The sequence below is a fragment of the Anaerococcus lactolyticus ATCC 51172 genome (assembly GCF_000156575.1).
Lineage (GTDB): Bacteria > Bacillota > Clostridia > Tissierellales > Peptoniphilaceae > Anaerococcus > Anaerococcus lactolyticus.
On the sequence record NZ_GG666056.1, the window covers coordinates 2,118 to 58,600 of the forward strand.

A 56,483-nucleotide genomic window follows, 5' to 3' on the forward strand; every position below is an offset into this window, starting at 1 on the left:
AGATGAACTCATAAAAGCAAATCAAGATGGAACATACAAAACATATAAAAGCACAGAAGAAATAAAAGCGATGAGCAATGAAGAAATACAGATTATATATTCCGACATGAAAAACTATCTATCAGACAAAAGAACACACATAAACTACTAAAGGTGGAATTGCAAAAGGACATCCAAATGAAGAAGATTGTTATAGAGTATTAAATGAAATCAGAAAACTAATAGAAAAGAAGAAATAGAGATTAGATGTTTTTATAAAATCAGAATTTGACAATTTGGAGGAACGAAATGTTAAAAGGAATTGGTTATCTATTATTTGGTATAGGTTTAGGTTTTATGTCTCCTAAATTTATCAAGCAATATAAAAAAGACAAAAACATTGAAAATACACTTGAAGTTATTGGAGTTTTATTATTAGCAGCTTCAAGCATTCTTTTAGGTGTTTTGGAATTTATGTAGAATTATAAATCCCAGTTTGCCAGATTAACAACCAAATAAAAACAAGCAAAGGGAAGTATAGAAAAATTAAAGCCTATACTTCCCTTTTTTAATTCAAACAAAGGAGATAAAACATGATAAACGAAGAAATAAGTAAAGAAGCAGGGCAAGCAGCACAAACCATAATAACATACACAATAAAGGCAGCAAAAGAATCAATCAACTTAGACAAAGAAATAAGAAAAAAGATGAATGAAACTTTAGAAAAAGCAAACGGAAACTTAAAAAGACTTATGGGCGATGAAATAAAAATAAAAGACCTCTACAAGAAAGGACAACTAGAAAATATAAGCATAGATCAAAGCGACCTCAAAGACTTAAAAAAAAGAACTAAACAAACTTGGAGTAAACTTCTCGGTAATGAAAAACAAAGAAAGCAAAAACTATGAAATATTCTTCCAAGCCAAAGACATAAAAGTAATGGAATATGCCTTTAAGCAAGTCATAGCCAAAGAAAATAAAAAAGAAAAAGAAAGTATCCTAAAACAAATAAAGAAATACAAAGACCTAACCAAGAACAAGGATAAGACAAAAGAAAAAGTCAAAAGAAAAGTAAAAGAAAAAGTAAAACCAGCAAAAAAGATTTGATCAGAGAAATCTAAATTAGATATTTTATATAAGCCCCTAAAATACTACTGGGTCTAGGATCCTTTAGAAAATTCGTTGAAAATTTAGTTTTAGATTATTTCCTTGACAAAGAAATCTTTAAAGATAGAATAATTACATCTAGTTATTAAAACTAGATACGATATTTAGGTCTATAAGACTAAGTGAAAAGAATATAAAGGAAATATAAATGGAAAAGATTGCGATTTTGACAGATTCTGCTAGTAATATTAAAGAAAATATTAGCGAGGGGATTTTTGTGGTGCCCTTGTATGTGAATTTTGAAAATGAATCAAAGAGGGATTTGCTTGAAATAAGTCCAAGTGAACTTTTTGCGAGGATTGATGAAGAAAAGCCATATACATCCGCTCCTTCTATAGAGGATTTTAGGGAAAAGATTAAGATGATTTGGGAGGCTGGCTATAGTAAAATCCTTGCTATTGCCGTTTCCCACGCCTTGTCAGGCTCCTATAATGCTATGAGGCTTGCCCTTGAGAGTCAGGATATGGAATATGTCCTCATTGATAGTTTGAATATTACAATGTCTGAGGGACTTTTGGTAATGTATGCTAAAAGTATCGTAGGTCAGGTGGATAGCCTTGATCAGTTAGCAAAAAAGATTGAGGAGAAAATCAATGATACCCGTCTTATTGCGACTGTTAGTGATTTAAAATACCTGATTAGGGGCGGGAGGTTGAGTACTGTTGAGGGATTGATTGGAGGAACCCTTAGGATAAACCCAGTCCTTGGTCTTGATGAAAAAGGAACTATTAAAAACTGTAAGTCGGTTATGGGTAAGAAAAGGGCCTTGAATTTCATAGTTGACGAGACAAAAAAAGCCTTACAAAAGGCTGAGAAATATTATTTGGCTATTGCCTATGGCAAGGATAAAGAGGATATAGCTGGCATTAAGGAGAAATTATCAGACCTCATAGAGGGTGCTAATCTTTATTTGGAAGGTCCAGTTACAGCTGTTTTAGGAACTCATTCAGGACCAAGTGTCTATGCTGTAAGTTTTTTAAAAATTAAATAAAAAAGGAACTGACCTCAATTTTCTTTTGAAAAGAGGTCAGTTTTTTGTTATAACTTAATAAGTGCCACGAAACTTATTTGCTAAAGATGACCCAATTAAGGGCCTTTGGCAAGGCTTCGAATTTTATTTCATTTGTTTTAAAGATTTCACCATCAGCATTGGCAAGAAATTCAGTTTTAGACTTGATAGTCCCTGATGTTACCTTTATTTCCCTAAGGTATTTGCTTGATTGGTGGAGACCTTTTTTATATTTTATAATCATGGATGGTAGTTTGATAAGGGGGATTTTGTCAGCCAAGATTAGGTTTAGGACACCATCATCAATCTTTGCTTCTGGGGCTGGATTAAAGCCCGATCCATAAAAGGCTCCGTTACAAAGGGCTGATATTAAGTATTCTCCCTTGATTTGAAAACTTGATCCATCAATTAATTTAAGGTCGAAATTTAATTTTTCATAGGTTAAATTTGTGAGACTCCTAATTGTGGCCTTGGTGTAGGCGGACTTGCCGAGCTTTGGATTTTTTTCTAAATAGTCATAGGCTCTTTTTAAGACTTGGGTGTCAAAACCGATGCTTGTCACGTTTATAGAATAAAAGTCGTTAATCTTTATCAGGTCAATTTTTTTTGTCTTAAAATCCAAAAGTGAATCTAAGGAAAAAGACTCGTATGAAAAGTTTTTTGCAAAATCATTGCCTGTACCTGTTGGAATGAGGCCAAGGGTCATATTTTTCCCATAGGCGACATTAACAAGCTCGTTTAAAGACCCATCACCACCACAGATTATAACTATTTTTTCGTCATAAGCTAGGGAGTCAAAGGCATCTATCAAAAACTTGGTGTGATTTTTATACCTGGTGTCTACCACTTCAATCTCATCAAGCCTTCCTGCCTTTCTAAAAGTCTCTTCTATATCTTCTTTTCTTATGTCAAATTCTGTCTTACCAGCCTTTGAGTTAATAATAAATAAAATTTTTCTCATAGTTAATCCCATTTATCCTTTACTTATAGTCCAAGTATGTCTTGTGGACTAGAATTTTCTATACTTTCCCTTTGTGTAGGCTAATTCAGCAGAAGCAGAGGGATTTATTTTTTTGCCTAAAATGGCAAACTCAGCCCTGGTTACAGCACAAATTTTTTCATCATCGCCGTAAACTTCGCAATCTACAGTGATTATCCTAGACCCTCTTTTGATCACCTTGGCCTTGGCGTAGATATATTCTGTTGCCATGAGGGGTCTTAAGAAGTTGGTTGTCATAGAAAGGGTAGGGGCTGTGTACTTTTTGGCAGAGGCAATGAAACCTGAAGCGTTATCAGCCATGGTCATGAGGACTCCACCATGCACAGCATTTATTTCATTTAGAAAATTTTCTTCCATCTTACACCTTAAAATCAAATTATTTTCGTCTATTTCTCTGATTTCTATATCAAACTGATCATTAAAACTCATATTAACTCCTTGATAAGTATAATTATATGATTTTTGAAAAATCTTTCATTCTTTTACAAGAAAAGATGAATAATTTTGTTAAATAGTATAAAATATATGAGTAAGGAGCGTTTATGAAGAAGAAATACCTATTAATTTTCCTAAGTTTAATCATGGCCTTAGGCTTAGGGGCTTGTTCAAATAATAAAGATAGCAAAGAAATTACAATAAAAACTGTGACAGACCTTATAACAAGGCTTGATAATTATCAGAAAGTCAAGGAAGAGGAAAAACGCCTTGCAGAAGAAGAAAAAAAACAAAAGACTTCAAAAAAATCTATTCAAGAAATAGAAAAAGAAGAAATAGAAGCAAAAGCCAAAAAAGAATTGGAAGAAAGAGCAAAGAAAAAACCTGTAATCAAGAAGGCTAAGTTAAAGGCTTTTGGCGATATTATGGCTCATATAGCTCAGATTCAGTATGCCCACAATAAGGGTGGGGGAGAATATGATTTTTCAGATCAATTCACTTATATAAAAGATTTCGTGAAAAATGCTGATATATCTATTGGAAACTTCGAAACAACATCGAATCCAAACTTGCCATATGCAGGCTTTCCAAGATTTAATGTACCAGAATCCTATTTAAAAAACCTCAAAGATATTGGATTTGACATAGTTACTACAGCCAACAACCATTCTATGGATACAGAGCTTGAAGGAGTCATGACAACAATGGATGCAGTAAAAAAAGCTGGTCTTGATTATGTTGGATCCTTTAAAAATAAGTCTGAAAGAATTTTACTAAAAGAAGTAAACGGTATCAAAATTGCCTTTCTCGCTTATACTTATGGTTGTAATGGCAGGGAAAATCTAATTGTACCAAGGGAAGAAGTCGACAATCTTTGCTATTTATCAAATGAAGAAGAAATAAAAAAAGACATAAGTATGGCAAAGGCTCAGGGGGCAGACTTTGTGGTAGTTTACCCTCACTGGGGAATTGAATACCAATCTATGCCAAACGAGGCTCAGACAAGTCTAGGTAGGAAGATGATAGATTGGGGAGCAGACCTCGTAATAGGCAACCATCCACATGTGGTAGAACCAGTCGAACTTTACCAAGCAAGTGACGGCAGGGAAGGCCTAATAGCCTATGCACTTGGTAATTTCATTTCTTATCAAAATTATGAAAACAATAAGGATATTAGGGTGGAACAGTCCCTCGCCCTTGAAATTGATTTGGAAAAGGACCTAAAAAGTGGCAAGAAAAAAATCGCCGACGTGACCTTCCACCCAATATGGGTTGGTTCTTATTATAATGAATATGGAATAGATGTTAAAAACCATTTAACAGAAGACTTTCTCGAAGGCGGAAAATATTTTGATCTAGTAAACGAAAGCCAAAGAGCGAGGATAAAAAAAGCCAACGACATGACCTTAAAAATTGCAAATACAGGAGTCCAATGATGGTAAATTTTGAGCTTAATATCCTAAACGCCATACAAAACCTGAGATCTACGCCCTTAGATAAGTTTATGGTAACAATCTCATCTGTAGGCAACCTATCTCTAATATGGATAGCCTATATCCTAATATTTTTAGCAGCCAAAGAATTAAAGAATCAAGGCAAGATAATGATAATAGCCTTTATCTTAAATATTTTGCTGGTAAACCTACTGGTAAAAAACCTAGTAGCAAGGCCAAGACCATATGAAGTGGCAAAGTTTACAGGCCTTTTGGTCCACAAACTATCTGACAATTCCTTCCCATCAGGCCACACATCTTACGCCTTCACCTTTGCCACAATTCTCACCATCTTAAATAAGAATAAACCTTTAATTATTTTTACAGATCTTCTTGCAGTATTGATTGCCTTCTCAAGGCTCTACCTTTACGTCCACTTCCCAATAGATGTCCTAGCAGGGATTGGATTTGGGATATTGATAGGAATCTTGTCGATAAAAATATATAAGTCACAAAAATATAGGCAAATAAAAGAAAAATATAATTTACATTTGGCATAAAGTGTGATATAATGAATTGGTAAGCATTTATGCCGGTGTGTCGGAACTGGCAGACGAGATAGACTCAAAATCTGTTGTCCTCCGGGGCGTGTGGGTTCGAGTCCCACCACCGGCACCAAACACTCAATAAGCGTTGGATTCCCAACGCTTTTTTGCTGTCTAAATTTTAAAAAATCATATCCAGACTAATTTCAGCTTTTGCAATACCTATAATTTATCATAATCTTTATAAAAATATTAAATGAAGTTTTGTAACATTTTTATTTCTAATTCGTTATTATAGTAGAGGTACTCTTTAAAAAGATTGAAAAATAAAGTTTTAATGATTAATAATGGTTGATTTTAAAGATTTTAAATGTTCGCAGTTTGATTAATGGAGGGATATATGTCTTATAGGCTAAATGTAATTTCAAAAGTAATGAGAAGTAGAAAGTTTTTCTTGTCTATATTGATTATTTTATTATCTATGATTTTTTCTTTAACTGCCTTTGTTGAAGAAGGCATGGAATACTTTTTCAAACACGACTATGCTATGACATTTTTACAAGGATATAACGGGGATAGGTCTTTGCTTGTAATTTTAGCACCTCTAATCGCAACCCTTCCTTTTTCCGCCCAACATGTTGAAAACAGTAAGAGTGGAACAATGAAATATCTTGTAGCAAGAATGGGATATAAAAAATATTTCAATTCTAATTTCATAATAAATTTTCTCACATCTTTTATAACTTTCGCTTTTGGTATGGTCATATTTTTTATAGGGTGCTTTGTGTTTTTTTCCAAGAATCTCAATATGGATGCCTATATGGGAATGACAGGAGTATCCACCTATAAGAAGCTTATAGATAAATCTGCCCTACTTTATATATTGGCAATAATTCTACATTGTGCATTTGTAGGTGCTTGTTATAGCAGTGTGGGGCTTTCTTTATCTTATTTTATTAAAAATAAGTTTGTCGCTTGGATAGGACCTTTTATTATAGCAACAATAGGATCTTTGTTTGCGATGTTTGTTGGACTTACAAAGCTTGAGCCAATGGCAATATTCGACGTGTCAAGAGTCCAAGGCATGACTCCTATATTTATTATTTCCTACCTGCTGATAAGCCTCTTCCTAGCCTATATTTTATCTTTATTGAAATTTAAAAAGGACATAGAAAACGATGAAGAAATATAAAGACTTAAAAACGTTCTATATTATCTTTATATATCTATTAGTGGCAGGTTCAATACTTGCAAGTTTTAGCCAGCTTATTAGCTTTAAATATAAGTATGGGAATTTTAACTTTGGTGAAATGATTCTTCTAATGTTTAACGACTCCTATACTGGATATTTTACTTTTCCTTTTTTATTAGGCTTTGTTTTGATGATTCAAAGTCCAGTTGAAGGAAATATATTCTTCACTCTAACAAGGTACACAAATAGGAAAGAATTTTATAAAAACAAACATACAAAAGTTATTAAAAGCCTTTTAGATTATGTGGGTTGTATTTGTTTATTTTGCCTAATAGTAGGGATAGGATCTTCAAATTTTGGATTTAATATTTCTCAAGCAACAAAAGAATTTGCAAAAATTTATTTGCTAGGGAATTTTGAAACGAATAACATAATTTTGGAAATATTTAAGCTAGTCATTTTGCAGGTTTTGCTCCTATATTTCTTTTCCCTAGTCCATGCTCTTTTAATACAATTTAGGATTTCACAATCCCTTGTATTTGTCATATATACAGGCATCCTAATAATTGCGGCAGGAATGAGTTTGGGATTTTTTGGGGATGTGATTAAGGATTTTTCTCTTTTTTCATTAGCAAGTTCAATTAATGGATGTGGGATAAAGTTTATTTATAGGTTGTTAGTCCTAGCAGGTATAGATTTGATTTTGCTTATATTGAATTTTAAAATATTTGAAAATAAAGACATTAACCTTCCAAAGGGAAGTAAAGAGTATCAGAACGAGTAAGGAGGTAGAATATGGATCTTATAAGATTAGAAAATGTATCAAAAGCTTTTGGAAATAAGAAAGTAATAGATAATATTTCCTATAATTTTGAAGCAGGTAAAATATATGGGATTGTCGGAACAAACGGGTGTGGAAAGAGTGTTTTATTTAAGTTGATTTCAGGCTTAATGAAAGCATCTTCTGGTAAAATTATAGTTAACAATGTAGTTGTTGGAAAAAATGGGGCTATGCCAGCTGACTTGGGTTTACTAATTGAACATCCAGGATTTTTGCCAAACCTAACAGGATTTGAAAACTTAGACCAATTAGCTGCTATTAAAAACAAAATCACCAAGGCAGATATTGATGAGATTTTAAAAGAGGTAGCCTTGTACCAAGATAAGGATGTAAAGGTAAAAAAATATTCTTTAGGAATGCTCCAAAGACTAGGAATAGCCCAAGCCCTTATGGAAAAACCAAAACTCCTGCTCCTTGATGAACCCTTTAATAGTATGGATCACGAAGGAGTAGTAGAACTCAGGGAAATAATTAAGTCTTACATTAGAAGCAGTGGAGCAACAATGCTTATTACATCCCACAACAAGGAAGATATCGACATCTTATCTGACCAAGTTCTAGTTTTAAAAAATGGAAAACTAAAGGAATTAAAAGATTGAGAAAAAAACTCAATCTTTTTTGCTAAAACATTATAAATAATTTGTGTGTGGTCCCTTATTCACTTTATATTATTCATATTTATATTATTCTCTTTAAAGTCTGCTTTAATACCTCTCTTAAAGCCTACTTAATGACCCCTTTAGAGTCTGCTTTGATATGTATTTAAGTAGGCTTATATATGATTTGAAATATTTTGAATTTTGCCATAGAAAAAAGCAAGGCACTCTACCTTGCTTTTTGCGATTCGTATGAATCTGATTTCCTTTTTTCTTGTCCCTAATCACACCTATACTGATAACAATTAGTGGTTAGTGTTGTGCATTTGCACTTTTTCACATCTACATTATACTATTTAATTACTATTTCATCAAAACTATAAATCTGCTATAATAAATGTGTTATCACTCCCTACACTGATAACAGTTAGGAGGTGAGTTTATGGATACACTGCATTCTTTTTTATTGTCTGTTGTGGTTGGCGTGACTACTCACTACGTCATCAAGTGGTTAGACAGACATATCAACAGTGATAACTAGCCCAAATAAAAAAGCAAGGCTCGTACCCTTGCTTTTTTACGTGAATCTTATGGATTCTGCATTCCTTTTACTCACAAACATTATACTACGTGAGTATTAATTTTCAATATCTTGTATTTTATATTTCAATTTGAATATCAAATTCATTCCGGTATACTGAAATCAAGGAGGATTTTATGAAAAATACTAAAAAATGTCCTAAATGCGGCTCTAGTGAGATAATTAAAATCCCTGGCAAGGCTGGTGCTTATGGCTCTGGTAATAATATACCTATTGGTGCGAGCATACTTTCTGCTGTGCCAGTTGATAGATATCTTTGTACTGAATGTGGATATTCAGAAGAATGGGTAGACCTTGATAACATTGAAAAGGTTGAGAAAAAGTACAGAGATAAGTAACAAAATATATTTTAATGGAAACATTGCAAGATGTTTCCTTTTTTTCTTTAAAAAATTTCCAATATAAGTTATACTATAAGGTAGGATAGTGTTTTATGCTATTTTGATAGTTAAGGAGATATAATGAAGAAAACTGTTATGTTGATTGATGGGTCGAGTTTGATCTTTAGGGCTTTTTTCGCTCTACCAAACCTTTCCAACAATGACGGGGTTATGACTAATGGCGTTTATGGTTTCTTGACCATGTATAGGAACGCCTTTGATAAATATAAGCCAGACTATGTCCTCGTTGCCTTTGACAGGTCATCAAAGACCTTTAGGAATGACGAGTATAAGGACTATAAGGCTAATAGGGATAAGACTCCAAACGAGCTTTCCTACCAGTTTGGGATTTTGAAGGACGTCCTTGATTCTATGGGGGTTAAGTACACTGACCTTGATGGTTTCGAGGCTGATGATATAGTTGGCACCTATGCAAGGATGGCCAAGGAAGCTGGAGATGAGGCTGTTCTTATCACTGGTGATAGGGATTATTTGCAGCTTGTTGACGATAATGTCCTTGTATATCTGTCCAAAAAAGGCGTTTCGGATACTGTAGAGTACACAGTTGATAAAATCAAAGAGGAATATGGGATTACTCCTAAGCAACTTATTGATGTGAAGGGTTTGATGGGAGATAAGTCGGATAATATTCCTGGTGTTGATGGCATTGGCGAAAAGCGTGCTTTAGAATTTATTAGAAAGTATGGGTCAATTGAGAATCTTTACGACAACCTTGATGAGATTTCTGGAAAGAAGACCAAGGAAAGTCTAGAAAACAATGAGGCTGTCGCATATATGTCTAAAAAAATCGGCACCATTGTAACCCACGCTCCAGTAGAATTTGATTATGACGATCTTGCACTTGGTGAAGTTGACAAAGAAGGACTTAGGGAGAAATTTTCAAAACTTAATTTCAATAAGTTTTTGGAAGAACTTGATGGGGACGGATCTGAAAGTGAAAGCAAGGAATTTACCTATAAAATTGGCGGAAATTTAAAAGACCTAATTGATTCTAGCAAGAAAACCAAGGAAATTTTCTTTAAATCAGTTTATGATGGTGAAAATTATATCCATTCTGAAATCTATAGTCTTGCTATTAAGACTAAGGATACTGATACGTATATAATCGAGCCAGAGAAAATTTCTGAACTAAAAAATATTTTTGAAGATAAAACTATAAATAAGATTTCTTTTGATATTAAAGAAGAGATGGTGCTTTTGGATAAGCTAGACATTGACCTTATTGGTCCTTATGATGATTTGATGCTCATGCACTATTTAATTGACCCATCCAGGTCTTCCTATGATTTGAAACTTTTAAGTCAGTCATATTTGACCTATGAACTTGATAGCGATGAAAGTCTAATTGGCAAGGGAGCTAAGACTAAAAAATACGCTGAAGTTGACCAAGATGACCTTGCGAAGCTTTTAGCTAGTCAAGTAAATGCCATAGAAGATTCTAGAGATAAGGTCTTTAAAAACTTGGCTGAATATGAAATGGTTGACCTTTATGAAAATATAGAAAAAAGGTTGGCAAGAGTGCTTGCATCAATGGAAATAATTGGATTTGGCACTGACAGGAAAATCCTTGAAGGTCTTAAGGCAGATTTAGAAAAGCAAATCGAAGCAATAACATCAGAAATTTACGACCTAGCTGGTAGTGAATTTAATATAAATTCAACTAAACAATTGGGCGAAGTTTTATTTAAGGACTTGGATCTTCCGGTTGTAAAGAAAACAAAAACCGGATTTTCTACAGATGCAAAGGTGCTTGAAAAGCTTAGAGATAAGCACCCAATTATTGAAAAAATCGAAAGATACAGGGAAATTTATAAATTGCGTTCAACCTATATAGAAGGGCTTGAGAATGCTATTGATGAAGATGGCAGGATTAGATCAACCTTTAGGCAAAATATTGCTTCGACAGGCAGACTTTCAAGTCAAGAGCCGAACCTACAAAATCTTCCAATCAAAACTGACGAAGGAAGGGCCATTAGGAAGGCCTTTAAGGCAGGCGAGGGCAAGATTTTAATTGATGCTGACTATTCACAAATTGAATTAAGAATTTTAGCAAGTCTTGCAGATGATAAGAATATGCAAGATGCCTTTAACCGTGGCATTGATATCCATACTCAAACAGCTTCAGAAGTTTTCCATACTCCCCTAGATGAAGTCACAAAACTTCAAAGATCTGAAGCCAAGGCAGTAAATTTCGGTATAATTTATGGTATAAGTGACTATGGCTTATCGCAAAATTTGAATATTCCAAGACCTAGGGCCAAGGAGTATATTGACAAGTACAAAAAATCCTACCCACAAATCAAGGAATACATGGATGACGTCGTACAACTCGCTAGAAGCCAAGGCTATATAGAAACTTTATTTAAAAGACGCAGGTATATACCAGAAATATCTTCGAGAAATTTTAATGTCAGAAGTTTTGGTGAAAGGATTGCCCTAAATACACCAATCCAAGGCACAGCTGCTGACATAATTAAAATAGCAATGATAGATACCTATAATAAGCTTAAGGAAGAAGGCCTTGATGCCAAAATTATCCTTCAGATTCACGATGAAATAATCATAGAATCCAGCGAAAAGGATAAGGAAAAGGCACGTGATATACTTAAGAAATGCATGGAAGGTGCAGCAAAGCTCAAGGTAGACTTGCTAGTAGATATTGGTTTTGGAGAAAGCATGTATGAATCCAAATAAAATAGTAATTACAGGCACAATCGGTTCGGGCAAATCAGCTGTAAGTGAAATTGTTAAAGATTTAGGCTTTAAAGTCATAAGTGCCGATGAAGTTAATAAAAAACTTTTGGAAGAAGGTGGGCAAAATTACGAAGCCATCAAGGCAGATCCCTTCTTTAGAAAGGCCTTTGACGGCAATATCCTAGATAAGAAACATCTGGCGAAGATGATTTTCTCGGCGCCTGACCTTATGAAAAGGCTAAACTCTTTGACTCATCCCATAATTGTAAGGGAAATTGAAAATGAAATTAATAGGATTGGTGAGAAAAATATTTTTATCGAGATTCCATTATTTTATCAAATGACAGTGAGATTCCCTGCTGACTTGGTCTTATTTGTTGAGGCAGATAAAAATATCCAAGCCCAAAGACTGGCAAAAAGAGACGATATTGGTGGATTTTATGCAGAGTCAAAGATAAGAAACCAAGAAGCCCTAATGGGTCCAAGGTATGCAAATGAAATTGTAATTAAAAACAACACAAGCCTTGAAGACCTAAGGGAAAATGTAAAAAAAATCCTAAGAATGGAGAAAATATATGAAAGTAATTAAATGGTTTGGCAAGCTTATAGGTTTTATCTTTCTTGCAATCTTAATTTTATTTGTAGTTTGTTATGCTACCATAGCCTATCAAACTTCAAGGACAAGGATTAGCTACCAAGATGAGATTTATAAGTGTTCTGAAAAGTATAATGTGGACCCACTTTTAACAGCATCAATTATAAAAGTAGAATCAGATTTTGATAAGGATGCTAAGAGCCATCAGGGAGCCCAAGGTTTGATGCAACTACTAAATGAAACTGCATCCCATGCAGCAGAGTTGACTGGCAAAGAATATTTTCCAGACAAGCTATCTGATGTTGAATACAACTTAGACTTAGGTATAGCTTATTATGATTACCTTTATAGGTATTACAATAATAGGGACCTTGCCCTTGCAGCTTACAATGGTGGGGTAGGTAATGTTGACAAATGGATAAAGGAAGGTTTGCTTGACCCAGCAAATCCTGATGTTTTAAAAATTCCATTTGAAGAAACTAGGCAGTATGTAACTAAAATTGATGCAAATTATGATGTGTATAAAAAATTTTACAAGAAGGGTCTGCCTAGCGAAAAGAGAATGGCTAATCTAAAGCAGTTGGCCTTTGATAATTTTATGGTTTTTATCGAAGATATTATAGCAAATATTAGATAAACCATTGAGAAATTTCCCGATATAATCTATAATATAGGTATCGGGAAATGAAATTTTTTAAGAAGGAGAAATTTATGGCAGCTAATACTGTGACATTTGCCCACGGTGTTAAGATGGAAGAATACAAAGAGCTTTCAGAAAATAGCAGTCTTCATACTGCAAATATACCAAAGCTTGTAACTATTCCACTCACCCAACATATAGGTGCACCAAGCAAATGTAATGTTAAGAAAAATGACGAAGTTGCTGTAGGAGATCTTTTAGGATCTGCAGTAGGTAACTTTTCAGCAAATATCCACTCCTCAGTAGCAGGAGTTGTAAAAGATGTTATCGATATTCAAAGTGCCTCAGGCAAAAATTGCAAGGCAGTTGTAATCGATACAGAAGGTTTCGACCAAGAAGTAGAATATACCGAGGTTAAAAATGTAACCCTAAGCCCGGAAGAAATTGTAGCTAAGGTCAAAGAGGCAGGAATTGTTGGTATGGGTGGTGCGGCTTTCCCAGCGCACGTCAAATATTCACCAAATAAACCAATAGATACTGTAATAGTAAATGGGGCAGAGTGTGAACCTTACATAACTTGTGATGACTACATAATGAAAAATTATCCTTTACATATAATAAAAGGACTCATCCAAGTACTTAAGGCTGTAAATGCCAAAGAAGGTGTGATTGCCATAGAAAACAACAAGCCAGCTGCTTATAAATCTATGACAGAAGCCTTAGCAGAGTTTGCCAAGACAAATAAATTTGATGGAACAATCAAAGTTGTTAGCCTTGAAACTAAATACCCACAGGGTGATGAAAAAAGACTTATAAATGCAATCCTAAAAAGAGAAGTACCATCAGGTGGACTCCCAATGGATGTAGGAGCAGTTGTTTCTAACGTTTCAACTGTAAATGCGATTTATGAAGCCCTATATATGGGTAAACCACTTTATGAAAGAATTCTTACAGTGACAGGTAGGACAGTTAAAAATCCTCAAAATATGCGCGTAAGAATTGGTACAAGTTTTAATGACCTCATCGAAGAAGCAGGCGGTGCTGAAGAAATTGCCAAGGTTATTAACGGTGGACCAATGTGTGGTATAGCCCAACCTGACCTTAATAAACCAGTAGAAAAAGCAACAAACTGTATCTTAGTTTTTGATAGCAAGGATGCCTTCATAGAAGATCCTACACCATGCATCAGATGTGGTAGGTGTGTAAGCGTATGTCCGGTATTCTTATTACCAAACTACATCCACAAACATGCTCTTGATGGTAGGTTTGAAAAGGCAGACGAAGAAGGAGCACTTGATTGTATTGAGTGTGGTTCTTGCTCATTCGTTTGTCCAGCCAGAAGACCATTAGTTGAGGCAATAAAGTTTGCTAAGAGACAAATAAGACAGGCAGGAAAATAGGGGGAAATATGGAAAATAATAAACAATTATTAGTAACAGCTTCTCCACATATTAGGAGTAAAAGAACAGTTGCAAATGACATGCTTGATGTTATTATTGCACTAATTCCAGCAGGCGCTGTTTCTGTTTACTACTTTGGTTATAGGGCTCTAGTTCTTATCTTAGCATCTGTGATCACTTGTGTATTGGCTGAGACAATATTTAATAAATGCACCAAAAGGCCTAATTCGGTAAAAGACCTATCAGCAGTTGTAACTGGTATCTTACTAGCTTATAACGTGCCATTTACACTTCCAGTATGGCAACTTGTAATTGGTTCTGTATTCGCAATTGTAATTTGTAAGATGCTCTATGGTGGTATTGGTCAAAATATCGTAAACCCAGCCTTAGGTGCGAGAGCATTTTTGATGGCATCTTGGTCATCTACAATGACAAACTTTGTACCAACTGAAAGAGTAGCAACACTTAAAACAGTTAGCGATGTATCAATGCTAACAGCAGCAACACCACTTTCTGATCCAAAATCTTACACAATTATGGACTTATTTATAGGTCACATACCAGGTTGTTTGGGTGAAATAAGTGCGCTTGCCTTATTAATCGGTGCTTTATACTTATTAGTTAGAAAAGTAATTCACATAAGAATTCCACTAGTATACATACTAACAACTACCGTAATCCTCGCAATCTTTGGCGATAAGGTAAATCTAGAATATATACTCAAAAATATTTTATCTGGTGGTCTAATCCTTGGTGCCTTCTACATGGCAACAGACTACACCACAGCTCCAATAACTCCAAAAGGACAAATCGTATTTGGCTTCGGTTGTGGATTAATAACTGCAGTTATTAGACTTTGGGGTGGATACCCAGAAGGTGTTTCTTATTCAATCTTACTTATGAACCTCCTAGTACCAGTTATAGAAAAACATACTAGAGATAGGATTTTTGGTAAGGCCAAGGCAAAAAAAGGGGGAAAAAATGAACAATAGTTTAAAATTAGGTTTTAAATTACTTCTTATTACCTCAGTTACAGCCCTAGCTCTAGCCTTTACAAATAACATGACTAAGCCAATCATAGAGGCTCGTCAACAAGAAGAACTAGAAGAATCTTTGTCAGTTGTTTATAAGGCAGATAGCTACGAACAGCTAGATGTTGAAAAACCTGATACAATAGAAGCCGTTTACAAGGCTAAGGGTGCTGACGGGGACGGATATGTTTTCCAAATCCTATCACCAGGCGGTTATGGTGGCGCTATAGAATTTTTAATCGGTGTTGACAAAGACCATAACATAACTGGATTTGCTCCACTAAACCATTCAGAGTCTGCCGGTTTCGGTAAGCAAATGGAAGAAGATTTCTTCAAACAGGGAATGGTTGGAGTAAACATGGACAAAGAAGTTAAGGCAAGTAAAACAGGTGGAGAAAATGAAATAGTAGGCATAACAGGTGCCACAATTTCAACTACTACTATTCTTAGAGGTATTAACGCCGCTAGAGAAGTACTTACTAAGCTAGAATAGGAGATATCATGGAAAAACAAACAGATAAAAAACTAAGGGTAAATTATGGCAAAATATTTACCGATGGTATTATTAAAAACAACCCTGTCCTAGTACAGATGGTTGGTATGTGTTCAGTACTAGCTATATCTTCATCATTAACCAATGCTGTTGGTATGGGAGTATCTGTAACCTTCGTACTTGTAATGAGTAACTTAGTTATATCATTACTTCGTAATTTCATCTCAGATGAGATCAGAATCCCATCATTTATAGTTGTAATAGCAGGTTTCGTAACTATAGTTCAAATGCTAATAAAGGCTTATGCTCCTGCTCTTGATAAGAGCTTGGGTATCTTTATCCCACTTATAGTTGTAAACTGTATAATTCTAGCTCGTGCTGAAGGTTTTGCATCACAAAACGGCCCAATCCCATCAATCGTAGATGGTATCAGCCAAGGACTTGGTTATACAATAGCTATTTCAATCCTAGCTTTCTTTAGGGAGTTATTAGGATCAGGAACACTTTTTGGCATGGCAATCTTACCAGAAAAATACACCATAGGCTTCATGGTTCAACCAGCATCATCATTTATAGTCCTAGGTCTTATATTTGGTGCCTTCCATGCTATAATGAACAGAAAGAATAATTAGGAGTTATTATGGCAGAATTATTTAAAATTATAATAGCAACTATATTTGTATCAAACTATGTATTAGGACAATTCTTAGGTATCTGTCCAACCCTCGGTGTAACCAGCAAGGTAGAAACAGCAAGAGGTATGGGCTTTGCAGTAATCTTTGTAATAGTACTTGCGACAATAATTACTTGGTTTATCCAACACTACATACTAGAAGCATTTAATGTGCAATACCTACAGACAGTTGTCTTTATCTTAGTAATTGCGACCTTGGTACAATCAGTAGAAACAGTAATGAAAAAATCAATGCCAGCCCTTTATGGTGCTCTTGGTGTTTACCTACCACTTATCACAACAAACTGCGTGGTATTAGGTGTGGCTATTAAGGCAATAGACTTATCATACAACCTTGTAGAGTCAACAGTTTATGCTTTTGCAGCATCAATTGGTTTTATGCTTGCAATCGTACTACTTGCTTATCTAAGAGAAAAAATCGAATACAACAATGTGCCTGAGTCATTTAAGGGGGCTCCAATGTCTCTTATAACCCTAGGTCTAATGGCTATAGCCTTCATGGGCTTTGCAGGTTTAGCATAGGAGGAAAGAATGCAAAATTTATTATTGCCGGTAGCAATCCTTGCTATAATGGGTTTTATCTTTGCGATAGCCCTAGGCTTTATATCAGAAAAATTTCACGTTGAAAAATCAGTTAAAGAAGCAGCAGTTAGGGAATGCCTTCCAGGTGCTAACTGTGGTGCTTGTGGTTTCCCTGGTTGTGACGGACTTGCAGCAGCAATCGCCAAGGGCGAAGCTCCTGTAAATGCTTGTGCTATTGGTGGTGCAAGTGTTACTGCAGCAGTAGCCAAGGCTATGGGAGTTGAAGCAACTGGTGCTGATGAAAGAAAGGTTGCCCTCGTAAATTGTAACGGTAACTGCGAAGCAGCTAAAGACCAATATAAATACCAAGGTCTTGATGATTGTAGGGTACAAATTGCCTTATTTGGTGGCAAGAAGGCTTGTGATTATGGTTGTATCGGTTGTGGTACTTGTGAAAAAACTTGTCCATTTGATGCAATTCATATCATAAATGGTGTTGCCAAAGTAAATAGGGATAAGTGTGTTGCTTGTAAGAAGTGCGTAGACGTTTGTCCAAAAAATATCATCCAACTTGTACCATTTAATCAAAAACAAGCAGTACTTTGCTCATCACATGATAAGGGCAAGGACGCTAGGGCTAAGTGCTCTAATTCTTGTATAGGATGTTCAATCTGTGCTAGAACTTATCCAGAAGCATTTGAAATGGACAACTTCCTATCTAAGGCTGTAAATGTTGATGGTATTGATTTAGAATTACTAAAGACAGCAGCAGATAAATGTCCAAACAAATGTATAAATATATTTGAATAAAACGTGAAGAAGACCCTCCGGGGTCTTTTTTTTATGGGCAAAAACTATATAATATATCCATGATTAAATTATAAAATATTTAGATAGAGATATGAGGTATATATGAAAATAAAAAAAGGAGATATAATTGTAATTGTAGGTCTTATACTCTTAAGTTTTGGCATCAATTTTGCAATTAATAAGGCTATGTCCGGCTATGAAGGAGATATGCTTGTTGTAGAGCAAAATGGAAAAGTCATAAAGAAACTTCCTATGGATAAGGATACTGAATTTAAAGTGGAATATGGTGGTCACTATAATACAATTGTGATCAAAGATAAGAAAGCCTATATGAAAAAAGCTGATTGTCAAGATCAAATTTGTACCCATATGCATCCTATAGACAAGGAGGGGCAATCTATTATTTGCCTACCTCATAGGTTGTTTTTGGAAGTCGAAAGCCATGGGGATAAGAAAGATAAGAAGGATAAGGAAGATGGAATAGATAAGGTGGTTCAATGATGGGAAAAAACATTAAAGATTTAACTAATATGGCCCTTTTGGTAGCCCTTGCCCTTATAATTTCACTTATAGAATTACAAATTCCAGTTCCTGTGCCTATACCAGGTGCAAAACTTGGACTTTCCAATATAATAATACTAGTAAGTCTTTATTTTTATGGCTTCAGGGTAAGTCTTACCATAGCCCTATTAAAAAGTTTTATGCTGGTGTTGATAATCGGAGCGGTGACTTCGTTTTTCTACTCAGCAGCAGGTGCTATTCTTTCATCAATCGCTATGGCGATTGGATTAAAATATCACGACAGGTTATTCTCCTTCATTGGAGTTAGTGAGATAGGAGCCTTTGCTCATAACATAGGACAGATAATAGTTTCTGCTATTATAATGGAAAATGTTAAGATGTTTACTTATTTTCCAGCCCTAGTTATAGTTGGGACCTTTAGTGGTTTTTTTGTTGGGCTCTCCTCAAACTTTATTATAAAGCATATGAAAAAAATAAACATCGGAGAAAATGTTTAATGAAACAAACTATCAAGGATATGAAGCTTACAGATAGGCCAAGGGAAAAACTTATCAAGTTGGGCCACGCCAGCCTAAGTGAAAAGGAGCTTCTAGCGATTATAATATCAACTGGCACAGATAAGAAAAATGCGATTGAACTTGCAGAAGAAATCCTAGCCACCTTTAGTGAAGAGGCTCTTCTTGAAATAGAAGTGGAGGAGTTGACTAAAATTAATGGAATCAAAGAAGCCAAGGCTTCAAAGATTGTAGCCAGCCTTCAATTTGGCAAGAGGATTAAGGAAAAGATTCTTAATAAGAAAAAATATCAAATAAATTCAAATGAAGAAGCCTATGAATTTATTAAGGATACTATTAGTCTAAAGGATAGGGAATATTTTTATACGATTTTACTCAATAACAAGAATGAAGTTATTTCAAAAGAGCTGATTTCAATTGGCGACCTATCATCATCTATAGTTAATCCTAGGGAAGTCTTTAAGCCAGCTATAAAAAAATCAGCCAAGTCTATGATACTTGCCCACAACCACCCTTCGGGTAATCCTAGCCCATCAAAGGCGGATTTGCTCATTACCCATAGGTTGATAGATGCGGGTGAAATCCTTGATATCACTGTTCTTGACCATTTAATAATTGGTCATGGAACATACGTAAGTTTGAAAAAAGATAATTATATATAGGAGTTTAGGATGAAATTTAAGATGATTGCTACAGATTTTGCCATAGACCTTGGCACTAGCAATATTTTAGTATATAAAAAAGGCGAGGGCCTTATAATAAATGAACCATCAAGCCTGGTTCTCGACGAAAATCACACCAAGGTTATCGCTGTGGGTCAGCAGGCCAAGGACATGTTAGGCAAAACCCACGAAGATATTCAAGTTGTAAAACCAATAAAAAATGGTGTTATAACTGACTTTAACCTTACTGAGGCTATGCTAAATTACTTTTTTGATAAGGTAAATGTTGGCTTTAGTTTGATTCAACCAAGAGTTGTAATAGTTATTCCATCAGGCATAACAGACATACAAAAAAGAGCTGTAGAAGATGCAGCCCTTCATGCAGGAAGCAGGGATATAATCTTAGTTGATGAGTCTTTAGCCTGTGCTTATGGTATGAACTTGGCACCTAACGAACCTAAGGGAATTTTACTAATAAATATGGGAGCTGGCACAAGCCAAGTAGCTGTTATTTCCCTAAATGGAATTGTGGTATCATCTACTATAAATAAGGGTGGAGATTACCTAGATGAAAAAATTGTTGATTATTTTAGGGAAGAAAAGAGCCTAGAAATTGGTAAAAACACAGCTGAAGAAGTAAAGATTAAGCTTGCTAGCCTTAAGGTAAAAGACGGCAATAACGAGATGGAAGTAAATGGCAAGGATTTGAATGATTCAAGACCTAATACTGTAAAGGTCTTATCTAGTGAATTAGTTACATGTATCCTACCTTTCGCTGATGAGGTTTGCGAAATGGTATTGGCAACCTTAGAAAAGACTCCACCAGAAATCTCTTCAGACATAAAGAAAAATGGGTTTGCTCTTTCTGGATCCTTATCACAGCTTTCAGGGCTCGCAGAATATATAGAAAAGAAAATCGGTCTTAAATCTTATCGCTCTGAAGATCCTTCAAAAGATGCTATTTTAGGAGCTGGACAAATTTTAGAGGATCCGGATAAGTTTTTGCAATATCGTAAGTAGGTGACTATGGCATATAAGAGAGTTAAAAAAGATAAAAAGCCTTTCATTTTGACAGTTGTAGGTCTAAGTCTACTTATACTTATTTCTAGTCAAACAGAAGGTCTATCAAAAACTGGGTCAAATCTCGCAAATTCTATTTTTAAACCAATAGAAGGAGTGACATATTCTATCTCATCAGCAATAATCGAACAGATAGAAAGAACAATTGGTTCTAAGGAAACCCGCGAACAAGTATTAAAATTAGAGGCTGACAATAGGTCTCTCGTAATGGAAAATGCAAGACTTCTTGCTACTATAAACAGGGAAGAATTTTTAAAAGAAGAAGCTCAGGCAACTAAGGGAAGTGACAATAAGTATATAAAAGCTAAACTTATAAATACAGATGTTAATTCCATGACTACTCATTTTAATATAGATAAGGGTGCAAGTGATGGGATTGAAAAGAACGACATCATCCTCCAAGCTGTTGGAGATAGCAAATTTTATACAGGCCTTGTCGGCAAGGTCACAGAAGTTTACCAAACAACAGCTAGGGTTGAGACTATAAATTCAAATGAAAACGACGTATCCTTTGTAAATGCAAACTCAGGCGATTATGGAGTAATAGATATTTTTAATAAAAATACCATCCAAGGTTATATGATTGACCTAGAAAGTAAGATTAATGAAAAAGACATCCTTCTTACAAGTGGTTTAGGAGGAATTTATCCTTACGGTATCTACATAGGCAGGGTATCCACAGTAACAATGAGCGAGGATTCATTAAGGAAAAATATAACTATAAAATCACCAGTTGATTTTTCACACTTATATAGGGTCTTGGTATTAAAGCACGATTCAACTTATACTATAGATGATAAACCGGTAACAAAGGAGAAAAAGCAAAAGGAGGGAGAAATCTATGAATAAATTTAAGAGTTTTTTAATTTTATTTATAAGTTTTATTTTACAAACCTCAATCTTTTCTAAAATTGATATCCTAGGTGCGAATATAAATATAATAATCCCGGTGACCATTGCCTTTTCACAAATATTGCCAAATAAGACAGGAAGAGTTGGTGGTCTTCTGGTAGGTCTTTTTGAGGACTTCCTTTTTACAAGTTTAATCGGGGTAAGAGCTCTTTCTTACTACCTAATAGGAGTGGTATCCTCAGGGCAATTTATAAAAGTTTCTAAGGATAAGCAGGCAGGTATTATTGTGTGCATCCTTGCTACTTTTTTTAACTTTGTATTGGTAAATGGTATTTATTATGTTTTTGGCAAGAGCCTTAATTCTATAACAGGCTACTTGGGTTTAGAAATCATTGTTGAAGCTATATTTAATTCGGTAGTCTACCTTGGCTATTATGAACTAATCAAAAAAACAATGTATGTACCAACCTATAGGATTTAGAGGGGTTTATGAAAAATAGTAAAGAGAATAGACTAATTTTCATCCAGGTAATTGTGGTAGCCGCCATCCTTGTCATAGCCTTTAGACTTTTTAATGTAATGATTTCCAAGGGAGATTATTATAGGGACTTATCTGATAATAGAAAGGTTAAGGAAGTTGACGAGCTTGCCAGTAGGGGCAATATCTATGATAGAAATGGCAAAATCCTAGCCACATCAATCCCATCATTTGCCATCAAACTCTATAAAGACGAATTGATGGCCTTGAAGGATGAAAAAAGAATTGATTTAATTGCAGATCTTGTAGATATCCTTGAAGAAGATGGGGTTAACTATACTGAAGATTTCAATATAAAATTAAATACATTTAAATATAAGAATAAAGAAGATTATTTTAAGAAAAAACAAATGCCAATCGAAGAAGTTGTCGATAAGTTAATTGACAATGATTTGATTGAAGAGTTTTTGCTATCTTGCTATTCAGAAGATGGAATCAAATATGAAACACTAAACACAGCCATCCTTGCTCTAAAGAAAAGGGGGATAGTTGTGCCAGTTCATATAAGCCAACAGGATGGTAAACTCAAGGTAGAATATAAAAAAAATTATGAGAAAAAACTTGCCTCTATTGGTCACAAAAAGGACGACGATCCAATAGACGTAATCCTAGAATCAGTCGGTGAAGACAGGTCTGTACTCTTATCAATTTTGCAAAATTCACATGCAAGGATTCTCGCCTATAAGATTTTGGACTCCAATAAACTTTTGGGTGACCTTGCCATGGATGCTTATTCTATAAAAAGTGACCAAGACCTAATAGAAAAAAAGGCCAAACTCCACAAGGTCTTTAAAAAAATTACTCTTGATTCAAAGGCAAGCGATGATTTTTATGAGATAGTAAAAAATGCGACAATTAAAGATGTCCTAACATCTGCTATGGTTGATGATAAGGGAGCCTACATTATTCCTGCCAATATGTTAATAGAAGAACTTGAAAACAAGGGCATCTATGCTAACTTTGAAACTGAAGTTATTACAGAAAGCAAGGATGATAAAAACCAGTATTCGGTTGATGTAAGGTTTAAAAATCCTCAAGCAGGTTCGGCTGTAGATGAACTAGCACGACTAGCTGAAGAACATGGATTAATAAAGCCTTTAATCTTATCAGAATATGTAAAATATATGGCACAAAATGCCAACACTAGAAATAATATTTATCCTAATATAGACATTACTCAAGATGATCCTGAGGATTGGAAATACACCTTCACTATTGATAAAAAAGATTTTTATACCCACTATGCGAATAAGGATAGGGCAAATTCTACTAAGGCAACTGTCGAAATCCTGATGAATGAAAAAGATGGGAAGAAAATTTTAGAATATCTTAAAAAAGTAAGCAATCTTGATTCCTATAATGATGTTGAAGCTGTAGGCATCCTTACTATTGACAATACTCTAAATAGGCAGGGTTCTTTTGGTTATAGGCCAATAAATATTGTTTACAACCTAGATGAATCTACAGTTTTAAAAATTGAAGAAAAAATTGATACTACTTCAGGAATTGTTGTTGAAACTATACCTATTAGATCTTATCCAAATAGGAATTTGGCAAGCCATGTTCTTGGTTACATGGGACCAATCGCGACACCAGAAGAAGTTGATAAATACGTTAAGGAAAGAGCTTATTTGAGGGATGAAATAATTGGTAAGACGGGTATAGAAGAATCCTACCAAGACAACCTCAAAGGTAAAAATGGTAGGTCTTTAGTTACTGTTGACTCAGCTGGAAATAGGAGAGAGACCATCTCCCAAACCAAGTCAGAGCCAGGTGATGATGTCTACTTATCAATTGATGCCAAACTACAAAAACAAGCCGAAGATTCGCTTAAGGGTGTTCTGGAAGCTCTTAGGGAAACAGGCTACTATGAGTCAGAGTACGGCACATTTAGGCCATTTAAAATGGCACCTCACGCTGAGAGTGGGGCGGTAGTAGTATCTGATGTTAAGACAGGCGAAGTATTAGCCCTCGCATCTTATCCTAACTATGATCCAAACTTATTTTCTACCGGAATCTCTACTTCCGATTGGGAAGCACTCCAGGTTGAAGAAAGTGAAGGACCACTTGCTCCAAGGCCAATGCTAAATATAGCTACTCAAACAGCAGTAATGCCTGGTTCTACCTTCAAATTAGTCACAGCCCTAGCAGCTCTTGAAAAAGGCCTAGACCCTCTAGCAGTTAACTACTGTCATGGTTTCATGGAAATTGGTAACAGGAGATTTTCTTGCTTGGTTTATACTGAAAGTGGTATGACCCATGGAGAAGAAAACCTCTATGGAGCTATAAGAGATTCATGTAACTATTATTTCTACACCCTAGCTCTCGGAGAAAACCCAGAAGATGGCGATACTCTTTCAACAAAGCTTGAGCTAAATGATATTAGACTTGCTTGTGAGATGTTGGGTCTAGATGAAGAAACAGGAATAGAGATAAATATTCCAAAAGAAGCCAGGGGCAATGTCCCATCAATTGGGAAAAAAGTTGAAGTTACAAAACTCATGCTTAAAGAGTATCTAGAAAAAAATCTCACCCTCTTTATAAAAGAAGGTGTAAAGAAAACTAGGACAGAATACGAGCAGGATATAGCAGATATAGTTAAATTTACAGATAATCCAAATGAGTGGTCAAGGAAGGCTATTGTTGATTTCTTTGATGAAAGAGGATACGATTCGCTTATGATTCCTGAAGGCCAAAGGGCAGGACTTGCTGATACAATTAAGTACACCTATCTTAACCAGGCAGTTTGGGATATAACCGATATGCTTAATATCGTAATTGGTCAGGGACAAAACTCCTATACACCAATCCAGATGAATAGGGCCATAGCAACCATAACCAATGGTGGTTACTTAAATAAGTTCACCCTAATAAATAAGATCAAAAACCACGACTCTGGTGAAGTTTTATTTGAAAATGTGCCAGAAAAAAAGAGAATAGATATTAAGGATAAAAAATACCTAGAAGATATTAAGTATGGTACATTACTTGTAGCTAAGAATAATGCTATGCTAAAGCAATTACCTATAGATATTGGTATTAAAACCGGTACTGCGGAAGTAGAAGGTAAAAACTCTGATGGAACAGACTATGATACCTACGCTTGGATGGTAGGTTTTGCACCTTATGATAATCCAGAAATAGCTATTTCTATTGTATTAACGCAGGGTGATACATCTTACAATGCATCTCCGATTATGAGAGATATCATTGCTAGGTATTTTGATTTGAATGTTGAGATGATTAATGCAGAGGCAACTGCCAAAGACATTCAAAATTTAGGCGAATCTACAAATGGTAATACTCAGAACCATGGACGTTAGTAAGAGGAAATTATGCAAATATATCTAATAAATGGGAAAAACAATATAGGCAAAACTGATTTTGCTGTAAATTTAGCAGAAAGACTTTCTGAAGATAAGAAAGTTTTGCTTACATCGTTTTTCAGAAGCGAAAAATTAAATATAGAAGATTATTACAAAAAAGATGGTATGGTTAGCTATGATATATCTGATCACTTCCTAGGTCTTTGTGACCTGGAGAGGGTTGTTGTTAATGAGAATGCTAACCTTGGCTTTATCATAGCGCCTCTCCTTGAAGGCAAGTATGATTTCATGATTGATGACGTTTATAGTCTAATTGATGAAGCAGATGCAGATGTTTTAATCATAGACAACCTTGATTTGACTATTAAGGATGCTATAAAAATTGAGATAATTGATAAGGCTGATATAGACAAGGATATTCATGCAGATTATTATTTTATAAATCGATGCGATGCTGACTTTGATCCAAGATTTTTCAAAGAAAAACTTCTTGGCAAGGGAGCAACTTATCTTGGATTTGTAAAGGAGAATGAATATTTTAAAAAAGTCATAGATAACCTATTAAAAGGTCAAGCTGAGCCGATAGGGGATTTAGGTCTTGTTGAAAAAATAATGAGGGTTTTCAAAAAGTGAAAATAATTTTTGATGATAAAAAAGAAAAAATCCTTATGAGAGTAGAAAACGAGAGAGTCATGGAAGTTATTTTCTATGACTCTCTTCTTCATAATATCTATAGGGGCAAGATTGAAAATAAGATTGATAGTCTTAAGGCTTATTTTGTTAAAATTTCTGAAAATGAATCATTGTTCTTAAAATCAACTCTAGCTTATAATATTGGCGATAACGTCATTATTCAATATGTGAGAGAGCCTGCTAATGGCAAACTGGGGCTTGCTAGTGAGAATTTTAGCCTAGAAAACGAAGCTTACACCCTAACAAGGTATCCGCTTAAAAAAAGACCTAGACTTAAAAAAGGCAAGGATAAAGATGAGACTTTGTATAAGGAAATCTTAGCAGAAAAAGAAAGACTCATTAATGAAGAGAAATTTTTTCCAAGCCCAAAACTCCTAGTGGAAAATTCAAGCAGAGATTTTTATCTAGCTTCCTATAGGGATTATAAAATAAGGGATTTTGATGTTAGAAATTCTAGAGAGTTTTCAAATCTTAAGGAAGAATTAAAAAAATCGGAGCTAGGCTATAAGGATCTTTCCATTATTATTGATGAACTAAAAACTCTAACTGTGATTGATGTCAATACAGCCAAGAGGAAGTCAAAATTAAATAAAAAAGATTTTCTCCTAAATGTAAATTTAGAGCTAATTGATTTTATTGTTTATAATTTGAAATTAAGAAATATCGGCGGCATGGTCGTCATAGATTTTCTAAGAACAGATGGAAAGGAAGAGCTAAGGGAAGCCTTTGAAGATGCGGCGAGGAAGTATAAGTTAGAAGCTGAGGTCTTTGGCTTTAGTCAGATGGGTCTTTTTGAAATTTCTATAAAAAGAAGAGGCGATAGTTTAAAAGCAAAACTTGAGAAAAGAAATTTACTTTTCTAAGTTAAATGCTTTTACTAAAGCCTCTTTTTCTTTTTTTGTTAGTTTTTTTATCCTTGCTTCAAGCCTAAGGCCCATAGACTTGCTGTCAACTCTTTTATAATAAACAAGACTTACAGGTAGCCTTGACCTTGTGTATTTAGCACCCTTACCTGAATTATGGGTTATAAGTCTTTCTTTCACATCGGTTGTATAGCCAGTATAAAGACTGCCGTCTTCACACCTTACAATATAAACAAAGTGCATCAGGAAAATCTTTCGTTTAGGACTTGGTTTATGATATCTATATCAAAACCCTTGCCAGCAAGATGTCTAAAGACCTTGGCCCTATTTTCGTAAGAATAGTCATTTTTAACTTTCTTATCTGCAAAAAATCCGGCCTTTTCAGCCTCCCTCTCGTCACTTATAAGGCAGAGGTTGTCCTCTATGAGGTTCTCATCGATATGTTTTTGTCTAAGCATATACTTAATCTTACCCCTAGACCAAGAAGAAATCTCATCCTTATCCCTTATGTAGGCTTTGACATAGGCTTCATCATCTAAAAATCCATAGGAATCAAGGTAGGAAATAATCTTTTCAATAACATCTGCAGAAAATTTTTGGTCCTTAAGTTTTTGCCTAATTTCATAGGTTGATTTTTGTGAAAAAGAAATTTTATTGAGGGCGAAATTTTTAGCCCTATTAAACTCATCATTGGCAAGGATTTTCTTATAGATCGGAAAATCTATCTCTTTTTCAAGCTCAAAACCATTTTCGTAATAAAGATCATAGTCTACATAAAATCTTTCCTTGGATATGGTTAGCCTAATCAAATTGTACTTGTCAGAGTATTCTATATTTTCGATTATCATTTCATGGACAAGATTGCATTATATATAAGTGGAGCGACCATAGCTATTGAAATAACTATAGCAAATATTTTTAATATTAATTTTCTTGTTGTTTTCATAATTCACCTCTTTTCTTATTTTACTATAAAAGGAGAAAAAAGAAAATTCTATGAATATTTGCATTAATTTTAAAATCATGGTATTATATTATTTGTCAGTAGAAAGATTAAAGATGAATTCTTTAAGAAATTCTTGGTTTATACATTAAATGATTTGACAAAAATAAATATAGGTTGTATACTATTATAGTCAGTATGAATAGTGAAGATACAACACGTGGTGGGTATAGTCCAGTTGGTTACGACACCTGGTTGTGGCCCAGGAGAGCGTGAGTTCGAATCTCACTACTCACCCCATGCGGGATTGGCGGAATTGGCAGACGCGCTAGACTTAGGATCTAGTGGGAATTTCTCGTGAAGGTTCGACTCCTTTATCCCGCACCAATAAGTAAAAAAGAGTGTTGGAAACCAACGCTCTTTTTTGTGCTAATTTTTCACCCTAGGTATAAGCCTAGTGTGAAAAAAATTATTTAATATCTACTTCATAATCTTCTAGATCAATGAATTGCTCTTTCTCAAAGCTGAGGCTTATTGCTTCAAATTCTCTTGTTTCGCCTGGTTTTAGGTAGGCGGTTGTGTTTATAGCTGAGTCAATTTTGTTGCCAGCCTTATCTTTTACTGCAAATTCTAATTCTACAAATTCAATTTCTTTATCAGTCTTGTTTTTTATAAGACCTGTTATATATGGTGTGATGTCAGAATCATTTACGACTAGGTCTGTTAATTCAATCTTAGATTTAGCTTCTTCCTTTAGCTTATCTTTATCTTTTTTTTCAGGTTTAACAGCTTTTTCTTCTGTTTTTTCTGCCTTTTCTTCGATAGCAGGAGTTTTTACTTTATTATCTGTTGTTGTTGACTTTCCACCACACGCAGTTAAAATTCCTGCAGTCAAGAGTACTATTAGTACTTTTTTCATTGTATCCTCCTATAAATTTTATACTAAGCATTGCGGCTTGGTAATTGATATTTATTATCAATTGTATTATACTTGCATCTTTACTTGGGAAACATTTATTCTTTATTTTTTTATTTTTAAGGCTGGGTTTTTAGGTTTTGTTTTTTTTATATATGCTAGTTAGAAGAGAAATGAATCTTATGATAAGGTAAATATAAGTTGATTGTTTATTAATACTTTTGTAAGTGCCTTATCGACAACTATTTTTATATATAAATCTAATAGAAAACCTATTTTATGTTAGGAATAAGACCTAGTTTACCAATAAGATTTATTAAGAGTTGACACTATCTTCTATTTACCATAGAATAGAAATAACAGGGGAGCTAATAGGCTGAGAGGAAGTTTGACTTCGACCCTTTACTTGATACGGATAATGCCGGCGTAAGGAGTCTTTTTATTTTTGCTAACCTTGGGTTAGCATTTTTTATTTGCTTTTCTGGATAATTTATTACGGAGGAGAATTATGAATGATATGAAAACTTGTTTAACAATCGCAGGATCAGATTCATCTGGTGGAGCAGGAATCCAGGCTGACCTTAAGACTATGACAGTAAATGGGGTTTATGCTATGAGTGTTATTACTGCCCTAACTGCACAAAATACTCAAGGGGTGACTGGTATTGTCGATGTGACTCCAGAATTTATAAGAGATCAAATGGATGCCGTTTTTACAGATATTTACCCAGACGCCATAAAAATAGGCATGGTTTCTTCACCAGAAATTGTTGAAGCTATTGCACGTTCATTAGAAAAATATGATGCAAAAAATATTGTTCTCGATCCAGTAATGGTTGCAACATCTGGTGCCAAGCTTTTAAAAGAAGAAGCTATGGATAGCTTAATTAACAGGCTAATTCCTCTTGCAGATGTGATTACACCAAATATCCCAGAAGGTGAAATTCTTTCGGGGATGGAAATTAAAAATGAAGATGAAATGCTTAAGGCAGCAGAGGTGATTGGTGAAAAATATGCATGTGCAGTCCTTCTTAAGGGTGGCCATTCAATTAACGATGCCAACGACCTTTTATATAAGGATGGGAAATTTAAGTGGTATAGGACTGAAAGAATAAACAATCCTAATACCCATGGTACAGGTTGCACTCTTTCAAGTGCCATTGCAGCAAATCTTGCTAAGGGAAATGACCTTGATGAGGCAATAGCAAATGCCAAAGACTACCTCACAGGAGCTTTAAGGGCGGGTCTAGACTTGGGAAAGGGCTCTGGTCCACTCATGCACAATTATAAAATTCTTAAATAATTTACTTAAGTCGGAAAAGTATCCTCGATTAAGGGGATTTTCCGGCTTTTTCTATCGCTAAAAATATTTATATTCACTCTTTAATAAGTTAGTCCTAACTATTATTTTTTTTGCAATTATGGTAGAATATCTATAGGATTTAGCGAAGGAGCTATTATGAAAACCGACCGAAGAGAATTGATTTTAAATGGAAATATCTATATGGCAATAGCAATAATTTCCATTCCTATAATATTAAATACCTTTATCCAACAACTATATTCCTTAGCCGACGCTTTTTGGTTAGGTAAGTTAGGTACTGCAGAATTTGCGGCAACTTCCTTTACTTGGCCAGTTATTTTTTTGTTTAATTCTATAGGTATAGGCCTATCAATCGCAGGAATTTCTTTGATTTCACAGCTGATTGGTATGGATAATATTGACCTTGCACAAAAATACAATGACACGATCATAAACATATCGCTCTTATTTTCACTAGTTTTTATGGTTGTGGGATATTTCACAGCTGAGTTTATTGTAGGCATGATGGGAGCAAGTGGCGACTTGTACATATATTCTGTTGACTACTTAAAATATTCCTACTTTGGAATCCCTTTTATATTTTTGTATTTTATCTATGCTGCAGTTTTTCAAGCCCAGGGCAAAAACACAATCCCAACCATAATAAGCACTACTTGTGTAATCTTAAACATGGTTTTAAATCCATTTTTTATTTTTGACACAGTGCCGATTTTTGGCTTTACTGGCCTAGGACTTGGGGTCAAGGGAGCTGCTATTGCAACGGTTTTGACCCAGGCTTTGATGTGCTTCTTAGGCTTTACCCACCTAAGGGTTAACAAGGATCTAATAAAATTAAATTATGAATCACTTTTTTACATAAGATGGGATAAGCACATAGTAAAGAAAATATATACCATAGCAACACCAGCAGTAATTGGACAAATGGGAACAGCAACAGGTTTTATAATCTTAAATTCTTTCATCCAGTCCTACGGCACAGATACAGTTGCCGCTTATGGTATGGTCAATAGGATTACAGGTCTGTTAAATATCCCACCAGCTGGAGTAGGCTCTGCTATAACCAGCATCATCGGTCAAAACATTGGGAGTGGAAATGTGGAAAGAGCCAAGGAGACTTTCAAAAAAGCCTCTTTTGTAGTAATAGTAATGTCAATTTTAATTGCCATAGTAAGCTTTATCTATAGGTACGAGATTCTTCAATTTTTCATAGATGCACCCCTAGATTCAAAGCTTATGGTAGAAGCTAATTCTTATATGTACTACACCTTAATCACTCTACTAATGTTAGATATGTTCTTTATTTACCAGGGATTATTTCAAGGCTCTGGCAATTCAAAATATTCGATGTTTATAGATGTCTTAAGGCTTTGGGTAATAAGGATTCCTTTATTATTCTTCTTTAAGTATTTCACCAACCTAGGGGCAACTGGTATTTGGATTGCTATGGCAGTTTCCAATGTAATGATAAGCATAATAGCCCACATTATTTACCTAAGAGGAAATTGGATACGTGGATCATTTTAAATTTATTTATAAAAATATATAAAAAGATAAAGACTTGCAAATGTTATCATTTTTAGGTTATAATTAGTATTAATAGGAGGAATGTTTTGCAGGATATTAAAAGAATTATATTAAAACTTAGTGGTGAAGCCCTTTCTGGCAAGACAGGATTTGGATTTGATGATGAAATGATAGATAAAATTTGTCAGAATATCAAAATTCTTACAGAAAAAGGCATTGAAGTCGCCATAGTAGTTGGTGGGGGCAATTTCTGGAGAGGAAGGTCAGGCACAAATATAGATAGGGCAAGTTCAGATAATATTGGCATGCTTGGCACTGTCATGAATGGTCTTAGGGTCCAAGGAACTCTTGAAGAAATTGGACTTGACACAAGGCTTATGACTGCAATTTCTATGAAGGAAGTTGCTGAGCCATATATCAGAAGAAGGGCTATAAGGCATCTTGAAAAGGGAAGGGTTGTTATCTTTTCAGCAGGAACTGGCCTTCCATATTTCTCAACTGATACAACAGCAAGTCTTAGGGCACTAGAAATAGGTGCTGACGTAATCTTACTTGGCAAAACTGGCACAGACGGGATTTACGATAAGGACCCAAATTTATTTGACGATGCCAAAAAATTTGACAAACTAACCTACAAAGAAATCCTTCAAAAGGAATTAAAGATAATGGATACAACAGCCACATCCCTTTGTATGGACAACGATATGCCATTGATTGTTTTTGGAATAGACGATCCGGCAAATATGGTCAGAGTATTTGAAAATGAAAATCTTGGAACAAGAGTAAAGGAGAGTTTTTAATATGTTATATGAACAAATAAAAAAAGAAACAGAAGTTGGGATGCAAAAAACTGTAGATTCTTTTGAAAAAAGAATAGCTACAATCAAAGCAGGCAGGGCTACAGAAGCAATACTTGATGGTATTACCTTCTCATACTATGGTACAGAAACACCAATCAACCAAGCTGCAACAGTTTCAATTCCTGAAGCCAGACTCCTTGTAATAAAACCATGGGATAAGAACAATATTGGACCTATAGAAAAAGCCATCCTTAAATCAAATATAGGTATTACACCAGGAAACGATGGTGAAATCATAAGACTTCCATTTCCTGCTCTTACAGAAGATAGAAGAAAAGAATACACAAAAGAAGTAAATACTTATGCCGAAGATGCTAAGATAGTTGTAAGAAATGTCAGACGTGATTCTATGGATGAGGTTAAAAAATCAGAAAAATCTGGAGATATAACTGAAGACGATAGGTATAAACTTGAAGATGAAATCCAAAAGGTTACCGATAAGTTTATAAAGACTATAGAAGAAATGACAGAGAAAAAGAACAAAGAATTAATGAATGTATAATTGAATAGGGAATATTACAATAGGATAGTTAGTATTTTGAAAAAGGACATAGGACCTAAGAAGATAGATTCTAGGACTATGTCCTTATTTCTAAAGCAACTATCCTTGCTTTTAAATTCAGGCATAAGTTTATACGATAGTTTAAATATAATAAATCAACAAGGAACTGATAAGAAAGTTATAAAAGCGATAAGCCTAGTAATCGCAGGCCTAAAAAAGGGACTTGATCCTTATGAATCTTTTTGTTTGGCAAACGAGTATTTTTCGCCCCTAGTCCTAGCATTTATCAAAACAGGAACAAAGACAGGCTACCTGGGCAAAATTTTAAGAGACCTATCCGATTTTATATTTGAAGAAAGTAAGAACAAATCAACAGTAAAACAGGCTATGACCTATCCAATCTTAGTTTTAGTTGTAAGTATCCTCGTGATAATTGCTCTTATCAAATTTGTCATGCCAAGTTTCATAGAAATTTTTGATAAGTCAGAGATTACCCTACCACTTCCGACAAGGATTTTGTTATTTGTTTCTTCATTTTTTTCAGAAAATTACATATTGATTTTGCTTTTTATTTTTTTATTAGCCTTAATATATTTATTTCTAAGGACAGACTATAAGAAAAGAGTTGAGATAGATAGGTACATTTTTAGATTATGGCCCCTAAGAGACCTAAACAGGTTGAGGGTCGAATACCAGCTTACATCAATTTACTATATCTTAAGAAGAGGCGACATAGATACGATTAATTCATTTGATATTTTAGCAGAATCTTTCAAAAATACCTATGTCAAGGAAACTCTTAAAGGCATCAAGAATAGGGTAAATAAGGGAGAAAGCCTAAGCCTAGCATTTAAAAATGCAGGAATATTTTCGCCCCTATTAATTTCTATGGTAGATATTGGCACTGAAACATCCAGTCTTGATGAAAGTATGAAAAAGGCGAATGAATATTTTGCCAATGAGTATATTTTTAAAATAAAAAAGCTTGCAGGACTAGCCGAACCTGTTTTGATTATAATTATGGGTTTATTAGTAGCTTTTGTTGTGTTTTCGGTATCTATACCGATGTTTGATTCTATAAATGGATTGAGAGGAGGTTGACATGAAAAAGAAAAGGAAGGCCTTTACCCTAATTGAGTTAATAATAGTAATAGCCATATTGGGGATTTTGGCAGCTATAGCTATTCCTAAATATAATAAATCGAGATTACAAGCTGCAGAAACAGCTCACAAGGCAAATGTGGAGATGTTAAAGTCAGCTGCTAGGATGAAGATTTTGGATAAGGATGAACCTTTTAATTGGCCAGATGATAAGACAAAAGATGATAAAAAAGGTTATGTAAATTATTTAGATAAATGGCCTGTGGTTCCAAATGGATTAAAAATTGAAGGAAATGAATATAAAGTTGCATATGATGGTAAAGAAATAACCGTAACTTTGGTTGAAACAAAAAAAGGTGAAGAGCCAGCAAAAAAAGATGGAGAATAGTATAGAAGTAATTTTAATTTATTTTTTAATATTTATGTTAGGCTCTTGCCTTGGATCGTTCATATCAGCCTTGGTTTATAGGCGAGAAAAAGGAATATCAATCATAAGCCCACCAAGTTTTTGCGATTATTGTGGCAAAAAAATCCTCAAAAGAGACCTAGTACCTGTATTTTCTTTCCTGTTTTTAAGAGGCAAAACCAGGTGCTGTGGGCAAATTATTTCAATAGACAAGGTCCTTGTGGAAATCATAGGGGGCCTTGTCTTTGTTTTTACATTCAAAACCTACGGGCTTATTGAAGGGACCTACTTGTCAGCTGTCCTTTTGCTTTGTCTTTTAATATCTGTTACTGATTATAAATTTTTGGAAATTTATGATACCGACTTAAAGGTCCTTATAGGCTTGGGATTTATTTATAGGTTTTTGGTTTATGGTATAGACCTTAAGTTCATTTTATCCTGCCTAATTTTTGTTATAGGATTTAAGCTACTTATGGTTATTTCCAAAGGAGGCCTGGGTGATGGCGACTTATTTTTTTACTTGGGCTTGATCTTCTTTTTGGGAAATTCTCAAATTCCCCTCCTAGTCCTATTTTCTACATGGATTGGTGCAGCTTTTGCCATAGCAAAGGCAATAAGACTCAGGTCTCTTAAAGGTAGTATTGCCTTATGCCCAGCTATTTCCTTGGCATTTTTTTTAATTTTAGTATTTAGGGATTATTTATGAAAAGAAATGGTTTTACTCTAATAGAATTAATTATCGTCATAGCTATAATATCAATAGGCTTTGGAGTTTCTATCTTAAAATTTTCTATAGTAGATAAGATAGGAGCAAGAAATGAGATTAGGACTTTTGTTGATGACTATTCTTATTTGAGGGCTCTGGCCCTTTCTACAGGTGACATTCACTATATCAGATTTACAAGTGATGGCTACGAGATTGATTTTAATAAAAAGAAAGATAGGGATCTTAAATATATAGAATCTTTAAATGTAAATAAGATAGAGTTTTACCCAAATGGATATGTTAATCCTAAGAAAACCAAAGAAGACCATAACCTGGTTTTTATTTCAAAAAAAGATCCTAATATCAAGTGGCATTTCACCATTCAAGCAGTAGGAGGTTACCTAAGTGAAAAAGACTAGACCAGCCTTTAGCTTAATAGAAGTCATCTTTGCTATCGTACTTTTGAGTATGATAGCCTTATTTTTAGGTCCGGCGACTATGACAAACCTTAGCCAGTCTCATCAAATAAAGGACTTGGCGGATACTACTTTTATCCTACAAGAAGCAATAGAACTTAGCAGGGATAAGTCTATTGGTACCTATACTGAAGAAATTAATGGAAAAAACGTAGAAATAAGTGTAGAAAGCTTCCAATACCCTTCACTTAAATCCACTTACAAAAAGATAAGGGCAAGCTATGGGGGAAAGTTTTTCGAATTGATAGAGGCTGATAAATGAAGAAGGGATTTAGCTTAATTGAGCTTATAATTAGCCTTGCCATCATTTCTTTTTTGGTCTTGGTATTGTCGAACTTTTTTTCCTTTAATATAAATATTTTAAATAAGTCTTATAAAGACGAAAATGAATATAAAGAAGCCTACACTGCCATGGCCTATATAGACAAAACAATAAGGATGAGCCACAAGATAGTAGCCAAACTACATTTTAATAGTAATTTTACAGGCTATATTATTGGCGATGATAATCCTGTATCTAGTTATTATTTTTATACCAGTGATGGATTTTTATATATCTATAGGGCTAATGCCCTAGTTAGTTCAACTGGTGCTCCCAACCGTATCAGCGAATGTGGACTAATAGATTTAAACTATGACCCAACAAGTAAGATAATAAAAGTTAAGCTTACAAGCAGAAAAGGTACTTATAAATTTGAAACTGCAATTTATGTGGGGGATAAGCTATGAAAAAAGCATTTATAAGTATATATGTCTTATTAATTCTTTTGGTATGTGGTTTAACAATTAGCTTTATCTATAAGGAAAATGAAACTAATTATGATGTGGCAAAAAGTATGTATGCCAAAAAACAGGCCATGTATGAGGCAGAGTCCTTCCTAAATATAATTATAGAAGAAAAAACCTTGGATGATAAACTAAATATTGATGATTTACTAGAAAGTCTAAAACCAAAATCTGAAATCAGGGCGAGGATAGAAAAGGCTGAAAATTTAGTTGAGGAAGCTAAGGGGGCAAATTTATTAATCGTAACATCGTTTTATAAAAACGTCACTGCCAAGGCAATTATAGCCTATAAGCTTGATGAAGCAAATAAGATAAAAATCATCTACAAGAAGGTCTATTAATATTGCCAAAAAACCAATTAAGGTATAATGAGTATAGAAAAAGAGATATAAAATTGGAGGAAAAATGAAAGTATTAGTAATTAACTGTGGTTCATCATCACTTAAATATCAATTATTTGATATGGATAATGAAGAAGTAATGGTAAAGGGTCTTGTAGAAAGAATTGGAATAGAAGGTTCCAAACTTATCCAAGAAGAAGGTGATGATAAATATATAATCGAAGAAAACATGAAGGACCACACAGAAGCAGTTTCTCACGTTTTTGATGCCTTGGTTGATAAGGACCATGGAGTTATAGCTGACCTTAGTGAAATAGATGCAGTAGGTCACAGGGTTGTCCATGGTGGAGAAAAAATTACAAAATCAGATCTTATTGATAAAGAAGTTAGGGCTGCTATAGTAGAATATCAAAAATTTGCTCCACTTCACAATCCAGCCAACCTCATGGGTCTAGAAGCTTGTGAAAAATTACTTCCAAATGTTAAAAACGTGGCAGTATTTGATACAGCCTTCCACCAAACTATGCCAAAAAGAACTTTCCTATATGGTATAGATTATAAATATTACGAAGAAGACGCTATTAGAAAATACGGATTCCACGGTACAAGCCACAACTTTATTACTAATAAAACAGCAGAAGTTCTTGGCAAGAGTGTTGAGGATTTAAATATGATATCTGCCCACCTTGGCAATGGCTCATCTATTTGTGCAGTTAAGAATGGCAAATCGTATGACACATCAATGGGACTTACTCCACTTGAAGGTCTAGTAATGGGTACAAGAAGTGGCGATATAGACCCTTCAGCTGTAACCTATATAATGAGAAAAGAAAACCTATCTCCAGAGGAAATGGAAAATATTCTTAATAAAAAATCTGGCGTGTTCGGTGTATCTGGCGTATCTAGCGATTTTAGAGACCTAGAAAGTGCAGCTAAGGAAGGAAACGACAGAGCCCAAGCAGCCCTAGATATGTTTGTAACCAGAGTAAAGAGATATATAGCAGGTTATATGGCAGAAATTGGTTCATGTGATGCTATAGTATTTACAGGCGGTATCGGTGAAAACTCAATAAAAATTAGAGAAGACATCATGGCTGGTTTTGAGCAATTTGGTATTAAAATTGACCCAGAAAAGAACAATGTTCGTGGTGGTTGCCATGTTGTTTCTACCGATGATTCAAAAGTAAAAGTAATGGTTATAGCTACAAACGAAGAATTAATGATAGCTAGAGATACAAAATCTCTTGTAGAAGCTTGACAATAATCTAGATAGCTTATATAATATTAAAGATTGCTAAAACTGATAAGAGGAGGTGTCATAGATGGCAGTACCAAAAAGAAGAACATCAAAAACAAGAAAAAATAAAAGAAGAGCCTCAGCTTATACTTTGAACAGATCAAACTATGTTGAGTGTCCAAATTGCCACGAAATGAAATTACCACACAGAGTTTGCCCATCCTGTGGGGAATACAAAGGCGTAGCAGTAATTGATGAACAATAGTTATTAAAAGGGAGTTTGTTGCCTAGCAACAGGCTCTTTTTTTATGGAAATTTAACTTCTTGCAGTATAATATATTAAATTAGAAGAGGGATTTATGAAAATATTAATAGATACATTTGGTGCAGATGAGGGAAGCAAAGTTCTTGTTGATGGCGCAATTCTTGCCTTAAAACAAAAAGACTTCATCCCAGTGTTTGTAGGAAATGAAAGCGAATTAGAAAAACTAATAGATGGAAAAATCAAAGACTATGAAATAATCCACACTGATGAATATATTTCAAACGACGAGGACCCAGTAAGGGCAATTAGACGCAAGAAAAATTCATCCCTAGTCTTGGCCTATAACAAGCTAAATGAAGAAGGTTATGATGGACTCCTATCAGCAGGATCAACTGGTGGCCTTCTTGCTGGTGGGATATTTATTTCCAAAAGAATTGACGGCATAGATAGACCATCCCTAGCAGCGCCCCTTCCAAGTATCGGTGCTTACACAATGCTAATGGATACAGGAGCAAATATGGATTGTAAACCAGCCTACCTTGCAGAATTTGCTATCATGGGTAAGGTATTTTTGGAAAATGTTATCCATATAAAAAATCCTAGCATAGGTCTTTTAAATGTTGGGGTAGAAAGTCATAAGGGAAATAAACTCACTAAAGAGGCTTATGAGCTTTTAAGTAACTCAAAACTTAATTTTGTAGGTAATGTTGAAGCGAGAGACCTCTTTACAGGCAAGGTTAATGTCATAGTTGCCGATGGTTTTGCAGGCAATATTGCTATTAAGTCTGCAGAGGGAGTTATAAGTCTATTTAAGGCACAAATGAAGGAAGTTTTTTATAAGTCTCTTAAGAATAAGCTTGCTGCCCTAGCTATAAAGGATGACCTGGCCAAACAAATGGGTAAATTTAGCTCTCAAAACATTGGTGGAGTCCCACTACTAGGGGTAAAGTCCTATGTATATAAGGCACATGGAAATTCAAACGCCATAGCAATTTCAAACGCCATCCTAGGACTTATTGAATATATTAATATGGATGTTATAAACAAAATACAAGGAGAATTGAATGATTAGAGAACAATTATTAAAACTTGCAGAAGAAAATCTTGATATTGATACTTCAAATCTAGATTTTGAAAGTAAAATCAGCGATATGGATATTGATTCTATTGACCTAGTTGATTTTATCATGGTTATCGAAGAAGAATTTGATATAGAATTTACTGATGAAGAGCTAGACGAAATCGAAACTCTTTCAGATATAGTAAGTTTAATAGAAAGTAAAAATTAATGTCTTTGTCAAAAGATAGACTTGAAAAAATCGAAGAATTTGAAAAAAGCATAGGCTACACCTTCAATGACAAGACATTGATAGATGTAGCCTTTACTCATTCTTCCTTTACCAATGAAGCAAGGATTAAGACAAAATCAAATGAAAGACTTGAATTTTTGGGAGATACCATTCTTGATATGGTAGTAAGCGAATATCTTTTCAAAAATTACAAGGAAAAACCAGAAGGCTGGCTAACAAGAACCAGGTCTAGGATTGTTTGTACGGATTCCTTTGCCAAGGCTTGCGAGAAGTTTGACCTAACAAAGTATTTAAGATTTGGTATGGGCGAAAAAAAACAAGGTGGCAAGCTCAAAAAACACGTAAAGGCTGACACTTTCGAGGCATTTTGTGCTGCAATATATTTGGATTCATCCTACCAAAGACTTTTTGAATTTTTAAAGTCAAACTATAGCGAAGAAGTTTTGCAAATCATTAATGACGATTCTTTATTTTTAGATTACAAAACAAGGCTTCAGGAATATTACAATGCCCATAGCAAAAAGAACCTTTCTTATGAATTAATCAAGGAAGTTGGCCCAGAACATGACAAAACTTTTACCATGGAAGTAAGGCTTGGCAATAGAGCCCTTGCCCAAGGCGAAGGAAAAAACAAAAAAACTGCAGAACAGATGGCTGCTAAGGCTGCCTATGAGATAATCAAAAATGACTAGGCAAATCATACCAATTTTTATTCCGTTTTTGGGTTGCCCTCATGACTGTGCCTTTTGTAACCAAGTAAAAATTACAAATTACAAAGATATGGCAGATGAAAATTCAATAATAAAACAAATTGAAGACTATTTGACATATTTTAAGGATAAAAAAACAGCCAAAGAAATCGCATTTTATGGTGGATCTTTCACAGGCCTACCCTATGAAACAATGGTTTCTTATCTAAAGATAGCGGGTATTTATAAAAAGAAGGGGATTATTGATAGAATCAGACTTTCAACAAGGCCTGATTATATAAATAATTTCATTCTGGATACTTTAAAGGCTTATGAAGTGGATACAATTGAACTTGGCATCCAGTCCTTTGATGATGAGGTCTTAGCAGCAAATGAGAGGGGCCACTCTGCTCTTGATTCAAAAAGAGCAAGTAAACTTATCAAAGACTATGGCTTTAAATTGGGCCATCAAATTATGCCGGGCTTGTATAAGGATAAGATGGAGAAAATTATAAAAACTGCCCTCGAGTCTGCCAAAATCAAACCTGACATCGCAAGGATTTATCCAACTCTTGTTATTAAGGATACTAAGCTAGAAAAATTTTATAAGGACGGACTCTATCAACCCTTAAGTCTTGAAGAAGCTGTTGAGATATCTGCAGAAATCCTAATGATTTTTGCTTATAAAGACATAAATGTCATAAGAATAGGCCTTCAGCCTACAGAAAATATCAATGAAGGTAGGGATGTGGTTGCAGGTCCTTTCCATGCTGCCATGAGACAGCTCGTGGAGTCTTATATTTATAGGCTTTATCTTGAGGAAGTAATCAAAAAAGAAAACGTAAGTGGGGATGCCCTTATCCATGCTAAAGCCAAGGATATTTCTCTTATAGCAGGTAATAAAAAATCTAACAAAAAATATTTTTATGATAAGGCTAGGATAAAAATTGCCTTTGTAGGTGATGAAGATTTTTATCTTGAAAGCGATAATAGAAAAATAACTTTAGACTTAAAGGGTTTTATAAAGGCCTATGTTAAAAAAAAGTACGGTGGTGATTTAAATTAGACTAGAAAGTATAGAGTTAAAGGGTTTTAAATCCTTTGCAGAAAAGACAAAAATAAAATTTGATAGCCAGATAACTGCTGTTGTTGGGCCTAATGGATCAGGTAAGTCTAATATTTCTGATGCCGTAAGATGGGTTCTCGGCGAGCAATCAATAAAGAGCTTGCGTGGTGCCAATATGAAGGATGTTATCTTTACTGGTGCCAAGAGCGCGATGAATATAGCTGAAGTTAGCCTTAATTTTTCTAACGAAGATAAGAAACTTGATATTCCTTACGATAAGGTAGCTATTACCCGTAGGATTTATAGGTCTGGCGAAAATGAATACAAGATTAATGATAAAAGAGTTAGGCTTAAGGATGTTAGGGAATTATTTTTAGATACAGGAGTTGGCAAGGAAGGCTATTCAATAATTGGCCAGGGTAGGATTGATGAGATAATCCTATCTTCTCCTAAGGATAGGAGGGCGATTTTTGAAGAAGCTTCTGGTATATCCAAGCACAAGTATAGGCGTGATGAGGCAGGAAAAAAGCTAGAATCTGTAAACAATGACCTTGACCTAATTGAAAAGGAATTAGAATATAAGGAAAAAGACTACAAGCTCTTAAAAACCTACAAAGAAAATTATCTAAAGCATAAGGACTTAACTAATGAAATAAATAGGAAGGCTTTTTTCTACCTTAAAAATAAGTCCTATGATTTAATTAAAAAAAGAGATAATCTAAAGATTGAGCTTGGGGACCTAGACGAAAAAATTACTAGCTTGGAGTCCCAAAACACAGTAATAAAAGAAAAGCTCAGTCCTTTTAGAAAAGACTACGACTTAGATAAGCAAAGACTAGAAAAATTACTTGCTAGCCTTTCTTCCTACGAAAAAAATATAGAAAAAGCTATTTCAAGTTTGAAATTAAATGATCAAAAGCTAGACTATGACCAAAAAGATAGGGAAAGGATTAGTGAAATCCTTGAAAATCTTGAAAGTAATTTTATAAAAGCTGGAAATGATTTAGAAGAAAAGCAAAATAACCTCCTTAGCTTAGGACAAACAATTTCTGAAATTGAAAAAGAATTAGCAGTTAAAAAAGAGGCGAGGATAAGGCTTGAAGAAGAGATCAAGATTTTAAATGAAGAAATATCTCAGCAAGAAAATGCTTATGAGGCAATAAAAACTCAAATTTTAGACTACCAAGTCTTTGAAAAGTCCAAGGCTATTATTGATGAAAAAAGGAAAAAAGATCTAGAAGAGAAAAGATTAAAAATAGCAAGGCTTGATGCAGAAATAAAAGAATTAAATACTGAGTTTGAAAAGTCAAAGGCAAGCGAAGAGGCCTTATCTAGTGAGATTTTAGAAGAAGAGGACAATATAAGAAAGCTTGCTGGTGCTATAAATTTAGATACTGAAGAAATCAACAAGTTGGCAGCGAGTCTTAATAATTTAAAACTTGACCTTAAGTCCTTGCTTTCAGATTATAAAATTGAAAAAAATCTCTTGGAAAATAACCAGGGCTATTTTTATCCAGTCCAAGATTTCCTAAAAAAAACTAAGATAAATGGGCTTGCTGGGTTTTATTTAGACACCCTAGCCAACTTGATTTCGGTAAAGACTGGATATGAGGAAATAATCGATAACCTAATCGGAGCTGGTCTACAAAACATAGTCACAAGGAGCAAGGAAGACACTAGGGAATTAATAAATTTTGTCAATAGGGAAAAACTTGGCAGGTTAACATTCCTACCGATTGATTCTATAAATTCAGCTGTGAAGGAAAAACCAAGTGAGCCGGAAGTTATAGCCATGGCCTATGAACTTGTATCTTATGATGAGAAGCTTAAGGGTATTGTTGGTCACTTCCTAGGATCAACTGTAGTTGTTAAGGATATAGATGCAGCCATTTCCCTATCAAAAAAAATAAAGGGTTATAGGATTATAAGCTTAAACCTTGATATTATTAATACTTGGGGGTCTATGGTTGCAGGAACCAATAAAAATAAACGCTCTACAACCAACCTCCTTAATAGGAAGAAAAAATTAGTTGACCTTGAAAATTCAATTAAAAACCTAAATCAAAAACAAGGTTCTCTTGAAGTAAAAATTTCAGAAGTAAATCTTGACTTAGAAAAAAAGAAAGCTTCACTCATAGCTTTGAGAGATACTTACGAAAAAAAATCAGAAGTCAAGAAAGACCTTGTTAATAGTCTGGAAAGACTTAAGTTAAAAATTGAATCCCTAAGCCAGCAGAGAATTGATTTAAATGGTGGTGATGTCGACTATGAAGATAGGGAAAGTAGTGTTGATATTGATAAGCTAAAGGCAGAAGAAGAGGAACTTATAAAAATTCTAGGCCAAAAAAATAAAGACTTAGATGAAAAAACCGAAGCCTTTAATCTTTTGAAAGAAGAGCTAATCACCCTTACAAATAAAATGGAAATATCCTTGAGAGATAAGAGCCTCGAGGAAAATAGCTTGGCTAATATCAAAAATTCTTTGGAAGATATAAGGTCTAATAAAAAAATCCAAGAAAAACTTTTGGCAAATCTTGAAAACGACCTTGACCTATCCAAGCAAAAGGCAGAAGAGCTAAATAAATCAATAGCCTTGTACCAAGAAGAAACTCAAAATTTAAGGTTGGTTATTGATGAACTTAAGGAAAGTCTTAAAAAAAGAGAAGGCGAAAATATAAAACTCATTGAGGAAAATCAGAAGTTTGAAGATGAACTTAAAAATCTTGACATCGAGAGGGTAAAACTATCTTATAAACTTGATAACGCCAACGAAACTTATAAAAATCTCGAAGATGAAGTAGGGCCATATATAACTATGAGCCTTGACGATTTAAAAGAAAAATTTAAGGAAGAAGAAAAAATAAGTCCTACAAAATCTGACTTGATTAATATCCAGAAAAAGATAAATGAAGTTGGATTTTTCACAGAAACAGCTGTTGAAGACTTTGATACAGTAGATAAGGAAGTCAATTTTATAAAAGAACAAGTTTCTGATCTTAAAAATTCAAAAGCAGATATAGAAAAGATGATAGTAAGGCTTGAAAAAGAAATGAAGGATGAGTTTTCTAGAAATTTTGCTGTAATTAATAAGAATTTCACCAAAATTTTCAAAATTCTCTTTATGGGTGGGGACGCAAGGCTAATCCTTGATAGCGAAGACTTCCTCACTGCAGGTGTTGAAATCGAAGCAAAGCCACCAAGCAAGTCCTTAAAGTCAATCTCACTTTTATCCGGTGGGGAAAAGGCCCTTACAGCTGTGGCTCTTCTCTTTGCGATTTTTGAGCAAAACCCTGCACCATTTTCAATCTTAGATGAGATAGATGCTGCCCTTGATGAAGCAAACATCAAAAGATATATAGAATACCTAAAGGGGCTATCTGATAATACCCAATTTATCATGATTACTCACAGGCAAACTACTATGCAACTAGCAGAAAAAATTCATGGTGTAACTATAGACGACGAAGGTATGTCGAAACTATATTCCATTGGCTTTGTTGAGAATTGAATAAAAGCCTAAAACTAGTAAAATATTTACAAAAGATAAATTAAATTGCAGAAAAATTCTCGGCATCTTGCCCAAAGGAGGAAGTATGGCAATTAGAAATATAAGAATAGATGGAGATCCGATTTTAAGAAAGATTTCCAGACCAGTAGAAGATGTTACAGACAGGATTAGAATCCTTTTAGATGATATGGCAGAGACTATGTATGCCGCTGATGGTGTTGGTCTTGCTGCCCCACAAGTAGGAAACCTTAGAAGGGTTATAGTTGTAGACCCTAGAGATGGGGAAGATAGCCTAGTTAAGCTTGTAAATCCAGAAATTTTAGAAATGGACGGAGAGCAAATAGGTGTCGAAGGTTGTTTATCTATACCTGACTTTAATGCGACAGTCAAAAGGCCTGAGCATGTTAAGGTCAAATATTTGGATGAAAATGGGGAAGAAAAAATCTGGGATGCCCATGGTTTTCCAGCAGTCATTTTGTGCCATGAAATAGACCACCTCAACGGTATTTTATTTAAGGATAAGTATATCGAAGAGTACAAACCAGAAGAAATGGTAGAAAACAATGATTAATATATGTTTTATGGGTAATCCAAAGTTTGCTTTGCAGACTTTGGATATTCTTTATAGAGATGAAAATATAAATTTAAAGTTAGTTGTATCAGGCAAAGACAAGAAAAGGTCAAGAAATAAATTTAGCCCAACCCCTGTAAAAAAATATGCAGAAGATAATGGGATTAGGGTAGAAACTCCAGATTCTGTAAACACTGAGGAATTTCTAGACCTTCTTAAAGACTTAGAAATCGACTATATAGTTGTAGTAGCCTTTGGTCAACTCATCAAGAAGATCATCCTAGATGGGTTCAAGGATAGGATAATAAACTTACATCCATCCCTACTTCCACTCTACAGGGGAGCAAGTCCTATGCAATTTACCCTCCTAAATGGGGATAAAAAAACAGCTGCAACTGTTATGTTAATAGAAAAAGGTATGGACTCTGGCGACATCTTAATTCAAAGAGAAATGGATGTTGACCCAAGCGATGATTATTTTGACCTAGAAGACAAACTTGGAAAAATCGGAGCTGAAGCCATTAGAGATGCCATTTTAAATTTTGACGAAGTTTATGAAAATAGGCTAGATCAGGATGACGAAAAGGCAACTTACTGTACAAAAATCGACAAAGAAATGGGAAAAATTGATTGGAATAAATCAAGCAGGGAAATTCTAGATCAGATAAGAGCCCTAGTAGGTTTTCCTGTAGCATATTTTGATTATAAGGGCGAAAATGTTAAGGTTCACAAGGCAAGTCTAGCTGATAAAAAAGGCCAAGCTGGAGAAATATTAGCGGCCAACAAAAAGGATAAACTTATCATTGGGACATCTGATGGCTCAATAAGGATTGAAAAGATCCAATTTCCAGGCAAAAAAGCTATGGACACCACATCCTTCCTTTTGGGAAATGATGTAGAAGTAGGATTTGTTTTAGAAAATGAATGATCTTGCTATAATTTTTAATATCCTAAGAAGAGTTATCTATGAAGATGAAAAGTCTTCTGACATGATAAATTCTTATGCAGCAAAGGCAAGCAACCTATCTTTGATAACCAAAACAGTCTATGGAGTTTTGGAAAATAAAATTTATATTGACTACATGATTAGGAAGTTATCTGATGTTAGGCTTAAAAAAATTCACAAACACGTTCTTTTGATTCTTGAAATAGGAATCTATAATATCCATTTTTTGGAAACCAAGGACTATGCCACAGTTGACAAATTAGTCGACCTTACTAAGGAAAAAAATAAGAGGTCAACAGGTTTTGTAAATGCAATCCTAAGGAGTTTTATCAGAGATGAAAAGGAGATAGCAAAAATTTACGAAACTGATGACATAAAGAGCCTTTCAATTAGGTACTCCTTTCCAGAAGAAATTACCAAATATATCTATGATTTTTATGGAATGGATTATACCAAGGCATATCTGAGGGATGCAGGTAGGATAAGAGATTTAGCTATTAGGGTAAATACACTAAAGATAAGTAGAGAAGACTTAAAAAAATTACTTATTAAGGCCGGATTTGAAATAGAAGACGGAAAGATTTCCCCAAATAGTTTGCTAGTAAAAAATCCAGCTGGCCTTGCAAGCTGTGAGGCTTTTAAGGATGGACTTTTTACCATCCAACAAGAAGCTTCTATGAAGGTTGTTGAGGTTTTAAATCCTAAGGAAAATTCTAAAATCTTAGACCTTTGTGCCGCACCAGGGACAAAGACAACTTACCTGGCAGAATTTACCAAAAATACAGGCAAAATAATTGCCAATGATATTTCTAAAGCAAAAAATAAGCTGATTTTAGAAAACATCCAAAGACTTGCTCTTGAAAATATAAGTCTTACAAACTATGATGCATCAACATTTGTCAGTGCTTTCGAAAATGAATTTGACTTTTGTTTGGTCGATGCACCTTGTTCTGGGCTCGGAGTAGTGGGAAGAAAACCAGAAATACGATATAATAGAAATAAGGAAACGATTGTAAGGCTTGCAGACCTTCAAAAAGATATTCTAGTAAATGCTATAAAGTACGTAAAAAAAGGTGGATATCTTGTGTATTCTACTTGCACCCTTGGTCCTTTGGAAAATAGAAATAATTTTAAATTTTTAATGGATAACAAGGATTTGGAATTAATTCAAATTGATGGCCAAGATTTTATAGAATACAAGAGTTTTGAAGCCAACACTGATGGGTTTTTCATCAGTAAATTTAGGAAAATAAATGATTAATATAAACGATAAGACAATTTATGAAATTGAAAACTTATTTAAGGAAAGGTCCTACCAAAAATTTAGGGCCAAACAAGTTTTTAGGGCTATCCATGTCAATAGGCTAAATGATTTTGATGAAATGACAGACCTACCACTTAAGATGCGAGAAGACCTAAAGGCTGATTTTAAGTTTGAGAGGATAAAAGTTCTTAAGACTTTTGAATCAAAAATAGATTCAACCAAGAAATATCTTTTGGAGCTTCCAGATAAAAATATAGTTGAAGCTGTATATATGGATTATAAGGATAGGTCCACAATTTGCATTTCAAGCCAGGTTGGGTGTAGGATGGGCTGTAGTTTTTGTGCATCAACCAAAAATGGACTCGTAAGAAATATGACTGCTTCAGAATTGATTGAGGAAGTATATCTCCTAGAAAGGCTCAATGGCCCGATTTCAAATATCGTTATTATGGGTATCGGCGAGCCACTAGATAATTTTGATCATATAAAAAAATTTATCGAAATAATAACAGACCCCAGTGGTAGAAATTTATCTCACAGGTCTATAACCCTTTCAACATCAGGTCTATCGCCAAGGATTAAAGACTTGGCAGATACAGGTCTTGACGTTAATTTGGCCTTGAGTCTTCACTATGCAGACGATAAAAAAAGAGCTGTCTATATGCCGGTTGCCAAAAAATATTCGATTAAGGATTTAATCGATGCTACAGACTATTATTTTGACAAGACTGGGCGTAGGGTTTCTTTTGAATATGTTGTGATAGATGGGGTTAATAACCTTACTGAAGATGTGGAAAACCTCCGCGACCTGCTTTTTGGTAAAAATGTCCACATAAATCTGATTCCTCTTAATCCAATAGAGGAATTTAATCATAAAAAACCAGGAGCGAGAGTTCTTGAAGACTTTAAGCAAAGACTTATAAAAAGAGGACTAAATGCAACCATCAGAAGGTCCATGGGAATAGATATAGATGCCTCATGTGGCCAATTAAGAAATAATTATGCGAGGTAAGCATGAAATTTAGTACGATTACAAATATAGGCAAGATTAGGAATGAAAATGAAGATTCATTTTCTAATATCAGCCTAGGAGACTTGGATTTTTTCATTGTAGCTGATGGCATGGGCGGGCACAGCAAGGGCGAACTTGCTAGTAAGCTTGCTGCCAAGCTTTTTATAAAATATATAAAAGAAGCTGACATTGCTAGCTACAATTCTTATATAAAACTTTTGGAAGAAGCAATATTCTATGCCAACGAAGAAATATATAAATTATCGCTAGAGGATGGAAATATTAGGATGGGTACAACTGTAGTCTGCCTTTGCATAGACTACAAAAATAAAACCTACTACCTAAGCCACCTTGGAGACTCTAGAGCATATATTTATAGAAACGAGACCTTAAGTCAACTTACTAGGGACCACTCCTTAGTGAATGATTTGTTGGATAGTGGGTCTCTTACAGAAGATGAGGCAGCAAATTTTATTAATAAGTCTGCCATAACTAGGGCTGTAGGCACTGAAGAAAAAGTTGTTGCTGATAGTAAATCCCTTCCAATGGAAGATGGTGACATTATACTAATGGTGACTGATGGGCTTACAAATGAACTGACAGATGAAAAGATAAGACAGATAGTAAAAGCTAATAAGGATCCATACCAGATCTCATCTAAGCTTATAGAAGAAGCTATAGACCATGGTGGTAGGGATAATATTACTGTTACAACAATCTTACTATAAGAGGCTATTATGGATAAAATAATATTAGATGGTAGATATGAAATTATAAAAGAAATAGGCGTAGGAGGCATGGCCAAGGTTTACAAGGCCAAAGATAAACTTCTTGGTAGGTTTGTTGCCATAAAAATTTTAAAAGAGCAATACGCAGAAGACGAAGAATTTTCAAAGAAATTTAATAATGAGGCCCAATCGGCCGCAAGACTTTCCCATATCAATATTGTAAATGTTTATGATATAGGTAAGGATATGCTAAATGGCAAGCTCATTCAATACATTGTAATGGAATATGTGGAGGGTGAGACTCTCAAAGATTTAATTAATCGAGAAAAGGTTCTTGAAAATCATGATATTATTGATTATTCAACTCAAATTGCCCAAGCCCTCAAGAGCGCCCATGATTCAGGTATTGTCCATAGGGATATCAAGCCACAAAATATTTTAATCGACAAGTATGGTTTGTGTAAGGTGACAGACTTTGGTATAGCGAGAGTTTCTTCAAATGCTACTATTACCTATACCAGTTCGATTTTAGGGACAGTTCATTATATTTCTCCTGAGCAAGCCAAGGGCAAGATTGTAGATTTGAAATCTGACCTTTATTCTTTGGGAGCTGTCATGTATGAAATGGCTACTGGTAGGGTGCCTTTTGATGCGGATAATTCTGTGGGAATTGCAGTTATGCATATCCAAGATGATCCAATCCCACCTAGGGAAATAAATCCAAATCTTTCCAGACACTTAAATTACATAATTATGAAACTCCTAAAGAAGGACCCAACAGAGAGATTTCAAAATGCAAGTGAGTTAATAGAAGCTCTTGATGATGAATCTCTTGTTAAGGGCGAGGATAGTTATGAAGATACAGCAAGGATTCCTATTGTGGTTCCAAAAAAGGAAACTTATCCTGATCCGATTGAGGAAGAAAGAGAAGCTGTTTATGTGTCAACTGGAGAAGAAAAGAGCAAGAAAAAGAAAAAGAGAAATCCTATTAAGATTTGGCCTCTAGCTCTTCTTGCCTTTATTCTAGTGGTAGCTGTATATTTCTTTAGTTCAAGAATGAATAAGGAAGATCTAGAAGTACCAACAGTAGTAAATCTTACAGAAGAACAGGCAGTTAACCAACTCGAAAAACGTGGTTTTAGGGCAAATATTTCAAGGTATGCAGAAAGTGATGAATACGAAAAGGGCAAGGTCATGAGCCAAGACCCAGAGGCATCTATAAGGGCTAAGAAGGGCACTATAGTCAACCTTGTAATCTCATCAGGTAGGGAAATAAAAGTACCTGAGCTTAAAAATATGAACCTAAGTCAGGCCGAGGAAACCTTAAAAGACCTAGGACTTAAAGTCGGAACAACATCTACTGACTATTCAAATACAGTTGATAAAGATTTAGTTATTAGGCAAGAACCAGTAGCTGGCTCAACTGTACAATCTGGAACTGAAGTAAATCTTGTAATATCTGTTGGCAAGGAAGATACAACAGAAAATATCAAGGTAGGCAACTACATTGGCATGGCTGAGCAAGATGCAATTGCAGCTGCAAGAAAAAACCATCTTAGAGTTAGAAATGTTGATTACCAACATTCATCAAATATTCAAAAGGGTTTGGTAATGAGCCAGTCCATAGGTGCTGAGACAGAAGTAGCAGAAAATTCTGCAATTGATTTTGTAATAAGTCTTGGCGAAGAAGAAAAAGCCAAGAGTCCAAATAGGGAAGTTGAAATTAGACTTAATGTCGCTAGCAACAAGGACAATTTCAATGTCAAAATTTATAAGGTAGACAGCAATGGCAATAGGGGCGATCTTTTATATAATGATTACCACACATCAAGTGATTTGAATTCTAATGGAGTCCTAGTCCTTAAGTTTATGGCAATGTCACAGACAAGTGTGGAAGTCCTAGTTGATGATGAATCCTACGGAGTATATCAAGTTAACTAATGATTGGAAAAATAATTAAAAGTCAAAAAGAATTATATTATGTAGACACCAATGATATGGTTTATAAGGCCAAGGCAAGGGGAAACTTTAGGGTTAAAGATAAAAAACCCTTGGTAGGAGACAATGTAGAAATAGAAATATTGGAAGATGACAAGGCCTACATCACAAAGCTACTTGCCCGTAAAAATGAAATCAAAAGACCTAATATAGCAAATATTGACCAGCTTTTGGTTTTTATAACGATAAATGATCCACCCCTCAACCTCTACAACCTTGACAAGTACTTGGCTATGTGTGAGTATTTAAACATTTCTGTAACTATAATGCTTACAAAAATAGACCTTGCACCTTGCGAGAAGGTTGAAGAAATTTCTGGAATCTATAAAAATATCGGTTATGAAGTGATATTAATTGATAATTACAAGGATTTTCCTCAAGAAAAAATTAGGGAAATCCTAAAGGGGAAGACTTCTGCAGTATCAGGTGCATCGGGTGTGGGCAAATCTACTTTCTTGTCAAACTTAATTGATGCAGAAATTGAAATTGGCGACATTAGCCAGAAATCAAAAAGAGGCAAGAATACCACTCGACACACAGAAATTTTTAAACTTGCTAAGGATACTTTTATTTTTGATACCCCAGGCTTCGATTCCTTTGACCTAGACTTTTTAGAAGATGAAAATGATCTTAAAAACAACTTTGTCGAATTAAGGGATAGGGATTGCAAGTTTAAGGATTGCAACCACATCAATGAACCATCTTGCAGGGTTAAGGAAGATTTAGAAAAAGGAAAAATTTCTGCTTCACGCTATAAAAATTATATCCAGTTATTTGAAGAATTAAAACAAAGGAGACTTAACAAATGGTAAGACTATCACCATCGATACTATCAGCAAATTTTGCAAATCTTCAAGGAGATTTAGACCAAACCAAGGGGTGTGGTCTTAAAATGATTCACATTGATGTCATGGATGGGATATTTGTGCCAAATATTTCCTTTGCTTTTAAGGTCATTTCTGATATTAGGGATAAGAATGATTATTTCTTTGATACCCACCTAATGATTGAAGAGCCTATTAGGTATATAGACGAATTTAAAAAGGCAGGATCTGACAGAATAACAGTTCATTACGAGGCTTGTAAAGATTTAAAAGCAACCCTAAAAGCTATAAGAGATGCTGGTATGGAAGTGGGTCTTACAGCTAAACCAGAAACAGATCCCAAATTACTTTTAAAATATTTTGACCAAATCGATTTGATTTTGGTAATGAGTGTAAGACCTGGTTTTGGCGGACAAAAGTTTATGGAAGAAACCAAGGCGACCATGGATCTCTACAGAAAATATATTGACGAAAATAATTTGAAGGTAAAAATGCAAGTCGATGGGGGCATCAAAACTACAAATGTCAGAGAAGTTTTGGACCTCGGAGTTGATGAGGTTGTATCAGGCTCAGATATTTTTGCCAAGGATATAAAATCTCAAATTTTAACCTACCACGAGATTTTTAAAGAATACGAATAAAATAAAAAGCTGGTTTATGATATTATCATTTACCAGCTATTTTTGTGAGCAAATTAAAAAACTGACCTTTTGGCCAGTTTAAAAATTTTTAATTTAGTACTAAACTAAAAAAGCTTATGCTTTTTCTACTTTTCCACTTTTAATACATTTTGTACAAGCGTTAATAGTTTTTGGAGTGCCATCAACAATAGCTTTAATCTTGTGCACGTTTGCTTTAAAAGTTCTGTTGATTTGTCTATGTGAGAATGTTACAGTCTTTCCACTAGCTGTACCTTTGCCACATATATCGCATGCTCTTGACATAATTACACCTCCTTCTTATTCATCTTTATTATTCTACCAAAGTTTTATGAAAATTACAAATTTTTGGCCAATATTTTTAAGAGAGATTCTGTGTCATAATGGTATAGTATATAAGAAAAAAGATAAAAGGGGAAACTATGGATTACAAATCTCTTTATAATAATAAAAAATTTACTAATATAGACTTTGATAAAGACCTTAATACTTATACTACTTTTGGCATAGGGGGCCCTGCAGATGTCTTGGCTAAACCTACCAGCGTAGAAGAATTGGAAGAGCTTTTAAAATTTAATCACGAAAATAATATAAAAACTTTTGTTATGGGCAAGGGTTCAAATCTCTTGGTATCTGATAAGGGCATCAGGGGTTGCGTAATTGTTCTTGCTGATAATTTTGACGATGTAAAAATCGAAGGAAATTATCTGACTGCGCTTTCTGGCACTTCTTTAAATAAGGCGAGCCTTGCAGCTATAGATGAGGGACTTGCTGGTATGGAAGAAATATCTGGCATACCAGGTTCAGTTGGGGGTGCTGTATCGATGAATGCCGGTGCTTATGGTGGAGAAATCAAGGATATTGCTGTAGAAATTAAGGCTTTTGATTTTGAAGGAAAGCTTCACACTTTTAAAAATGAAGAGATGAGTTTTTCTTACAGACATTCAAGGATTTTTGATGATAATTTAATTGTTGTTAGTGCTAAGTTTAAACTGGAAAAAGGCGATAAGCATATAATTACCGAAAAATATTTGGACTATACAAATAGACGCCAAACCAAGCAACCTCTTGATAAAAAATCTGCTGGTTCTACTTTCAAAAGGCCAGAGGGATCCTATGCATCAAAATTAATTGATGAGTGTGGTTTGAGAGGATTTAGAGAAGGTGATTGCCAGGTTAGCGAAAAGCATTGTGGGTTCATTATCAATAGGGATAAGGCGACTTGCAAACAGATGCTTGATTTTATTAACCATGTATCAAGTATCGTCAAGGAAGAAACTGGGTTCGTCTTAGAACGAGAGGTAAAATTAGTCGGAGACTTATAGATGAAATTAAAGATAATTACAGGCCTTTCTGGCTCAGGTAAAACAACAGCCCTAAGGGCCTATGAAGATTTAGGCTATTATGCAATGGATAACGCGCCAGCATATTTGGTGGAAAAATTCATAGAGCTTAATAAATACCAAGAAAAACCAATAGAAAAGATGGCTGTCGTTATAGATTTTAGGTCATTTTCCTTAGATAATGATATTTTTAAATCTATAAAAAGCCTCAAAGAAGCCAATAAGGATACAGAAATTATCTTTATTTACTGTAACGATGAAATCATTCAAAAAAGATACAATGAATTGAGAAGACCTCATCCTCTTGGAGAGTATGGAAATGTATCGGACGGGCTTGAGAAAGAAAAGAACTTGTTAAAGCCTCTTAGGGATATATCTGACAAGCTAATAGATACAACTAACTATAAAATTGCAGAGCTAAGGCAAGTGATAGAATCCAGTGGGGATAAGAAAAATAATATTATTATAAATCTTATATCCTTTGGTTATAAGTATGGGGTGAGTGCTGATTTTGACTTTGTTTTTGATGTTCGATTTATACCAAATCCATTTTATGTAGAAGAACTTAAAAAGTTAAATGGCACTAACAAAAAACTTGCTAATTACCTAGACCAATTTGATATTATTAAGGACTTTGAAGATAGGGTTTATGGCCTCATAAATTCCCTCCTTCCTTCCTATGAAAAAGAGGGGAAGAATATTATTACCATTGCCTTTGGATGCACTGGTGGCCAACATAGGTCGGTCTATATGGTAGAGAAGATGTATGAAAAGATGAAAGATGATGATTATATACTAATTAAGAGACATAGAGAAAAGGATAAGTGGTAAGATGAGATATTTAAAAAGATTAGACATTGATAATATAAAAAATGCTAGGGATTTAGGAGGTGTACCAACTCTCGATCATAGGTCGACAAAATGGCATGAATTTTTTAGGACAGCAAGCCTTGATGATATAAATGACGCTGATATGGAGCAATTAAAAAAATTAAATGTCTCAACAATAATTGATTTAAGAAGGATAAATGAAATAGATTTTGAATCTGAAAGTCATAAAAAAATTAAGGAAAATTTTGACTACCACCACATTTCCCTTGCTCCAGACAGGGAATTTAGGAAGGAAGAAATTGAAAAGATTATTTCGGGGAAAATCTCTGTTGGCCAATCTTATAGAAATTTAATAGACCATTATGTGGCTGTTAAGGAAATTGTAGAAGTGCTCGCAAGGGCAGAGGGCTCAGTTCTTTATCATTGCCAGGAAGGTAAAGATAGGACTGGTATAGTTTCTATGATAATAATGGGCCTTGCTGATGTGGCGAGAGGTGATATTATTGCTGATTATGAAATATCTTCTGCCCATCTTGGCTATATAGAAAGGTACGATGAGGATGAACCTTTTTCGGTTTTCAGAATCACAGACCCATATTATATGAAGGAAGCTTATGACTATGTTATAAGGAAATACGGTAGCTTTGAAGCATATCTACTCTATGCCAAGTGTGAGCAAAAAGATATATATATGTTGAGGAGCAGGATAAGGGAGTAGTATGAGTTTTTCCCAAAGATGCAAGAAGGAGCTATTGCGAAAAGATCCCTTAGATTTAGAAGGCGAATTAATTTCCCTAGTTCATTTTATTGGGTCAATAAGGATTTCTGCATCTGGTTTTAATGTGATTTTTAAAACAGATGCCAACCAAGAAGCTAGATATATCTACAAACTAATTGCTGACTTATATGGTTATTCTCCGACCTTTGAGATTCAGGATAACCCGGATAAGAAAACAAAGAGAGATTATGTTGTAATAATTGAAGATGCAGATGTATCTGATAAGTTAATCGCTCTTATGAACGAAGGTTTCATAGAAAATTACAAAAATATTGAAGATGTGAAGCTTGAAACTATAAAGGGATTTTTGAAGATTGCCTTTATCTTTAGGGGCTCGGTAAATGATCCTCAAAGGGGCTACAATTTAGAGATTGTAGGCAAGAACAAAAATGAAGCTGGGCTTATTAAAGATTCAATGGATACCTTTAATTTGAATGCCA

General features: G+C 34.6%; 62 protein-coding genes, 3 tRNA genes, 1 pseudogene and 1 riboswitch (1 of these 67 only partly in view). Of the genes and pseudogenes, 60 read left to right on the top strand and 6 right to left on the bottom strand.

The window, feature by feature from the left end; translation table 11 throughout:
* The first annotated feature begins 288 nt into the window (after nucleotides 1–288).
* The 3 genes and pseudogenes from HMPREF0072_RS12190 to HMPREF0072_RS09490 all read left to right on the top strand — a co-directional run bounded on the left by HMPREF0072_RS12190 (nucleotide 289) and on the right by HMPREF0072_RS09490 (nucleotide 2,137).
* Nucleotides 289–459, top strand: a complete 171-nt coding sequence (locus HMPREF0072_RS12190; RefSeq protein WP_004829918.1) for a hypothetical protein — start codon at nucleotides 289–291, stop codon at nucleotides 457–459.
* A gap of 113 nt (nucleotides 460–572) precedes the next feature.
* Nucleotides 573–1,100 (top strand): annotated as a pseudogene (locus HMPREF0072_RS09485) (PcfB family protein).
* Nucleotides 1,101–1,294: 194 nt separating this feature from the next.
* The gene (locus HMPREF0072_RS09490; RefSeq protein WP_004829924.1) at nucleotides 1,295–2,137 is read left to right on the top strand and encodes a DegV family protein; all 843 of its coding nucleotides are present in this window, start codon (nucleotides 1,295–1,297) and stop codon (nucleotides 2,135–2,137) included.
* A 73-nt stretch (nucleotides 2,138–2,210) separates the two neighbouring features.
* Here HMPREF0072_RS09490 and HMPREF0072_RS09495 read toward each other — a convergent pair whose 3' ends face one another.
* Both HMPREF0072_RS09495 and HMPREF0072_RS09500 read right to left on the bottom strand, forming a co-directional pair.
* Nucleotides 2,211–3,116 (bottom strand): diacylglycerol/lipid kinase family protein, encoded by a 906-nt coding sequence (locus tag HMPREF0072_RS09495; RefSeq protein WP_039931431.1) that lies wholly within the window; start codon nucleotides 3,114–3,116, stop codon nucleotides 2,211–2,213.
* 48 nt (nucleotides 3,117–3,164) lie between these two features.
* Nucleotides 3,165–3,584: a PaaI family thioesterase gene (locus tag HMPREF0072_RS09500; protein WP_004829928.1), complete on the bottom strand. Its 420-nt coding sequence runs from the start codon at nucleotides 3,582–3,584 to the stop codon at nucleotides 3,165–3,167.
* 113 nt (nucleotides 3,585–3,697) lie between these two features.
* Here HMPREF0072_RS09500 and HMPREF0072_RS09505 point away from each other — a divergent pair, with 113 nt between their 5' ends.
* The 25 genes from HMPREF0072_RS09505 (at nucleotide 3,698) to HMPREF0072_RS09625 (ending at nucleotide 27,129) form a co-directional block, all read left to right on the top strand.
* Nucleotides 3,698–5,026, top strand: coding sequence for a CapA family protein (locus HMPREF0072_RS09505; protein ID WP_004829929.1), 1,329 nt, complete (start codon nucleotides 3,698–3,700; stop codon nucleotides 5,024–5,026).
* Entirely contained in the window at nucleotides 5,023–5,583 is a 561-nt protein-coding gene (locus HMPREF0072_RS09510; protein ID WP_004829932.1) for a phosphatase PAP2 family protein, read from the top strand. Before HMPREF0072_RS09505 ends, HMPREF0072_RS09510 begins: the two co-directional genes overlap by 4 nt.
* A gap of 31 nt (nucleotides 5,584–5,614) precedes the next feature.
* Nucleotides 5,615–5,701 (top strand) — tRNA-Leu (locus HMPREF0072_RS09515).
* Nucleotides 5,702–5,968: 267 nt separating this feature from the next.
* Nucleotides 5,969–6,760: a membrane protein gene (locus HMPREF0072_RS09520; protein WP_039931433.1), complete on the top strand. Its 792-nt coding sequence runs from the start codon at nucleotides 5,969–5,971 to the stop codon at nucleotides 6,758–6,760.
* Nucleotides 6,747–7,544, top strand: a complete 798-nt coding sequence (locus tag HMPREF0072_RS09525; RefSeq protein WP_004829937.1) for a hypothetical protein — start codon at nucleotides 6,747–6,749, stop codon at nucleotides 7,542–7,544. The genes HMPREF0072_RS09520 and HMPREF0072_RS09525 overlap by 14 nt, the downstream gene beginning before the upstream one ends.
* 11 nt (nucleotides 7,545–7,555) lie before the next feature.
* Nucleotides 7,556–8,200 carry an ABC transporter ATP-binding protein gene (locus HMPREF0072_RS09530; protein ID WP_004829938.1) on the top strand — a complete coding sequence of 215 codons (645 nt, stop codon included), beginning with the start codon at nucleotides 7,556–7,558 and terminating at the stop codon, nucleotides 8,198–8,200.
* Nucleotides 8,201–8,914: 714 nt separating this feature from the next.
* Nucleotides 8,915–9,136 (top strand): hypothetical protein, encoded by a 222-nt coding sequence (locus HMPREF0072_RS09535; protein ID WP_004829941.1) that lies wholly within the window; start codon nucleotides 8,915–8,917, stop codon nucleotides 9,134–9,136.
* Nucleotides 9,137–9,259: 123 nt separating this feature from the next.
* The gene (polA, locus tag HMPREF0072_RS09540) at nucleotides 9,260–11,893 is read left to right on the top strand and encodes a DNA polymerase I (RefSeq protein ID WP_004829942.1); all 2,634 of its coding nucleotides are present in this window, start codon (nucleotides 9,260–9,262) and stop codon (nucleotides 11,891–11,893) included.
* Entirely contained in the window at nucleotides 11,880–12,482 is a 603-nt protein-coding gene (coaE, locus tag HMPREF0072_RS09545; protein ID WP_004829944.1) for a dephospho-CoA kinase, read from the top strand. The genes polA and coaE overlap by 14 nt, the downstream gene beginning before the upstream one ends.
* Nucleotides 12,469–13,125, top strand: coding sequence for a lytic transglycosylase domain-containing protein (locus tag HMPREF0072_RS09550; RefSeq protein WP_004829947.1), 657 nt, complete (start codon nucleotides 12,469–12,471; stop codon nucleotides 13,123–13,125). Before coaE ends, HMPREF0072_RS09550 begins: the two co-directional genes overlap by 14 nt.
* Nucleotides 13,126–13,199: 74 nt before the next feature.
* A complete protein-coding gene (gene rsxC, locus HMPREF0072_RS09555) occupies nucleotides 13,200–14,528 on the top strand; it encodes an electron transport complex subunit RsxC (protein ID WP_039931435.1) in 1,329 nt (442 codons plus the stop codon).
* A gap of 8 nt (nucleotides 14,529–14,536) precedes the next feature.
* Complete coding sequence (locus tag HMPREF0072_RS09560) at nucleotides 14,537–15,520, top strand: RnfABCDGE type electron transport complex subunit D (protein WP_004829950.1); 984 nt, start codon at nucleotides 14,537–14,539, stop codon at nucleotides 15,518–15,520.
* Nucleotides 15,510–16,052: an RnfABCDGE type electron transport complex subunit G gene (locus tag HMPREF0072_RS09565; protein ID WP_004829953.1), complete on the top strand. Its 543-nt coding sequence runs from the start codon at nucleotides 15,510–15,512 to the stop codon at nucleotides 16,050–16,052. The genes HMPREF0072_RS09560 and HMPREF0072_RS09565 overlap by 11 nt, the downstream gene beginning before the upstream one ends.
* An 8-nt stretch (nucleotides 16,053–16,060) precedes the next feature.
* Nucleotides 16,061–16,684, top strand: coding sequence for an electron transport complex subunit RsxE (gene rsxE, locus HMPREF0072_RS09570; RefSeq protein WP_004829955.1), 624 nt, complete (start codon nucleotides 16,061–16,063; stop codon nucleotides 16,682–16,684).
* An 8-nt stretch (nucleotides 16,685–16,692) separates the two neighbouring features.
* The gene (locus HMPREF0072_RS09575) at nucleotides 16,693–17,268 is read left to right on the top strand and encodes an electron transport complex protein RnfA (RefSeq protein WP_004829958.1); all 576 of its coding nucleotides are present in this window, start codon (nucleotides 16,693–16,695) and stop codon (nucleotides 17,266–17,268) included.
* Nucleotides 17,269–17,277: 9 nt separating this feature from the next.
* On the top strand, nucleotides 17,278–18,078 hold the full coding sequence (locus HMPREF0072_RS09580; protein WP_004829959.1) for an RnfABCDGE type electron transport complex subunit B: 801 nt from the start codon (nucleotides 17,278–17,280) through the stop codon (nucleotides 18,076–18,078).
* Between the two features lie 102 nt (nucleotides 18,079–18,180).
* Complete coding sequence (locus HMPREF0072_RS09585; RefSeq protein ID WP_004829963.1) at nucleotides 18,181–18,579, top strand: NusG domain II-containing protein; 399 nt, start codon at nucleotides 18,181–18,183, stop codon at nucleotides 18,577–18,579.
* Nucleotides 18,576–19,097, top strand: coding sequence for a Gx transporter family protein (locus HMPREF0072_RS09590; protein ID WP_004829964.1), 522 nt, complete (start codon nucleotides 18,576–18,578; stop codon nucleotides 19,095–19,097). Before HMPREF0072_RS09585 ends, HMPREF0072_RS09590 begins: the two co-directional genes overlap by 4 nt.
* Nucleotides 19,097–19,777, top strand: a complete 681-nt coding sequence (radC, locus tag HMPREF0072_RS09595) for a RadC family protein (protein ID WP_004829965.1) — start codon at nucleotides 19,097–19,099, stop codon at nucleotides 19,775–19,777. Before HMPREF0072_RS09590 ends, radC begins: the two co-directional genes overlap by 1 nt.
* Nucleotides 19,778–19,786: 9 nt before the next feature.
* Entirely contained in the window at nucleotides 19,787–20,797 is a 1,011-nt protein-coding gene (locus HMPREF0072_RS09600; RefSeq protein WP_004829966.1) for a rod shape-determining protein, read from the top strand.
* 6 nt (nucleotides 20,798–20,803) lie between these two features.
* A complete protein-coding gene (gene mreC, locus HMPREF0072_RS09605) occupies nucleotides 20,804–21,706 on the top strand; it encodes a rod shape-determining protein MreC (RefSeq protein ID WP_039931436.1) in 903 nt (300 codons plus the stop codon).
* Complete coding sequence (gene mreD, locus HMPREF0072_RS09610) at nucleotides 21,699–22,190, top strand: rod shape-determining protein MreD (protein WP_004829971.1); 492 nt, start codon at nucleotides 21,699–21,701, stop codon at nucleotides 22,188–22,190. The genes mreC and mreD overlap by 8 nt, the downstream gene beginning before the upstream one ends.
* An 8-nt stretch (nucleotides 22,191–22,198) precedes the next feature.
* Nucleotides 22,199–25,570 (top strand): penicillin-binding transpeptidase domain-containing protein, encoded by a 3,372-nt coding sequence (locus HMPREF0072_RS09615; RefSeq protein ID WP_004829972.1) that lies wholly within the window; start codon nucleotides 22,199–22,201, stop codon nucleotides 25,568–25,570.
* Between the two features lie 12 nt (nucleotides 25,571–25,582).
* Entirely contained in the window at nucleotides 25,583–26,206 is a 624-nt protein-coding gene (locus HMPREF0072_RS09620; RefSeq protein ID WP_004829975.1) for a P-loop NTPase family protein, read from the top strand.
* On the top strand, nucleotides 26,203–27,129 hold the full coding sequence (locus HMPREF0072_RS09625) for a ribonuclease E/G (RefSeq protein ID WP_004829977.1): 927 nt from the start codon (nucleotides 26,203–26,205) through the stop codon (nucleotides 27,127–27,129). Before HMPREF0072_RS09620 ends, HMPREF0072_RS09625 begins: the two co-directional genes overlap by 4 nt.
* On the opposite strand, the gene HMPREF0072_RS09630 is transcribed toward HMPREF0072_RS09625, so the two are convergent.
* Nucleotides 27,118–27,372, bottom strand: a complete 255-nt coding sequence (locus HMPREF0072_RS09630) for a GIY-YIG nuclease family protein (protein WP_004829979.1) — start codon at nucleotides 27,370–27,372, stop codon at nucleotides 27,118–27,120. The two genes, HMPREF0072_RS09625 and HMPREF0072_RS09630, sit on opposite strands and share 12 nt — an antisense overlap.
* On the bottom strand, nucleotides 27,372–27,977 hold the full coding sequence (locus tag HMPREF0072_RS09635; RefSeq protein WP_004829987.1) for a regulatory protein RecX: 606 nt from the start codon (nucleotides 27,975–27,977) through the stop codon (nucleotides 27,372–27,374). Before HMPREF0072_RS09635 ends, HMPREF0072_RS09630 begins: the two co-directional genes overlap by 1 nt.
* 318 nt (nucleotides 27,978–28,295) lie before the next feature.
* On the opposite strand from HMPREF0072_RS09635, the gene HMPREF0072_RS09640 reads away from it, so the two are divergent.
* Nucleotides 28,296–28,372 (top strand) — tRNA-His (locus tag HMPREF0072_RS09640).
* Nucleotide 28,373: 1 nt separating this feature from the next.
* Nucleotides 28,374–28,459, top strand: a tRNA-Leu gene (locus tag HMPREF0072_RS09645).
* 82 nt (nucleotides 28,460–28,541) lie between these two features.
* On the opposite strand, the gene HMPREF0072_RS09650 is transcribed toward HMPREF0072_RS09645, so the two are convergent.
* Entirely contained in the window at nucleotides 28,542–28,991 is a 450-nt protein-coding gene (locus tag HMPREF0072_RS09650; RefSeq protein ID WP_004829991.1) for an FxLYD domain-containing protein, read from the bottom strand.
* A 348-nt stretch (nucleotides 28,992–29,339) separates the two neighbouring features.
* A riboswitch (TPP riboswitch) is annotated at nucleotides 29,340–29,438 on the top strand.
* A gap of 67 nt (nucleotides 29,439–29,505) precedes the next feature.
* Between HMPREF0072_RS09650 and thiD the strand changes: the two genes are divergently transcribed.
* The 26 genes from thiD to rpe all read left to right on the top strand — a co-directional run bounded on the left by thiD (nucleotide 29,506) and on the right by rpe (nucleotide 53,073).
* Entirely contained in the window at nucleotides 29,506–30,291 is a 786-nt protein-coding gene (gene thiD / locus HMPREF0072_RS09655; protein ID WP_039931446.1) for a bifunctional hydroxymethylpyrimidine kinase/phosphomethylpyrimidine kinase, read from the top strand.
* 156 nt (nucleotides 30,292–30,447) lie between these two features.
* Nucleotides 30,448–31,836 (top strand): MATE family efflux transporter, encoded by a 1,389-nt coding sequence (locus HMPREF0072_RS09660; protein ID WP_004829995.1) that lies wholly within the window; start codon nucleotides 30,448–30,450, stop codon nucleotides 31,834–31,836.
* Between the two features lie 86 nt (nucleotides 31,837–31,922).
* Nucleotides 31,923–32,636 (top strand): UMP kinase, encoded by a 714-nt coding sequence (pyrH, locus tag HMPREF0072_RS09665; protein WP_004829997.1) that lies wholly within the window; start codon nucleotides 31,923–31,925, stop codon nucleotides 32,634–32,636.
* Nucleotide 32,637: 1 nt separating this feature from the next.
* Complete coding sequence (gene frr, locus HMPREF0072_RS09670; RefSeq protein WP_004829999.1) at nucleotides 32,638–33,198, top strand: ribosome recycling factor; 561 nt, start codon at nucleotides 32,638–32,640, stop codon at nucleotides 33,196–33,198.
* Nucleotides 33,199–33,234: 36 nt separating this feature from the next.
* Nucleotides 33,235–34,299: a type II secretion system F family protein gene (locus HMPREF0072_RS09675; RefSeq protein ID WP_155811908.1), complete on the top strand. Its 1,065-nt coding sequence runs from the start codon at nucleotides 33,235–33,237 to the stop codon at nucleotides 34,297–34,299.
* Between the two features lies 1 nt (nucleotide 34,300).
* Nucleotides 34,301–34,687 carry a type II secretion system protein gene (locus HMPREF0072_RS09680; protein ID WP_004830002.1) on the top strand — a complete coding sequence of 129 codons (387 nt, stop codon included), beginning with the start codon at nucleotides 34,301–34,303 and terminating at the stop codon, nucleotides 34,685–34,687.
* The gene (locus HMPREF0072_RS09685; RefSeq protein WP_004830004.1) at nucleotides 34,677–35,411 is read left to right on the top strand and encodes a prepilin peptidase; all 735 of its coding nucleotides are present in this window, start codon (nucleotides 34,677–34,679) and stop codon (nucleotides 35,409–35,411) included. The genes HMPREF0072_RS09680 and HMPREF0072_RS09685 overlap by 11 nt, the downstream gene beginning before the upstream one ends.
* On the top strand, nucleotides 35,408–35,830 hold the full coding sequence (locus HMPREF0072_RS09690; protein ID WP_004830006.1) for a prepilin-type N-terminal cleavage/methylation domain-containing protein: 423 nt from the start codon (nucleotides 35,408–35,410) through the stop codon (nucleotides 35,828–35,830). Before HMPREF0072_RS09685 ends, HMPREF0072_RS09690 begins: the two co-directional genes overlap by 4 nt.
* A complete protein-coding gene (locus HMPREF0072_RS09695; protein ID WP_004830007.1) occupies nucleotides 35,817–36,149 on the top strand; it encodes a type II secretion system protein in 333 nt (110 codons plus the stop codon). The genes HMPREF0072_RS09690 and HMPREF0072_RS09695 overlap by 14 nt, the downstream gene beginning before the upstream one ends.
* Entirely contained in the window at nucleotides 36,146–36,616 is a 471-nt protein-coding gene (locus HMPREF0072_RS09700; RefSeq protein WP_004830010.1) for a PilW family protein, read from the top strand. Before HMPREF0072_RS09695 ends, HMPREF0072_RS09700 begins: the two co-directional genes overlap by 4 nt.
* Complete coding sequence (locus HMPREF0072_RS09705) at nucleotides 36,613–37,014, top strand: hypothetical protein (protein WP_004830011.1); 402 nt, start codon at nucleotides 36,613–36,615, stop codon at nucleotides 37,012–37,014. The genes HMPREF0072_RS09700 and HMPREF0072_RS09705 overlap by 4 nt, the downstream gene beginning before the upstream one ends.
* Nucleotides 37,015–37,078: 64 nt before the next feature.
* On the top strand, nucleotides 37,079–38,272 hold the full coding sequence (locus HMPREF0072_RS09710) for an acetate/propionate family kinase (RefSeq protein WP_004830013.1): 1,194 nt from the start codon (nucleotides 37,079–37,081) through the stop codon (nucleotides 38,270–38,272).
* A 64-nt stretch (nucleotides 38,273–38,336) separates the two neighbouring features.
* On the top strand, nucleotides 38,337–38,516 hold the full coding sequence (gene rpmF / locus HMPREF0072_RS09715) for a 50S ribosomal protein L32 (RefSeq protein ID WP_004830014.1): 180 nt from the start codon (nucleotides 38,337–38,339) through the stop codon (nucleotides 38,514–38,516).
* A gap of 94 nt (nucleotides 38,517–38,610) precedes the next feature.
* Nucleotides 38,611–39,588 carry a phosphate acyltransferase PlsX gene (gene plsX, locus HMPREF0072_RS09720; RefSeq protein ID WP_004830022.1) on the top strand — a complete coding sequence of 326 codons (978 nt, stop codon included), beginning with the start codon at nucleotides 38,611–38,613 and terminating at the stop codon, nucleotides 39,586–39,588.
* Entirely contained in the window at nucleotides 39,581–39,805 is a 225-nt protein-coding gene (locus HMPREF0072_RS09725; protein WP_004830023.1) for an acyl carrier protein, read from the top strand. Before plsX ends, HMPREF0072_RS09725 begins: the two co-directional genes overlap by 8 nt.
* A complete protein-coding gene (rnc, locus tag HMPREF0072_RS09730; RefSeq protein ID WP_004830026.1) occupies nucleotides 39,805–40,518 on the top strand; it encodes a ribonuclease III in 714 nt (237 codons plus the stop codon). Before HMPREF0072_RS09725 ends, rnc begins: the two co-directional genes overlap by 1 nt.
* Complete coding sequence (locus tag HMPREF0072_RS09735) at nucleotides 40,511–41,581, top strand: elongator complex protein 3 (RefSeq protein ID WP_004830028.1); 1,071 nt, start codon at nucleotides 40,511–40,513, stop codon at nucleotides 41,579–41,581. Before rnc ends, HMPREF0072_RS09735 begins: the two co-directional genes overlap by 8 nt.
* A gap of 52 nt (nucleotides 41,582–41,633) precedes the next feature.
* Complete coding sequence (smc, locus tag HMPREF0072_RS09740) at nucleotides 41,634–45,089, top strand: chromosome segregation protein SMC (RefSeq protein ID WP_248601180.1); 3,456 nt, start codon at nucleotides 41,634–41,636, stop codon at nucleotides 45,087–45,089.
* A gap of 85 nt (nucleotides 45,090–45,174) precedes the next feature.
* Nucleotides 45,175–45,660, top strand: a complete 486-nt coding sequence (gene def, locus HMPREF0072_RS09745; RefSeq protein WP_004830030.1) for a peptide deformylase — start codon at nucleotides 45,175–45,177, stop codon at nucleotides 45,658–45,660.
* Nucleotides 45,653–46,588 (top strand): methionyl-tRNA formyltransferase, encoded by a 936-nt coding sequence (fmt, locus tag HMPREF0072_RS09750; protein ID WP_004830032.1) that lies wholly within the window; start codon nucleotides 45,653–45,655, stop codon nucleotides 46,586–46,588. Before def ends, fmt begins: the two co-directional genes overlap by 8 nt.
* On the top strand, nucleotides 46,581–47,867 hold the full coding sequence (rsmB, locus tag HMPREF0072_RS09755; protein ID WP_004830033.1) for a 16S rRNA (cytosine(967)-C(5))-methyltransferase RsmB: 1,287 nt from the start codon (nucleotides 46,581–46,583) through the stop codon (nucleotides 47,865–47,867). The genes fmt and rsmB overlap by 8 nt, the downstream gene beginning before the upstream one ends.
* A complete protein-coding gene (gene rlmN, locus HMPREF0072_RS09760; protein ID WP_004830034.1) occupies nucleotides 47,860–48,882 on the top strand; it encodes a dual-specificity RNA methyltransferase RlmN in 1,023 nt (340 codons plus the stop codon). Before rsmB ends, rlmN begins: the two co-directional genes overlap by 8 nt.
* Nucleotides 48,883–48,884: 2 nt before the next feature.
* Nucleotides 48,885–49,610: a Stp1/IreP family PP2C-type Ser/Thr phosphatase gene (locus tag HMPREF0072_RS09765; RefSeq protein ID WP_004830036.1), complete on the top strand. Its 726-nt coding sequence runs from the start codon at nucleotides 48,885–48,887 to the stop codon at nucleotides 49,608–49,610.
* Between the two features lie 9 nt (nucleotides 49,611–49,619).
* Nucleotides 49,620–51,551 carry a Stk1 family PASTA domain-containing Ser/Thr kinase gene (gene pknB / locus HMPREF0072_RS09770; RefSeq protein ID WP_004830043.1) on the top strand — a complete coding sequence of 644 codons (1,932 nt, stop codon included), beginning with the start codon at nucleotides 49,620–49,622 and terminating at the stop codon, nucleotides 51,549–51,551.
* Nucleotides 51,551–52,420 (top strand): ribosome small subunit-dependent GTPase A, encoded by an 870-nt coding sequence (gene rsgA / locus HMPREF0072_RS09775; protein WP_004830046.1) that lies wholly within the window; start codon nucleotides 51,551–51,553, stop codon nucleotides 52,418–52,420. Before pknB ends, rsgA begins: the two co-directional genes overlap by 1 nt.
* A complete protein-coding gene (gene rpe / locus HMPREF0072_RS09780) occupies nucleotides 52,414–53,073 on the top strand; it encodes a ribulose-phosphate 3-epimerase (RefSeq protein ID WP_004830047.1) in 660 nt (219 codons plus the stop codon). Before rsgA ends, rpe begins: the two co-directional genes overlap by 7 nt.
* Nucleotides 53,074–53,187: 114 nt before the next feature.
* On the opposite strand, the gene rpmB is transcribed toward rpe, so the two are convergent.
* Entirely contained in the window at nucleotides 53,188–53,376 is a 189-nt protein-coding gene (gene rpmB / locus HMPREF0072_RS09785) for a 50S ribosomal protein L28 (protein WP_004830049.1), read from the bottom strand.
* Between the two features lie 137 nt (nucleotides 53,377–53,513).
* Here rpmB and murB point away from each other — a divergent pair, with 137 nt between their 5' ends.
* The 4 genes in view from murB to whiA are tightly spaced (at most 1 nt apart) and all read left to right on the top strand, a layout consistent with a single transcriptional unit that may run on beyond the window.
* Entirely contained in the window at nucleotides 53,514–54,416 is a 903-nt protein-coding gene (gene murB, locus HMPREF0072_RS09790) for a UDP-N-acetylmuramate dehydrogenase (protein ID WP_004830051.1), read from the top strand.
* Nucleotides 54,417–55,265 (top strand): RNase adapter RapZ, encoded by an 849-nt coding sequence (rapZ, locus tag HMPREF0072_RS09795; protein ID WP_004830053.1) that lies wholly within the window; start codon nucleotides 54,417–54,419, stop codon nucleotides 55,263–55,265. It abuts the gene before it with no gap.
* Nucleotide 55,266: 1 nt separating this feature from the next.
* Nucleotides 55,267–55,983 carry a tyrosine-protein phosphatase gene (locus HMPREF0072_RS09800; protein ID WP_004830055.1) on the top strand — a complete coding sequence of 239 codons (717 nt, stop codon included), beginning with the start codon at nucleotides 55,267–55,269 and terminating at the stop codon, nucleotides 55,981–55,983.
* 1 nt (nucleotide 55,984) lies between these two features.
* Nucleotides 55,985–56,483, top strand: the 5' portion of a protein-coding gene (whiA, locus tag HMPREF0072_RS09805; RefSeq protein WP_004830057.1) for a DNA-binding protein WhiA. 404 nt of this gene lie beyond the right edge of the window; 499 of the gene's 903 nt are visible here — the first part of the coding sequence; it begins with the start codon at nucleotides 55,985–55,987; the stop codon falls past the right edge of the window.

What these genes read in the sequence shown, in the direction of transcription:
- HMPREF0072_RS12190 (WP_004829918.1), top strand. Translation starts at nt 289, where the DNA reads ATGTTAAAAGGAATTGGTTATCTATTATTTGGTATAGGTTTAGGTTTT.
- HMPREF0072_RS09490 (WP_004829924.1), top strand. Translation starts at nt 1,295, where the DNA reads ATGGAAAAGATTGCGATTTTGACAGATTCTGCTAGTAATATTAAAGAA.
- HMPREF0072_RS09495 (WP_039931431.1), bottom strand. Translation starts at nt 3,116, where the DNA reads ATGAGAAAAATTTTATTTATTATTAACTCAAAGGCTGGTAAGACAGAA.
- HMPREF0072_RS09500 (WP_004829928.1), bottom strand. Translation starts at nt 3,584, where the DNA reads ATGAGTTTTAATGATCAGTTTGATATAGAAATCAGAGAAATAGACGAA.
- HMPREF0072_RS09505 (WP_004829929.1), top strand. Translation starts at nt 3,698, where the DNA reads ATGAAGAAGAAATACCTATTAATTTTCCTAAGTTTAATCATGGCCTTA.
- HMPREF0072_RS09510 (WP_004829932.1), top strand. Translation starts at nt 5,023, where the DNA reads ATGATGGTAAATTTTGAGCTTAATATCCTAAACGCCATACAAAACCTG.
- HMPREF0072_RS09520 (WP_039931433.1), top strand. Translation starts at nt 5,969, where the DNA reads ATGTCTTATAGGCTAAATGTAATTTCAAAAGTAATGAGAAGTAGAAAG.
- HMPREF0072_RS09525 (WP_004829937.1), top strand. Translation starts at nt 6,747, where the DNA reads ATGAAGAAATATAAAGACTTAAAAACGTTCTATATTATCTTTATATAT.
- HMPREF0072_RS09530 (WP_004829938.1), top strand. Translation starts at nt 7,556, where the DNA reads ATGGATCTTATAAGATTAGAAAATGTATCAAAAGCTTTTGGAAATAAG.
- HMPREF0072_RS09535 (WP_004829941.1), top strand. Translation starts at nt 8,915, where the DNA reads ATGAAAAATACTAAAAAATGTCCTAAATGCGGCTCTAGTGAGATAATT.
- polA (WP_004829942.1), top strand. Translation starts at nt 9,260, where the DNA reads ATGAAGAAAACTGTTATGTTGATTGATGGGTCGAGTTTGATCTTTAGG.
- coaE (WP_004829944.1), top strand. Translation starts at nt 11,880, where the DNA reads ATGAATCCAAATAAAATAGTAATTACAGGCACAATCGGTTCGGGCAAA.
- HMPREF0072_RS09550 (WP_004829947.1), top strand. Translation starts at nt 12,469, where the DNA reads ATGAAAGTAATTAAATGGTTTGGCAAGCTTATAGGTTTTATCTTTCTT.
- rsxC (WP_039931435.1), top strand. Translation starts at nt 13,200, where the DNA reads ATGGCAGCTAATACTGTGACATTTGCCCACGGTGTTAAGATGGAAGAA.
- HMPREF0072_RS09560 (WP_004829950.1), top strand. Translation starts at nt 14,537, where the DNA reads ATGGAAAATAATAAACAATTATTAGTAACAGCTTCTCCACATATTAGG.
- HMPREF0072_RS09565 (WP_004829953.1), top strand. Translation starts at nt 15,510, where the DNA reads ATGAACAATAGTTTAAAATTAGGTTTTAAATTACTTCTTATTACCTCA.
- rsxE (WP_004829955.1), top strand. Translation starts at nt 16,061, where the DNA reads ATGGAAAAACAAACAGATAAAAAACTAAGGGTAAATTATGGCAAAATA.
- HMPREF0072_RS09575 (WP_004829958.1), top strand. Translation starts at nt 16,693, where the DNA reads ATGGCAGAATTATTTAAAATTATAATAGCAACTATATTTGTATCAAAC.
- HMPREF0072_RS09580 (WP_004829959.1), top strand. Translation starts at nt 17,278, where the DNA reads ATGCAAAATTTATTATTGCCGGTAGCAATCCTTGCTATAATGGGTTTT.
- HMPREF0072_RS09585 (WP_004829963.1), top strand. Translation starts at nt 18,181, where the DNA reads ATGAAAATAAAAAAAGGAGATATAATTGTAATTGTAGGTCTTATACTC.
- HMPREF0072_RS09590 (WP_004829964.1), top strand. Translation starts at nt 18,576, where the DNA reads ATGATGGGAAAAAACATTAAAGATTTAACTAATATGGCCCTTTTGGTA.
- radC (WP_004829965.1), top strand. Translation starts at nt 19,097, where the DNA reads ATGAAACAAACTATCAAGGATATGAAGCTTACAGATAGGCCAAGGGAA.
- HMPREF0072_RS09600 (WP_004829966.1), top strand. Translation starts at nt 19,787, where the DNA reads ATGAAATTTAAGATGATTGCTACAGATTTTGCCATAGACCTTGGCACT.
- mreC (WP_039931436.1), top strand. Translation starts at nt 20,804, where the DNA reads ATGGCATATAAGAGAGTTAAAAAAGATAAAAAGCCTTTCATTTTGACA.
- mreD (WP_004829971.1), top strand. Translation starts at nt 21,699, where the DNA reads ATGAATAAATTTAAGAGTTTTTTAATTTTATTTATAAGTTTTATTTTA.
- HMPREF0072_RS09615 (WP_004829972.1), top strand. Translation starts at nt 22,199, where the DNA reads ATGAAAAATAGTAAAGAGAATAGACTAATTTTCATCCAGGTAATTGTG.
- HMPREF0072_RS09620 (WP_004829975.1), top strand. Translation starts at nt 25,583, where the DNA reads ATGCAAATATATCTAATAAATGGGAAAAACAATATAGGCAAAACTGAT.
- HMPREF0072_RS09630 (WP_004829979.1), bottom strand. Translation starts at nt 27,372, where the DNA reads ATGCACTTTGTTTATATTGTAAGGTGTGAAGACGGCAGTCTTTATACT.
- HMPREF0072_RS09635 (WP_004829987.1), bottom strand. Translation starts at nt 27,977, where the DNA reads ATGATAATCGAAAATATAGAATACTCTGACAAGTACAATTTGATTAGG.
- HMPREF0072_RS09650 (WP_004829991.1), bottom strand. Translation starts at nt 28,991, where the DNA reads ATGAAAAAAGTACTAATAGTACTCTTGACTGCAGGAATTTTAACTGCG.
- thiD (WP_039931446.1), top strand. Translation starts at nt 29,506, where the DNA reads ATGAAAACTTGTTTAACAATCGCAGGATCAGATTCATCTGGTGGAGCA.
- HMPREF0072_RS09660 (WP_004829995.1), top strand. Translation starts at nt 30,448, where the DNA reads ATGAAAACCGACCGAAGAGAATTGATTTTAAATGGAAATATCTATATG.
- frr (WP_004829999.1), top strand. Translation starts at nt 32,638, where the DNA reads ATGTTATATGAACAAATAAAAAAAGAAACAGAAGTTGGGATGCAAAAA.
- HMPREF0072_RS09680 (WP_004830002.1), top strand. Translation starts at nt 34,301, where the DNA reads ATGAAAAAGAAAAGGAAGGCCTTTACCCTAATTGAGTTAATAATAGTA.
- HMPREF0072_RS09685 (WP_004830004.1), top strand. Translation starts at nt 34,677, where the DNA reads ATGGAGAATAGTATAGAAGTAATTTTAATTTATTTTTTAATATTTATG.
- HMPREF0072_RS09690 (WP_004830006.1), top strand. Translation starts at nt 35,408, where the DNA reads ATGAAAAGAAATGGTTTTACTCTAATAGAATTAATTATCGTCATAGCT.
- HMPREF0072_RS09700 (WP_004830010.1), top strand. Translation starts at nt 36,146, where the DNA reads ATGAAGAAGGGATTTAGCTTAATTGAGCTTATAATTAGCCTTGCCATC.
- HMPREF0072_RS09705 (WP_004830011.1), top strand. Translation starts at nt 36,613, where the DNA reads ATGAAAAAAGCATTTATAAGTATATATGTCTTATTAATTCTTTTGGTA.
- HMPREF0072_RS09710 (WP_004830013.1), top strand. Translation starts at nt 37,079, where the DNA reads ATGAAAGTATTAGTAATTAACTGTGGTTCATCATCACTTAAATATCAA.
- rpmF (WP_004830014.1), top strand. Translation starts at nt 38,337, where the DNA reads ATGGCAGTACCAAAAAGAAGAACATCAAAAACAAGAAAAAATAAAAGA.
- plsX (WP_004830022.1), top strand. Translation starts at nt 38,611, where the DNA reads ATGAAAATATTAATAGATACATTTGGTGCAGATGAGGGAAGCAAAGTT.
- HMPREF0072_RS09725 (WP_004830023.1), top strand. Translation starts at nt 39,581, where the DNA reads ATGATTAGAGAACAATTATTAAAACTTGCAGAAGAAAATCTTGATATT.
- rnc (WP_004830026.1), top strand. Translation starts at nt 39,805, where the DNA reads ATGTCTTTGTCAAAAGATAGACTTGAAAAAATCGAAGAATTTGAAAAA.
- HMPREF0072_RS09735 (WP_004830028.1), top strand. Translation starts at nt 40,511, where the DNA reads ATGACTAGGCAAATCATACCAATTTTTATTCCGTTTTTGGGTTGCCCT.
- def (WP_004830030.1), top strand. Translation starts at nt 45,175, where the DNA reads ATGGCAATTAGAAATATAAGAATAGATGGAGATCCGATTTTAAGAAAG.
- fmt (WP_004830032.1), top strand. Translation starts at nt 45,653, where the DNA reads ATGATTAATATATGTTTTATGGGTAATCCAAAGTTTGCTTTGCAGACT.
- rsmB (WP_004830033.1), top strand. Translation starts at nt 46,581, where the DNA reads ATGAATGATCTTGCTATAATTTTTAATATCCTAAGAAGAGTTATCTAT.
- rlmN (WP_004830034.1), top strand. Translation starts at nt 47,860, where the DNA reads ATGATTAATATAAACGATAAGACAATTTATGAAATTGAAAACTTATTT.
- HMPREF0072_RS09765 (WP_004830036.1), top strand. Translation starts at nt 48,885, where the DNA reads ATGAAATTTAGTACGATTACAAATATAGGCAAGATTAGGAATGAAAAT.
- pknB (WP_004830043.1), top strand. Translation starts at nt 49,620, where the DNA reads ATGGATAAAATAATATTAGATGGTAGATATGAAATTATAAAAGAAATA.
- rsgA (WP_004830046.1), top strand. Translation starts at nt 51,551, where the DNA reads ATGATTGGAAAAATAATTAAAAGTCAAAAAGAATTATATTATGTAGAC.
- rpe (WP_004830047.1), top strand. Translation starts at nt 52,414, where the DNA reads ATGGTAAGACTATCACCATCGATACTATCAGCAAATTTTGCAAATCTT.
- rpmB (WP_004830049.1), bottom strand. Translation starts at nt 53,376, where the DNA reads ATGTCAAGAGCATGCGATATATGTGGCAAAGGTACAGCTAGTGGAAAG.
- murB (WP_004830051.1), top strand. Translation starts at nt 53,514, where the DNA reads ATGGATTACAAATCTCTTTATAATAATAAAAAATTTACTAATATAGAC.
- rapZ (WP_004830053.1), top strand. Translation starts at nt 54,417, where the DNA reads ATGAAATTAAAGATAATTACAGGCCTTTCTGGCTCAGGTAAAACAACA.
- HMPREF0072_RS09800 (WP_004830055.1), top strand. Translation starts at nt 55,267, where the DNA reads ATGAGATATTTAAAAAGATTAGACATTGATAATATAAAAAATGCTAGG.